General features: G+C 69.5%; 52 protein-coding genes (2 of these 52 cut by a window edge). 32 read left to right on the plus strand and 20 right to left on the minus strand.

The window, feature by feature from the left end; translation table 11 throughout:
• Nucleotides 1-345 carry the 3' portion of an IclR family transcriptional regulator gene (locus ACSMFO_RS13315; RefSeq protein WP_016330607.1) on the plus strand. Its footprint begins 297 nt before the window's first position, so the window shows 345 of its 642 coding nt (coding positions 298-642); the start codon falls outside the window, past its left edge; it ends in the stop codon at nt 343-345.
• A gap of 3 nt (nt 346-348) precedes the next feature.
• On the opposite strand, the gene ACSMFO_RS13320 is transcribed toward ACSMFO_RS13315, so the two are convergent.
• On the minus strand, nt 349-1,011 hold the full coding sequence (locus tag ACSMFO_RS13320) for a DUF998 domain-containing protein (protein ID WP_436458848.1): 663 nt from the start codon (nt 1,009-1,011) through the stop codon (nt 349-351).
• 88 nt (nt 1,012-1,099) lie between these two features.
• On the minus strand, nt 1,100-1,687 hold the full coding sequence (locus tag ACSMFO_RS13325; protein WP_038507345.1) for a TMEM165/GDT1 family protein: 588 nt from the start codon (nt 1,685-1,687) through the stop codon (nt 1,100-1,102).
• Nucleotides 1,688-1,875: 188 nt separating this feature from the next.
• Here ACSMFO_RS13325 and ACSMFO_RS13330 point away from each other — a divergent pair, with 188 nt between their 5' ends.
• The 10 genes from ACSMFO_RS13330 (at nt 1,876) to ACSMFO_RS13375 (ending at nt 15,750) form a co-directional block, all read left to right on the plus strand.
• On the plus strand, nt 1,876-2,829 hold the full coding sequence (locus ACSMFO_RS13330; protein WP_436458849.1) for a S41 family peptidase: 954 nt from the start codon (nt 1,876-1,878) through the stop codon (nt 2,827-2,829).
• Between the two features lie 81 nt (nt 2,830-2,910).
• Complete coding sequence (locus ACSMFO_RS13335) at nt 2,911-4,422, plus strand: cytochrome ubiquinol oxidase subunit I (RefSeq protein WP_038507351.1); 1,512 nt, start codon at nt 2,911-2,913, stop codon at nt 4,420-4,422.
• 366 nt (nt 4,423-4,788) lie between these two features.
• On the plus strand, nt 4,789-5,796 hold the full coding sequence (gene cydB / locus ACSMFO_RS13340) for a cytochrome d ubiquinol oxidase subunit II (protein WP_395862141.1): 1,008 nt from the start codon (nt 4,789-4,791) through the stop codon (nt 5,794-5,796).
• Entirely contained in the window at nt 5,793-9,044 is a 3,252-nt protein-coding gene (cydC, locus tag ACSMFO_RS13345; RefSeq protein ID WP_436458850.1) for a thiol reductant ABC exporter subunit CydC, read from the plus strand. Before cydB ends, cydC begins: the two co-directional genes overlap by 4 nt.
• A gap of 14 nt (nt 9,045-9,058) precedes the next feature.
• Nucleotides 9,059-10,204, plus strand: a complete 1,146-nt coding sequence (locus ACSMFO_RS13350) for a GAF domain-containing sensor histidine kinase (protein WP_038507361.1) — start codon at nt 9,059-9,061, stop codon at nt 10,202-10,204.
• A 107-nt stretch (nt 10,205-10,311) separates the two neighbouring features.
• Nucleotides 10,312-10,929, plus strand: coding sequence for an excalibur calcium-binding domain-containing protein (locus ACSMFO_RS13355; protein WP_436458851.1), 618 nt, complete (start codon nt 10,312-10,314; stop codon nt 10,927-10,929).
• On the plus strand, nt 10,926-11,567 hold the full coding sequence (locus ACSMFO_RS13360; protein WP_436458852.1) for a class F sortase: 642 nt from the start codon (nt 10,926-10,928) through the stop codon (nt 11,565-11,567). Before ACSMFO_RS13355 ends, ACSMFO_RS13360 begins: the two co-directional genes overlap by 4 nt.
• 9 nt (nt 11,568-11,576) lie before the next feature.
• Nucleotides 11,577-12,185, plus strand: a complete 609-nt coding sequence (locus ACSMFO_RS13365) for a histidine phosphatase family protein (RefSeq protein WP_436458853.1) — start codon at nt 11,577-11,579, stop codon at nt 12,183-12,185.
• A gap of 42 nt (nt 12,186-12,227) precedes the next feature.
• Nucleotides 12,228-13,478, plus strand: a complete 1,251-nt coding sequence (locus tag ACSMFO_RS13370; RefSeq protein ID WP_436458854.1) for a haloacid dehalogenase-like hydrolase — start codon at nt 12,228-12,230, stop codon at nt 13,476-13,478.
• 73 nt (nt 13,479-13,551) lie between these two features.
• Nucleotides 13,552-15,750, plus strand: a complete 2,199-nt coding sequence (locus tag ACSMFO_RS13375; protein ID WP_436458855.1) for a tetratricopeptide repeat protein — start codon at nt 13,552-13,554, stop codon at nt 15,748-15,750.
• On the opposite strand, the gene ACSMFO_RS13380 is transcribed toward ACSMFO_RS13375, so the two are convergent.
• The 5 genes from ACSMFO_RS13380 to ACSMFO_RS13400 form a co-directional block, all read right to left on the minus strand.
• Nucleotides 15,710-17,356, minus strand: coding sequence for a hypothetical protein (locus tag ACSMFO_RS13380; RefSeq protein WP_436458856.1), 1,647 nt, complete (start codon nt 17,354-17,356; stop codon nt 15,710-15,712). The genes ACSMFO_RS13375 and ACSMFO_RS13380 overlap by 41 nt on opposite strands.
• Complete coding sequence (locus tag ACSMFO_RS13385; RefSeq protein WP_016330621.1) at nt 17,356-17,982, minus strand: response regulator; 627 nt, start codon at nt 17,980-17,982, stop codon at nt 17,356-17,358. The genes ACSMFO_RS13380 and ACSMFO_RS13385 overlap by 1 nt, the downstream gene beginning before the upstream one ends.
• Nucleotides 17,983-17,991: 9 nt before the next feature.
• A complete protein-coding gene (locus ACSMFO_RS13390) occupies nt 17,992-19,134 on the minus strand; it encodes a hypothetical protein (protein WP_436458857.1) in 1,143 nt (380 codons plus the stop codon).
• Between the two features lie 9 nt (nt 19,135-19,143).
• Nucleotides 19,144-21,666, minus strand: a complete 2,523-nt coding sequence (locus tag ACSMFO_RS13395; protein WP_436458858.1) for a M14 family zinc carboxypeptidase — start codon at nt 21,664-21,666, stop codon at nt 19,144-19,146.
• An 87-nt stretch (nt 21,667-21,753) separates the two neighbouring features.
• Nucleotides 21,754-22,584 carry a thermonuclease family protein gene (locus ACSMFO_RS13400; RefSeq protein WP_436458859.1) on the minus strand — a complete coding sequence of 277 codons (831 nt, stop codon included), beginning with the start codon at nt 22,582-22,584 and terminating at the stop codon, nt 21,754-21,756.
• Nucleotides 22,585-22,898: 314 nt separating this feature from the next.
• On the opposite strand from ACSMFO_RS13400, the gene ACSMFO_RS13405 reads away from it, so the two are divergent.
• Nucleotides 22,899-24,329, plus strand: a complete 1,431-nt coding sequence (locus ACSMFO_RS13405) for a 3'-5' exonuclease (RefSeq protein ID WP_436458860.1) — start codon at nt 22,899-22,901, stop codon at nt 24,327-24,329.
• On the opposite strand, the gene ACSMFO_RS13410 is transcribed toward ACSMFO_RS13405, so the two are convergent.
• On the minus strand, nt 24,319-24,645 hold the full coding sequence (locus ACSMFO_RS13410; RefSeq protein WP_037333591.1) for a nucleotide pyrophosphohydrolase: 327 nt from the start codon (nt 24,643-24,645) through the stop codon (nt 24,319-24,321). The two genes, ACSMFO_RS13405 and ACSMFO_RS13410, sit on opposite strands and share 11 nt — an antisense overlap.
• A gap of 121 nt (nt 24,646-24,766) precedes the next feature.
• On the opposite strand from ACSMFO_RS13410, the gene ACSMFO_RS13415 reads away from it, so the two are divergent.
• The 3 genes from ACSMFO_RS13415 (at nt 24,767) to ACSMFO_RS13425 (ending at nt 28,731) form a co-directional block, all read left to right on the plus strand.
• Entirely contained in the window at nt 24,767-25,690 is a 924-nt protein-coding gene (locus ACSMFO_RS13415; RefSeq protein WP_436458861.1) for a nitrate- and nitrite sensing domain-containing protein, read from the plus strand.
• The gene (locus ACSMFO_RS13420; RefSeq protein ID WP_436458862.1) at nt 25,687-27,000 is read left to right on the plus strand and encodes a hypothetical protein; all 1,314 of its coding nucleotides are present in this window, start codon (nt 25,687-25,689) and stop codon (nt 26,998-27,000) included. The genes ACSMFO_RS13415 and ACSMFO_RS13420 overlap by 4 nt, the downstream gene beginning before the upstream one ends.
• A gap of 177 nt (nt 27,001-27,177) precedes the next feature.
• A complete protein-coding gene (locus ACSMFO_RS13425) occupies nt 27,178-28,731 on the plus strand; it encodes a DUF1841 family protein (protein WP_360123904.1) in 1,554 nt (517 codons plus the stop codon).
• A 13-nt stretch (nt 28,732-28,744) separates the two neighbouring features.
• Here ACSMFO_RS13425 and ACSMFO_RS13430 read toward each other — a convergent pair whose 3' ends face one another.
• The 3 genes from ACSMFO_RS13430 to ACSMFO_RS13440 all read right to left on the minus strand — a co-directional run bounded on the left by ACSMFO_RS13430 (nt 28,745) and on the right by ACSMFO_RS13440 (nt 30,912).
• Nucleotides 28,745-28,915 carry a hypothetical protein gene (locus ACSMFO_RS13430; RefSeq protein ID WP_240596227.1) on the minus strand — a complete coding sequence of 57 codons (171 nt, stop codon included), beginning with the start codon at nt 28,913-28,915 and terminating at the stop codon, nt 28,745-28,747.
• A gap of 265 nt (nt 28,916-29,180) precedes the next feature.
• Nucleotides 29,181-30,113, minus strand: a complete 933-nt coding sequence (gene coaA / locus ACSMFO_RS13435) for a type I pantothenate kinase (protein WP_038507400.1) — start codon at nt 30,111-30,113, stop codon at nt 29,181-29,183.
• 157 nt (nt 30,114-30,270) lie between these two features.
• Nucleotides 30,271-30,912, minus strand: a complete 642-nt coding sequence (locus tag ACSMFO_RS13440; RefSeq protein WP_038507403.1) for a macro domain-containing protein — start codon at nt 30,910-30,912, stop codon at nt 30,271-30,273.
• Nucleotides 30,913-31,009: 97 nt separating this feature from the next.
• On the opposite strand from ACSMFO_RS13440, the gene pheA reads away from it, so the two are divergent.
• The 3 genes from pheA to ACSMFO_RS13455 all read left to right on the plus strand — a co-directional run bounded on the left by pheA (nt 31,010) and on the right by ACSMFO_RS13455 (nt 33,409).
• Nucleotides 31,010-31,918 (plus strand): prephenate dehydratase, encoded by a 909-nt coding sequence (pheA, locus tag ACSMFO_RS13445; RefSeq protein ID WP_360123901.1) that lies wholly within the window; start codon nt 31,010-31,012, stop codon nt 31,916-31,918.
• Entirely contained in the window at nt 31,915-32,535 is a 621-nt protein-coding gene (locus ACSMFO_RS13450; RefSeq protein WP_436458863.1) for a histidine phosphatase family protein, read from the plus strand. Before pheA ends, ACSMFO_RS13450 begins: the two co-directional genes overlap by 4 nt.
• Before the next feature lie 223 nt (nt 32,536-32,758).
• Entirely contained in the window at nt 32,759-33,409 is a 651-nt protein-coding gene (locus ACSMFO_RS13455) for a DUF4232 domain-containing protein (protein WP_436458864.1), read from the plus strand.
• Between the two features lie 67 nt (nt 33,410-33,476).
• Here the strand turns inward: ACSMFO_RS13455 and ACSMFO_RS13460 are convergent, their stop codons facing one another.
• From ACSMFO_RS13460 to ACSMFO_RS13475, 4 genes are all read right to left on the minus strand, one after another.
• Nucleotides 33,477-33,914, minus strand: a complete 438-nt coding sequence (locus ACSMFO_RS13460; RefSeq protein WP_037333564.1) for a hypothetical protein — start codon at nt 33,912-33,914, stop codon at nt 33,477-33,479.
• A 61-nt stretch (nt 33,915-33,975) separates the two neighbouring features.
• Nucleotides 33,976-35,235: an MFS transporter gene (locus tag ACSMFO_RS13465; protein WP_436458865.1), complete on the minus strand. Its 1,260-nt coding sequence runs from the start codon at nt 35,233-35,235 to the stop codon at nt 33,976-33,978.
• Between the two features lie 215 nt (nt 35,236-35,450).
• Nucleotides 35,451-35,801, minus strand: coding sequence for a metallopeptidase family protein (locus ACSMFO_RS13470; RefSeq protein ID WP_037333558.1), 351 nt, complete (start codon nt 35,799-35,801; stop codon nt 35,451-35,453).
• A gap of 4 nt (nt 35,802-35,805) precedes the next feature.
• Nucleotides 35,806-36,786: a septum formation family protein gene (locus tag ACSMFO_RS13475; RefSeq protein ID WP_436458866.1), complete on the minus strand. Its 981-nt coding sequence runs from the start codon at nt 36,784-36,786 to the stop codon at nt 35,806-35,808.
• Between the two features lie 94 nt (nt 36,787-36,880).
• On the opposite strand from ACSMFO_RS13475, the gene ACSMFO_RS13480 reads away from it, so the two are divergent.
• From ACSMFO_RS13480 to ACSMFO_RS13495, 4 genes are read left to right on the plus strand one after another with little or no spacing between them, the layout of a single operon-like run.
• A complete protein-coding gene (locus tag ACSMFO_RS13480) occupies nt 36,881-37,489 on the plus strand; it encodes a hypothetical protein (RefSeq protein WP_436458867.1) in 609 nt (202 codons plus the stop codon).
• Entirely contained in the window at nt 37,490-38,656 is a 1,167-nt protein-coding gene (locus ACSMFO_RS13485) for a glutathionylspermidine synthase family protein (protein ID WP_436458868.1), read from the plus strand.
• Between the two features lie 49 nt (nt 38,657-38,705).
• On the plus strand, nt 38,706-39,158 hold the full coding sequence (locus tag ACSMFO_RS13490; RefSeq protein ID WP_016330638.1) for a DUF350 domain-containing protein: 453 nt from the start codon (nt 38,706-38,708) through the stop codon (nt 39,156-39,158).
• Between the two features lie 55 nt (nt 39,159-39,213).
• Nucleotides 39,214-40,119, plus strand: a complete 906-nt coding sequence (locus ACSMFO_RS13495) for a haloalkane dehalogenase (RefSeq protein WP_436458869.1) — start codon at nt 39,214-39,216, stop codon at nt 40,117-40,119.
• 52 nt (nt 40,120-40,171) lie between these two features.
• Here the strand turns inward: ACSMFO_RS13495 and ACSMFO_RS13500 are convergent, their stop codons facing one another.
• Nucleotides 40,172-41,455 (minus strand): aspartate aminotransferase family protein, encoded by a 1,284-nt coding sequence (locus tag ACSMFO_RS13500; RefSeq protein ID WP_350579859.1) that lies wholly within the window; start codon nt 41,453-41,455, stop codon nt 40,172-40,174.
• Nucleotides 41,456-41,588: 133 nt separating this feature from the next.
• On the opposite strand from ACSMFO_RS13500, the gene serS reads away from it, so the two are divergent.
• The 3 genes from serS to ACSMFO_RS13515 are packed head-to-tail and all read left to right on the plus strand — an operon-like array spanning nt 41,589 to nt 44,944.
• Entirely contained in the window at nt 41,589-42,857 is a 1,269-nt protein-coding gene (gene serS / locus ACSMFO_RS13505; protein ID WP_073846028.1) for a serine--tRNA ligase, read from the plus strand.
• A gap of 24 nt (nt 42,858-42,881) precedes the next feature.
• Nucleotides 42,882-43,892 (plus strand): DUF3558 family protein, encoded by a 1,011-nt coding sequence (locus ACSMFO_RS13510; RefSeq protein WP_436458870.1) that lies wholly within the window; start codon nt 42,882-42,884, stop codon nt 43,890-43,892.
• Nucleotides 43,893-43,939: 47 nt separating this feature from the next.
• Nucleotides 43,940-44,944: a DUF3558 family protein gene (locus ACSMFO_RS13515; protein WP_436458871.1), complete on the plus strand. Its 1,005-nt coding sequence runs from the start codon at nt 43,940-43,942 to the stop codon at nt 44,942-44,944.
• Here the strand turns inward: ACSMFO_RS13515 and lhgO are convergent.
• Nucleotides 44,941-46,137 carry an L-2-hydroxyglutarate oxidase gene (gene lhgO, locus ACSMFO_RS13520; protein ID WP_378422263.1) on the minus strand — a complete coding sequence of 399 codons (1,197 nt, stop codon included), beginning with the start codon at nt 46,135-46,137 and terminating at the stop codon, nt 44,941-44,943. The genes ACSMFO_RS13515 and lhgO overlap by 4 nt on opposite strands.
• A gap of 80 nt (nt 46,138-46,217) precedes the next feature.
• On the opposite strand from lhgO, the gene ACSMFO_RS13525 reads away from it, so the two are divergent.
• Together ACSMFO_RS13525 and ACSMFO_RS13530 are read left to right on the plus strand one after the other, a co-directional pair.
• Entirely contained in the window at nt 46,218-46,814 is a 597-nt protein-coding gene (locus ACSMFO_RS13525; protein ID WP_038507446.1) for a TetR/AcrR family transcriptional regulator, read from the plus strand.
• On the plus strand, nt 46,811-47,362 hold the full coding sequence (locus ACSMFO_RS13530) for a nuclear transport factor 2 family protein (RefSeq protein WP_436458872.1): 552 nt from the start codon (nt 46,811-46,813) through the stop codon (nt 47,360-47,362). Before ACSMFO_RS13525 ends, ACSMFO_RS13530 begins: the two co-directional genes overlap by 4 nt.
• Nucleotides 47,363-47,371: 9 nt before the next feature.
• Here the strand turns inward: ACSMFO_RS13530 and ACSMFO_RS13535 are convergent, their stop codons facing one another.
• Nucleotides 47,372-48,907: an MFS transporter gene (locus ACSMFO_RS13535; RefSeq protein ID WP_436458873.1), complete on the minus strand. Its 1,536-nt coding sequence runs from the start codon at nt 48,905-48,907 to the stop codon at nt 47,372-47,374.
• Nucleotides 48,904-50,001 carry a C45 family autoproteolytic acyltransferase/hydolase gene (locus tag ACSMFO_RS13540; protein ID WP_436458874.1) on the minus strand — a complete coding sequence of 366 codons (1,098 nt, stop codon included), beginning with the start codon at nt 49,999-50,001 and terminating at the stop codon, nt 48,904-48,906. The genes ACSMFO_RS13535 and ACSMFO_RS13540 overlap by 4 nt, the downstream gene beginning before the upstream one ends.
• A 143-nt stretch (nt 50,002-50,144) precedes the next feature.
• Between ACSMFO_RS13540 and ACSMFO_RS13545 the strand changes: the two genes are divergently transcribed.
• Complete coding sequence (locus tag ACSMFO_RS13545; protein WP_038507458.1) at nt 50,145-50,363, plus strand: hypothetical protein; 219 nt, start codon at nt 50,145-50,147, stop codon at nt 50,361-50,363.
• Nucleotides 50,360-51,046 carry a hypothetical protein gene (locus ACSMFO_RS13550; protein ID WP_436458875.1) on the plus strand — a complete coding sequence of 229 codons (687 nt, stop codon included), beginning with the start codon at nt 50,360-50,362 and terminating at the stop codon, nt 51,044-51,046. Before ACSMFO_RS13545 ends, ACSMFO_RS13550 begins: the two co-directional genes overlap by 4 nt.
• Here ACSMFO_RS13550 and ACSMFO_RS13555 read toward each other — a convergent pair.
• A complete protein-coding gene (locus tag ACSMFO_RS13555) occupies nt 51,025-54,147 on the minus strand; it encodes a BTAD domain-containing putative transcriptional regulator (protein ID WP_436458876.1) in 3,123 nt (1,040 codons plus the stop codon). The two genes, ACSMFO_RS13550 and ACSMFO_RS13555, sit on opposite strands and share 22 nt — an antisense overlap.
• Before the next feature lie 104 nt (nt 54,148-54,251).
• On the opposite strand from ACSMFO_RS13555, the gene ACSMFO_RS13560 reads away from it, so the two are divergent.
• The 3 genes in view from ACSMFO_RS13560 to ACSMFO_RS13570 are tightly spaced (at most 26 nt apart) and all read left to right on the plus strand, a layout consistent with a single transcriptional unit that may run on beyond the window.
• Complete coding sequence (locus ACSMFO_RS13560) at nt 54,252-55,382, plus strand: DegT/DnrJ/EryC1/StrS family aminotransferase (protein WP_016330652.1); 1,131 nt, start codon at nt 54,252-54,254, stop codon at nt 55,380-55,382.
• A gap of 7 nt (nt 55,383-55,389) precedes the next feature.
• A complete protein-coding gene (locus tag ACSMFO_RS13565; protein ID WP_038507469.1) occupies nt 55,390-56,319 on the plus strand; it encodes an NAD-dependent epimerase/dehydratase family protein in 930 nt (309 codons plus the stop codon).
• A gap of 26 nt (nt 56,320-56,345) precedes the next feature.
• Nucleotides 56,346-57,135, plus strand: partial view of a glycosyltransferase family 4 protein gene (locus ACSMFO_RS13570; RefSeq protein ID WP_436458877.1) — the 5' portion only. The gene runs 407 nt beyond the window's last position; the window shows 790 of its 1,197 coding nt (coding positions 1-790); the start codon lies at nt 56,346-56,348; the stop codon falls past the right edge of the window.

The raw sequence follows: 57,135 nt of genomic DNA on the forward strand, positions 1-57,135 counted from the left end.
CATCTGTCGGTCGCGCAGGGGGACCAGGCGCAGGCCGTCGCGGTCGTCGAACCGTCGTGGACGAGCTTCCACGTCGCCTACCGCGTCGGCACCCGGCATCCGCTGTCCGCCGGCGCGGCGGGCAAGGCGATGACGTTGCGTCCTGGCGGCGGCGAAGGCTGGGTCACCTCGTCGGGTGAGCTGGAGGCGGGCGCCTCCGGGGTCGCCGCACCCGTGCGCGGAGTGCCCGGATTGAAGGCCAGCGTCGGCGTCGTGTCCCTCGAGCCGCTCGATGCCTCCGTGGTGGGGCCCGCGGTCGTGGCGGCCGCCGTCCGGCTGGCCGAGGTGCTGAAGCAGCCCGAGTAGCGCTCAGCGGTGGCTGAGCAGCGGGCGGACCATCGTCGCCAGCAGCGTGAGGTCGACCGCGAACAGCAGCCGCTCGAACAGGCCGAGCGTGACCTCCTGGTGCGACGGGCCGGTGAGCATCGTCCAGACGAAGCCGCCGAGCACGATCACCACCGTGGCGAAGCTGGCCACCGAAAGCCGCCGGATCGTCGTGCGACGCGGCTCCCACGGGCAGCGCGCGCGGCCCGGGCGGGTCAGCACCCAGGCGGCGGCCGGCAGCGCGAGGAAGGCCGCCAGGGCGGCGTAGTTGTGGATCTGGCCCGCCAGCGACCGGGCTTGGCCCTCGGGGTCGACAGGCACGAGCGCGAGGACGAATAGCCCGGCGCACCAGACGCCGAGCAGGACGAGAACGGACTCGTAGCCCTTGCGGTGCGCCTTCGCGATCCCGCCGAGCAGGGCGAGCGAACCGAACCCCAGCGCCAGGCACATCGCGCCGAACAAGGGAGCCGCCGTCGAACCGGGCGAGAGGTAGCCGTAGACGTACTCCGACAGCGTCTGCCAGATCGGGCTGACCTGGCTGGAGAGCCTCAGGTGCAGGTCGATCGAGATGGCGACGGCGACGGCCATGCCGAAGACCGCGAGCCTGCCGTGCACAGGGGAGACGGCGAGTGTCTTCGGCGAGGTCACGACCGGTTTCTCCAGGCACGTCGGGGCGGGTGTTCACCTTTTCGTTCCCGAAAGGTTACCCGGCGAACCTGTGAAAATCCCGTGCGCCTCAGAAGGCGAGCTGGGCCAGCGCGAACAGCGAGAAACCGGCGAAGACGAAGCCCGCGACGCGCTGGATGAGCTTGGGGCGGATCCGGCTACGGACCTTCGCGCCGATGAAGACGGCCAGACCGGCGACGGCGACCAGCGCGCAGAAGGAGCCGAGGCCGACCGCGAACGGGTTGCCGAAGCGGGCCGTGAGGCTGGCCGTCGCGAGCTGGGACGCGTCGCCCCACTCGGCGGCGAAGAGCACGCCGAACGACGTCAGCGCGGAGCGGAGGAAGGTCGCGGGGCCGGGGCCGGAACGCGAGGCGTCCTCTCCGCCGTCCTTGGCGGGACTGAACCCTTCGCGAAGAAGCATGTACGCGCCGACACCGAACATCGCGGCGACGATCGTGGTCACCAGCGCCTCCGGCAGCAATGTGAGCACACTGCCGAACGTGGCCGCGATCGCGGATTGCACGGCGAATGCGGCGGTGACGCCGACGAATACCGGCCACGCGCGGAAACGAGTGGTGAGAACCAAAGTGGCGACGAGGGTCTTGTCCGGCAGCTCCACGGCCAGTACCAGGCCGAACGCGCTGATCAGCGCCAGCATCGAGCTAGACATGATGGTTCTTCACCCCTTTCACTGCAACGATAAAGGGGCGATTCAGAGAAAGGCAAGCTGATGGCTTTTCCGAATCGGTCGGCATGCGCGGGCGAATTGTATTCCTCGGTCGGGCGGAATTGAGTTTTCGGCAAACCGAATTCTTTTTTCAGGCTTCGCTGGTAGCGTCGCCGGGCATGGACGAGAGAGCGCGGATCGACGACGTGTGCAGGCGCCTGCAGGACCACTACGTGTTCCCCGACGTCGCCGAGAAGCTGACGGTGTTGCTACGGGCGAGGCTGAGTGACGGCGCGTACGCGGGGCTCGACGATCAGGCGTTCGCCGTCGCGGTCACCGGAGACCTGCAGTCGGTCAACGGGGACAAACATCTGCGGCTGCGGCACCACGTCGACCCGCTGCCCGAGGTGGAGGGGGAGTCGTACGATCCCGAGGAATTCCGCCGTGAGGCGGAGTTGAACTGCCACGGCATCGCGTCGGCGCGGCGGCTGGCCGGGAACGTCGGCTACCTGGAGACCAAGCTGTTCTACGAGCCGGATATCGCGGGTGAGGCCCTCGCCGCGGCGATGACGCTGCTCGCGACCACCGACGCGCTGCTCATCGACGTCCGGGAGAACCGGGGCGGCGACCCGTCTACGGTCGCGCTGCTGATCAGCTACCTGGTGGGCGAGCCCGTCCACTTCAACAGCATCTATCTGCGCGACGGCGACGTGACGAACCAGTTCTGGACGCAGCCGTACGTGCCGGGTCGGAAGTTCGGCCCGGACAAGCCGGTGTGGGTGCTGACCGGGCCGACGACGTTCTCCGGTGCCGAGGACCTGAGCTATTCGCTGCAGCAACTGGGGCGGGCGAAGACGGTGGGCGCGGTCACCGGCGGCGGGGCGAATCCGCGGAAGCAGTTCACAGTGGACACCCATCTGGATGTCACCGTCCCGGGTGGACGGGCCGTGAACCCGGTCACGGGGACCAACTGGGAAGGCGTCGGTGTCCAGCCCGACATCGCCGTCGATGTCGAGGCCGCTTTCGACACGGCGTACGCGTTGGCGCTGGCCCACGTGCTGACGCTGGGGGACACGGGCTTGCGGCGGCAGGTCGCCGACGAGGCGCGTCTCACGCTCGCGAGCCTCGGCTGACCAGGGCGCGGGACCTACGTCCCGGCGAGATCGGGACCACTTGAACTGGCGGGCTCATCGGGCGTTGAGCAGGCTTGAGGCGTGGAGGTTCTCGATCTCGCTCGGTGGCAGTTCGGCATAACCACCGTCTATCACTTCCTGATGGTCCCGCTGACCATCGGGCTTTCGGTCCTGGTCGCCGGGATGCAGACGGCGTGGGTCCGCACGGGTGACGTGCGCTATCTGAAGATGACCAAGTTCTGGGGGAAGCTCCTGCTGGTCAACTTCGCGATGGGCGTGGTCACCGGCATCGTGCAGGAGTTCCAGTTCGGGATGAACTGGAGCGCGTACTCGCGGTTCGTCGGCGACGTGTTCGGCGCGCCGCTGGCGATGGAAGGGCTCGTCGCGTTCTTCGTCGAGTCGACCTTCCTGGGGCTGTGGATCTTCGGCTGGGACAAACTGCCGAAGAAGGTCCACCTGGCGTGCGCGTGGGCGTATTCGCTGGCGACCGTGGCGTCCGCGTACTTCATCCTGGCGGCGAACTCGTGGATGCAGCATCCGGTCGGGGTCGAGTTCGTCGACGGGAAGCCGACGATGAACTCGATCTGGGCGGTGCTGACGAACAACACCGCGCTGGCCGCGATCCCGCACACTCTCGCCGGTGCCTTCTCGGTGGCGGCGGCGTTCCTGGTCGGTGTGGCCGGCTGGCAGCTGTGGCGCAAGCGTTCGGAGGACGACGAGCACCGCGCGGTGTGGCGTTCGTCGTTGCGTCTCGGCGGCTGGACCGGTGTGGTGGCGTTCGCGGTGCTGGCGATCACCGGCGACGTGCAGGGCAAGCTGATGTTCGAGCAGCAGCCGATGAAGATGGCCTCGGCGGAAGCGTTGTGCCATACGGAGAAACCGGCGAGCTTCTCGATCATCGCGATCGGCGACGTGCGGAACGCGAACTGCGAGGACGTCAAGACGTTCACCGTGCCCGCGCTGCTCTCGTTCCTGGCGCACAACGACTTCACGACCGAGGTCAAGGGCGTGGAGAACCTGATCACCGAGTATCAGGCGAAGTACGGCACGAACTACCCGGACGACCCGCAGCTCGGCTCGCTCGCGGGCAAGCCGATCGACTACGTGCCCAGCCTGCCGGTGACCTACTGGGGCTTCCGCGCGATGATCGGCTTCGGCGCGATCTCGGCCGGGATCGGGGTGCTCGCGCTGTGGCTGACCCGGCGCGGACGGATCCCCGGGCAACGCTGGTTCCCGTGGCTCGTGCTCGGCGGGATCGCGACGCCGTTCATCGGCAACAGCGCCGGCTGGATCTTCACCGAGATGGGCCGTCAGCCGTTCGTGGTGGTGCCGAACCCGACCGGTGTCGACGGGGTGTGGATGTTCACCGCGCAGGCGGTCTCGAAGTTGTCCACAGGCGAGGTGTGGACTTCGCTGATCGCTCTGACGACCGTCTACGCGGCGCTCGGCGTCGTCGAGGTCTACCTGATGCGCAAGTACGTCCGCGGCGGCGTCGACGCCGTCATGCCACCCAAGAAACCGACCTCGACCAGTAAGAACAGCGACTCGGAAGGCGGTGACGGCGATGACGACGCGCTGGCCTTCGCCTACTGATCGCCTCTTACCCTCACGTACCCAGCCCCCCGCCCTTCCCGGGGGACGGCCCCGCACCCAGCGTATCGGGGGTATCGCTCGGGCGGGTTACCCACAGCCGATCTGTGGACAACTTGCGCGGTTGTGGATAACTCAGGGCGACCGGGGGACGTTCAGGCGGCCTGGAGCGGTGGAGGCGGGTTGCGAAAGCCACTTTCGCAACGCTCAAGGTTGCGAAAGTGGCTTTCGCAACCCCTTGGGCCGGCCACGCGCCGGGGCAAGCGCAGAGCCGCGCGACCGGGCCGGGCGGGCTGAAAGCGTCCTTCACCGCGTCGCACGCGGGCAAAGCGTCCTTCAGCCCCCGGAAGCCAGGAAAGTGAGCACCCGATGACCCTCGAAACGATCTGGTTCTGCGTCATCGCCCTGTTCTGGCTCGGGTACCTCTTCCTCGAAGGTTTCGACTTCGGCGTCGGCATGCTCATGCCGGTCCTCGCGAAGGACAACACCGAGCGCCGCGTCATGGTCAACACGATCGGCCCCGTCTGGGACGGCAACGAGGTCTGGCTGATCGTCGCCGGCGGCGCGATGTTCGCCGCCTTCCCCGGCTGGTACGCGTCGCTGTTCTCGGCCGCGTACCTCCCGCTCCTGGTGGTCCTGCTCGCGCTCATCGGCCGCGGCGTCGCGTTCGAGTACCGCGGCAAGGTCGACTCCGACCGCTGGCGCCGCAACTGGGACCGCGTCATCGGCATCGGCTCGTGGATCCCGCCGTTCGGCGTCGGTCTGCTGCTCGCCACCACCGTCCTCGGTCTCCCGCTCGACGCCGACGGCAACCGGGTCGGCGGCCCGTTCGCCGCGCTCAGCCTCGAAACGCTGCTCGGCGCGATCGCGGTCGTCGGGTTCTCGCTGGTCCACGGCGCCGCGTTCCTCGCCCTCAAAACCGAAGGCGACCTCCGGCACCGCGCGCGGAACCTCGCCACCCGCCTGCTCCCGGTCGCCCTGCTGCCGTTGCTCGCGTTCCTCATCGTCGTGCAACTGCGCTCGGGCGACCTGTGGACACTGCTCCTCATCGGTCTCGCCGTCGTCGCGGCCGTCGTCGCGTGGTTCCGGATCCGCATGGGCCGCGAAGGCCAGGCGTTCGCCGCGCTCGGCGGAGTGATCGCGGCTTCCGCGGTCGCGATCTTCGTCGCGCTGTACCCGAACGTCCTGCCGTCCACTTTGGACGCCGCCAACACGTTGACGATCGCGGGCGAGGCATCGAGCCCGTACACCCTGACCGTGATGACCTGGGTCGCGCTGTTCGGCGCCCCGGCCGTCCTGATCTACCAGGGCTGGACGTACTGGGTGTTCCGCAAGCGCATCGGCACCCGGCACATCCCACCGGTGCACGCACCATGACCGAACTTCCCGGCCGCGACACCCTTTCCGCCACGGAGTCCACAATGGACCCAGCGCGACCGGGGAAGGGTCCGCTCGGCGCGCTGGCTCCACTTTCGAGTGCGGCGCGCCGGGCGTTGATCCTCAGTGGAATCCTCTCTTTCGTAAACGCGCTTTTGCTGGTGGGACAGGCGTTCCTGCTGGCCGACGTCCTCTCCGCGGTCGTCCGCGGAACACCGGGGGACCGCACCGCCCAGCTGGCCGTGCTGCTCGCGCTCGTCGCAGGGCGCGCGTCGACCGGCTGGGCGGTGCGGATCGTTTCCGTTCGCGCGGCCGCCCGCGCGAAGGAGGAGTTGCGCGCCAAAGCCCTCGACCACGCCTTGAAACTCGGCCCGGAATGGATCGCCCGCCGCGGCCACGGCGAGCTGACGTCGTTGACCACCAAGGGACTCGACGCGCTCGACGCCTACTTCACCCAATACCTCCCGGCCCTGGTGACCGCCGCGATCGTGCCGCTCGCCGCCGGTGTCGCGATCCTGTTCGCCGACTGGCCGTCGGCCCTGCTCGTCGTGATCACCGTGCCGCTGGTGCCGTTGTTCGCCATCCTGATCGGCAAGCACACCGCCGAACGGGTCGCCGAAGCCGCCGACGCCGAACAACGGTTGTCCGGGCATCTGCTGGAACTCGTTCGCGCGCTGCCGATCCTCAGCGCGTTCCGCCGCGCCGGGGCACAGGCCGAGACGGTCCGGAAGATCTCCGAACGTCATCGCCGGACCACGCTCAAGACGTTGAAGGTCGCGTTCGCGTCGGCTTTCGCGCTCGAACTGATCGCGACGCTCTCGGTCGCGCTGGTCGCGGTCGTCATCGGTGTCCGGCTCGTCTCCGGCGAACTGTCGCTGGCCATCGGGCTCGGCGTGCTGATCCTGGTGCCGGAGTGCTACCAGCCGCTGCGCGCGGTCGGCGCCGCCTTCCACGCCAGCGAGGACGGCGTCGAAGCCGTGCGCCGGGTCGCGGACGTTCTCGCGGAACCTTTGCCGCCTAACGGTTCCGAGACACCGGCCAAGGGTGAGGTTCACGTCGGCAGCCTGCGTGTCGCCAGGCGCGGCGGATTCGCCCCCGACGGCGAGACGTTCATCGCCCGGCCCGGCGAGATCACCTGGCTGCGCGCGCCCAGCGGCGGTGGCAAGTCGACGACGCTCGCCACGTTGCTCGGTTTCGTGCAGGCCCACGACGGGACGATCACCGTCGGCGGCACCGACCTCGCCGACGCCGACCTGACGAGCTGGCGTGAAAGCGTCGCCTGGGTGCCGCAGTCGCCGGTGTTCGGCGGAGGCACGGTCCTCGACGAGGTCGGGGCGGAGGACATCCTCGGCGAACTCGGGCTCACGGGGCTCGCCGACCGGCCGGTTTCGAAGCTGTCGCAGGGACAACGCCAGCGTGTCGCGGTGGCGCGGGCCCTGGTGCGGGTCCGGTCGGGCGCGTGGCTGCTGCTGCTCGACGAACCCACCGCGCACCTCGACGAGGTCAACGCGGCGCGTGTCACGGCCGCCGTCCGCAGGGCCGTCGACGGCGGTGCCGCCGCGATCATCGCCGCCCACGAACGCGGCTCCGGTATCGACGTGTCGACCATGGCAGGCGGCGAAATCGGAACCACCGAGGAAGCCCGGCAAATCCGGCCGCTGCCTTGGCGTGAACTGCTGCACCCCAGGTTCTTCGGTGGCGCGTTGCTCGGTGCCGCCGCACTGCTCGCCGGGGTCGCGCTGACCGCGCTTTCGGGCTGGTTGATCGCCAAGGCGTCGCAACAGCCGCCGATCCTGACTCTGACGGTGATGATCGTCGGCGTGCGAACGTTCGGCCTCGGCCGCGCGGGGCTGCGTTACCTCGAACGGCTGGTCACGCACGACGCCGCGTTCCGGATCGCCGGAAGCCTGCGCGTCCGGCTGTGGGAGTCGCTGGTGCGGCTCGGTCCGGCTCGGGCGCTTCGGGCGGGTGAAGAGCAGCGTCGGCTGGTCGGCGACACCGACACCGTGCGTGACCTGCTCCCGCGCGTGATCACTCCGCTGATCGTGGTCGCGTTGGTGGCCGTCGGCGCGGTCGCGGTCCAGGCCGCGGTGCTGCCCGAAGCCGGGCTCGCGTTGGCGGCGGCCGTGCTGGTGAGCGCGTTCGCGCCGCTGCTCGCGCTCCGGGCGGAACGCCGCGCGACCAGTGCGCTGGCCGCCGGACGGCGTTCGGTGTCGGCGCAGGTGCTGAGCCTGTTCGAGGCCGCCGCCGAACTGATCGCGTACGGGGCCGACAAAGAGCGTCGTCGACGGATCGCCACGACCGACGCCGCCCTGACCGCCGAAGCCCGACGGCAGGCCTTCGGCGGCGGCGCGGCCGATGCCCTGATCATCCTGGCGACAGGGGCCGCCACCGTCGTGAGCACCGGATTCGCCGTGAGCGCCGTCGCCGCCGGCGCGCTGAACCCGGTCCTCGCGCCGGTGGTCGCCCTGGTGCCGCTGGCACTGGCGGAGGTCTTCTCCCTTCTTCCGCCCGCCGCGCAGCACTGGGACACCCTGCGCCAGGCCCGTCTGCGCCTCGCCGCGTGCGATGAAGGACTCCTTCATCGCAAAATCTGCAATAAAGGAGTCCTTCATCGCGCCGGCGGGGTGCGGATCCGGAACGCCGACCTCGGCTGGCCCGGCACCGAGCACCCGGTCCTCACGGGTGTCGACCTCGACATCGCGCCCGGCACGCACGTCGCCGTCGTCGGCCCGAGCGGCGCCGGGAAGTCGACGCTCGTCGCTGCCTTGCTCGGTTTTCTCCAGCCGAGCAAGGGCGACGTCGCCGCGCCCGAGAACGTCGCCTGGGCGCCCCAGGAACCGATGCTCGTCTCGACCACGGTCGCCGAGAACCTGCGCCTCGCCAAACCGACGGCGTCCGAGGCCGACCTGCGGAAAGCGTTGTACGAAGCCGTTCTCGAAGACGTCGAGCTCACCACGATGCTCGACAGCGCCGGTGCCGGTCTCTCGGGCGGGCAGGCGCAGCGGGTCGCACTGGCGCGGGCCGTACTCGGCGCCGAGCAGGCCGATCTCGTCCTGCTCGACGAGCCCACCGCCCATCTCGACGAGCCGACCGCGCGCACCGTCCGCGAACGGCTCGGCGAGGCGCTCGCCGGGAAAACCGTCGTCCATGTCACGCATCACGCCGCCGAAGCCGAAGAAGCGGACGTGATCCTGGAGGTCCGAGAGGGCCGCGTCACAGCGCGCGCGTTGGCCGGAGCCGACTAATGTCGATAGCGCTCATGGATCCCACGCTTGCCGCGCGCGCACTGTCCGCCGCCACCGAGATCACAGGCACCGCCCTGTCCGGCGACGACCCGGGTGACGTGCTGGAGACCGTGGTCGCCCGCGCCGTCGAACTGGCCGAGGCCGACCTCGGTCTCGTCATGGTGCGCGCGGACGACGGCCAGGTGGTCGCGGAGGCCGCGCACGGGGCCACCACCCAGGGCCTGCGAGGGCTGGCCTTTTCCGCGGATTCCGCGGCGGGCCAGGTCGCGCGCGGCGGGGAGCCGGTGGTCAGCGAGGACTTCACCGTCGATCCCCGCACGGCGCCGTTCGTGCCGCCGGAACTCCAGGGCTTCGGGCCTTTCGCCGCTTCGGCGTTCGGCGCGGGCGGGCGCGTCCTCGGCGCGCTCACCGTGTACCGCCGCCACGGCGGGGAACCGTTCTCCGCCAGCACGGTCGAGGTGCTCACCGCGTTCGCCGCGCAGGCCGGCGTGGTGCTCGCGCTCGCGGAGGGCGCCAACGCCCGCCACCGCGTGACCCTCTACCAGGAGCGCGAACGTATCGCGCGCGAACTGCACGACGTCATCGTGCAGCGCCTTTACGGCGCCGGGATGCAGCTCGACCGCGTCCGCAAGAACATGCGGAAACGCTTCGCGCAGGCCGACGGCGCGCGGCTGTCCGAGGCGATCGACCAGCTCGACCAGACCATCGAAGAGATCCGCGGCACCGTGCGCGCCCTGCGCAGCCCGGAACCCGCGAACGAGACCGTCACCGCGACCGACCTCGCCGAGTCCGCGCGAGGCGAGGTGCGCATCGCGGGCGAGCTGCTCGGCTACCCGCCGACCCTCGAACTGTCGGGAGAGCTCGCCGACATCCCCGCCGAACAGGCGGACCACATCCGCGCCGCCCTGCGCGAGGCACTGTCCAATGTGGTCAGACACTCCGGGGCGAGCGAGACCCGCGTGACGCTCAGCCGCGACGCGGAAGGCGTCAAACTCCGCGTGCGGGACAACGGATCCGGCGTCCCGCAGGGGGTCGCCAAACGCGGTCTGCGTCATCTCGCCGAACGCGCGACGACGTCGGGCGGGCGCTTTTCGATCAATTCTTCCCCGAGTTTGGGGACTTTGGTCGCTTTCGACGTTCCGCTCGATCAAACCGTGTGAAATTAACGGCTGGCGTTTCCGATTAATCCGTAACAGCTGGGGTCCGCACGCGACTCTATGTGCATCGAACGCGCCCCGAGCGCGGATTCCCAGCGAAAGGACTCGTCATGTCCTCGGTTCGTCGCGCCCTCGGCACGGCCGCCATCCTTGCCGGATTCTCCTTGTTCGGCCCCGCTTCCGTCGCTTTCGCGCTCGCCGAAGCGCCCGCGATCGCCGATCTGGACTGCGGTGATTTCAAGTATCAAGAAGACGCGCAGGCCGTGCTCGACAAAGATCGCTCCGATCCGCATCGCCTGGACGAAGACGGCGACGGAATCGCTTGCGAAAGGCTTCCCAAACGGGGGACTCCGCCGATCGTGACGAGCACGCCGACCCTTCCGTCGATCACCACGGAAACGCGGGCGCCGCAGTTCAAGGACAAGGATTGCGCCGATTTCCCCTCGCAAGCCGCCGCGCAGGCCGAGCTCAAGAAGAACCCGCGAGACCCGCACAAGCTCGACGCCGATCACGACGGGTACGCCTGCGAATCCCGGTTCGGCGAACCCGCGAAATCCGGCCAGGTGAAGGTCAAACCCGTCGGTGGCGTCGCGACCGGTGGCGGGGAGGCCGTCGAAAGCAACGGTGGGTTCCTGGAGGTCGCCGCGGTCGCGCTGACCGGCACCGCCTTGCTGACCGTGTCGGTCGCGGGCGCGTCCCTGGTCCTTCGGCGGCGTGCGGAGCGATGATCCGGCCTTCCTGGCGCCGGTGGCCGGTTCCGCTGGTCGTCGGCACGCTCCTCGGGGTGGTGCTCGCGGCCGCGCTGACCGCGTGCGCCGTCCCTCCATCGGGCAAGGTTGCCTCGCCCGCGTCGCCGCCGACGATCTCCGCGGCGGCGCCTTCGACCACGGTGATCCCGCCGGTCTCGCCGCTCGCGCCCGCGAAACCGGCGAGGCTCGAGATCCCGGCGATCGGCGTCCGCACCGGCGAGATCGTCGACCTCGGCCTGGCCGGTGACGGCACCCTGCAGGTGCCGCACGACGCGATCACCACCGGCTGGTTCACCGGTGGCCCGGCGCCGGGCGAGGTCGGGCCCGCCGTCCTCGCCGGGCACGTCGACTACAAGAAGGTCCCCGGCGTTTTCGTCCGGCTCAAGGAACTGAAGGCCGGCGACGAGGCACTCGTGCATCGCGAGGACGGGATCACCGCGGTGTTCACCGTGTACGCGGTCGAGCGGCATCCGAAGGCGTCCTTCCCCACGGAGAAGGTCTACGGCGACACGACCGGGCCCGAACTGCGGCTGATCACCTGCGGCGGGGATTTCGACTCCTCGACCGGCAACTATCTCGACAACGTCGTCGCCTTCGCGAAATTGACGCGCGTTTAGATTCTCCGGATGCGCACCGTCTACGTCGTCACGCATCCGGAGGCCACGCACCACGTCGATCGCCTGGTGGGCGGGTGGTACGACTCCGAACTCACGCCCGAGGGCGAACGCGCGGCCGTCGCCGTCGCCGAGTCGCTGCGCGCGAAGGTGCCGGACGAGGTGGAGCTCTATGCCTCGGATCTGCGCCGCACCGCGCGCACCGCGGAACTGATCGGCGAACGGCTCGGCGTGACCCCCGTCCTGGACCGGCGGCTGCGCGAGAAGTCGTATGGGGAAGCCGGCGGCAAACCGCGGGCGTGGCTGGACAGCCGGTTCGTCCCGCCGCCCGCCGTCGGCGAGCGGCTGGGACACGACGAAGGAATCCCCGGCGCCGAAACGAAAGGCGCGATGGCGGCGAGGGTCTACGCGGCCATGGAGTCGATCCTGGAGAGCCCGTGTGGGCACCAGATCGTCGTCACGCACGGTGGCGCGCTCACCTTCGTGATCGCCGCGTGGATCCGGATGCCGCTCGAATCGGCCGGGTACGTCGACTTCCGCGGTTCACCCGGCAGCGTCACCGTGCTGCGTGAGGACGACTACTTCCACAACCGGCAGGTCGTCACCCTCGCCGGGAAATGACAGGATCTCCCCGGACAGTCGAAGACCATGTGGGGAGATGACATGCCGAGGTTCCTGCGAGCCGTGGCCCTTGCCGCCGCCGTGGCGGTCGTACCGGTGGCCGTGCCCGGCGCGGCGATCGCCTCGACCGCGTCACCTTGTCCGCAGCTGAGGTTGGCCGACCATTGGTACGGCGACAACGCGGCGAAGATCCAGCAGGTCATCTGCGGCAAGAAGCACGGCGAGCGTCCGGTCGCCGTGTTCGATTGGGACAACACGGTCATCAAGAACGACATCTCCGACCAGACCGTCTTCTGGATGATCCGGCACGACAAGGTCCTCCAGCCGCGCGACCAGGACTGGCGCACGACCAGCCGCTACATGACCGATGCCGGCGCGAAAGCGCTGAGCAAGGCGTGCGGTACCGCCACCCCGGCCGGGAAACCACTTCCCACCAGCAAGAACATCGCCTGCGCCGATGAGCTCCTGTCGGTGCGGAAGAGCGCGAAGACGACCACCGGCGAAGAGGTCTTCGCGGGCAACAACCGGCGGTACATGGAGGCGGCCTACGCCTGGGTCGCGCAGATCAACGCCGGATACCGCCCGGACGAGGTCCGCGCGATCGCCCGGCAGGCCAGGGCCGCGGCGCTGCTGGCGCCGATCGGGGCGACCCAGAAGGTCGGTTCGAGCACGCAGGTCGCGTGGATCCGGTACTACCCGGAGATCAAGGACCTGATCTCGACGCTCACCAAGGCGGGCTTCTCGACCTGGGTCGTTTCCGCCTCACCCAAGGAATTCGCGGACGTCTGGGGTTCCGCCGTCGGCATCCCGCCGAGCCGCACGCTGGGGATCTACTCGCAGACCACGAACGGCCGGATCAACGGACACCTCGAAGGCTGCGGCGGGCACGCCGACGGCGCCGACGAGATCATGACCTACATCGACGGCAAACGGTGCTACATCAACGAACGCATCCTCGGGATCCGCGGCGCGAAGGCAATGGAACCGGCCCCGGCGGACAAGCGGCAGGCGCTCGCCGGCGGCGACGCGACCACCGACGTCACCATGCTGCGCGACGCCACCGGAGTCCGCGTCACGCTCAACCGCAACAAGGACGAGCTGATGTGCCGCGCCTACGACAACGCGGACGGGAAATGGGCGGTGAACCCGATGTTCATCGAGCCCTTCCCGGCGCTGAGCCGCACCTATCCGTGCTCGACGACGGCGTACGAAAACGCCGACGGCACACACGGTCCGGTGCTGCGCGACGACGGCACGGTCATCCCGGATCAGCGGGACACCGTGCACCCCTGAGCGGGTTCACGATGCGTGACGCTCGGTCGCCCCGCTGCTACCGTGGCGTTCTTGGCTGAGTGAGGGGGAGGCCGTGGTTGACCTGTTGCAGGTCGTCGTGGACGAAGCCGCGAAGGCGGCCGCGACCTCGGCGGTGGGCGCCGTGTCCACGGCCGGGCGGAACGTGGTGTCCCTGCTCAAGGAACGGCTCGGGACCGGTGATTCCGGAAAGGACGCGCTGAGTTCCCGTGCCCTCGCCGCCGCCCGCGCGGACAAGGAATGGGCGGATCGCCTGATCGAAGCGGTGTCGGAACTCCATTCCGAAAACGCGTCGACGGCCACGGCCGGTATCGAGAACTTCCGCAACCACTTGGCCATCCTCGCCGACCCGCCGCGGACGGGGCTGAAACTGATCGTCGGCCCCGGCGGTTCGGGTAAGACCGAACTCGCCCGCCAGATCGCCGACCGGGTCCAAGCGGACTTCCCGTCGGGCCGGGTCGAAGTGTCGCTCGCCCGGTATCGCGACGGCGACGAATTCGACGCCGCGGCCGTGAAGCGGTACGTGCTCGAGGAATTCGGGATTCCCCGCGGCGAGATCCCGGTCGACGACGAACAACTGGACCGGCAGTTCCTGTCGGTGCTGGTCACCAGGTCGTTCGTGCTGATCCTGGACGACGTCGAGCTGGCGGCCGAACTGGCCTTGTTCACCCGCTTCCGCACCAGCCTCGTGCTGGCGACGGCTTCGCGGTACGGCCGCGAGCTGAAGGCGTGCGATCCCCATGCCATCGAGCTCCGGGGGCTCGACCAAGAGGGTGCGCGGCAGCTGCTCACCGACTTCTGCGGCAAGGTCCGGCCATCGGAGGAACCGGTCGAGAGCGATCTGCTGATCGGGCTCTGCGACCGGATGCCGCTCGCACTCCGCGAGGTCGGCGTCACCCTGGCCGGTCGCGCCGGGGAGACCAGGCCGGTCGCCGCGCTGCTCGACGAGTACCGCGCGACCGGCGTCGTCGACGCCGAAGGTGTCATCCAGGACTCCCTGCGGCGGACGTTCGCTCGGCTGTCGGACGCCGCCGTCGAGGCCTGCGCTCTGCTGGCAGAGCATCCCGGCGGGTTCTTCACCAGGGCCACCGCGGCGGCGATGACCGGCGACGCGAAGGTCCTCGACGAACTGATCGCCGCGCAGCTGACCCATCAGTTCGGTGATTGGTATTCGCTGACAATCCTGGTGGGGCAGTACGCGCGCGGGCTGACGGCGGATCGGAACGCGGGCTTCGACCGTCTGCTCGCCCATGTCCGGGACACCGCGGTCGCGGCGGATTTCCGCGAGAACCCCCAGCGACTGCGCACCTACGTCGTTCCCTCGAAGCGGACTTGGGACCTGCCGGTCGATCACATCGATTGGCTGGAGTGGCATCGCACGCTGATCGGCGAACTGGTGAAGCTCGCTTGGCTGCGCCATCGCCACAAGGAGGCCTTGCAGCTGGCCGGAGCCTTCGAAGCGCTCGTGAACAAACGGGGCTACTGGCGCGAATTCGTCGAGATCAGCGACTGGGCGGTGAAAGCCGTCGAAGCCGATAAGGACGCGAAGCCCGGTCAGCTGCCGCGGACACTGATGATGCGGGGCAAGGCCCGCTTCCTGGCTCGCTGGTTCCCCGCCGCGCGCGAGGATCTCGACAGGGCGGCCGAAATCCTCGCCGGTCCGGCGGTCGGCATCGCGGAACGCCGATGGCACACGCTGCGGGCGTCGCTGGCGGAGTTCCGGGGACGGTTCCACGAAGAGCACGCGGATCTGCTCGTCCATCGTCGGGCCGGGAAAGCGGAGATCGATCGGGAACTCGGGGAGGCCGCGCGGCAGCTCCGGCTCGCGTGCGCGATCAGCACCGAGCTCAAGGACGGTCCTGCGCTCGCCATCCATCCCAGAATGCTCGCCAACGTCCTGATCAAACTCGGCGAACCGAACGAGGCGATCGCCGTCCTCGGCACGATGAGCGCCGAAGGACGCAACCGGGCACGGGTGGAAATGGTCTATGCCAACGCTTATCTGGCGCTCGGCGAACTCTCCGAGGCGCGAGCGCGGTTCGCGTCCGCCTGGAATCAGCTGACGTCCCAGCGGGCCACGCAATACGCCTGGGAGCTCAGGGAACTGCAGGCGCGGCTGATGACCGCCGAGCGCGATCCCCGCGCGATCGACGTATGGGGGCGGCTCGCCTACGACGCCACCCAGATCGGTCACCCGCGAGCCGACCGGTACTTCACCGCACTCGAATCGTCACCGCCCGATCGCCGACGCTGAGCGGTTCGGCGGGCGGCAACCGGTCCAGATAAACCAGCGACGCGCCGATCAGCGGGTCGATCGTGCGGTCGGTCAAGGTCAGTTCCCGCCGGACACCGTCACGCGTGCGGACCAGGCACGTGCTCCGGCCGACGGTCGCCGCGGCCACGGCGGCGTCCGGCCACTGTCGGAGGATCTCCTCGGACCACCGGGGAAAGTGGTCGACGTCCTGATCGTCCAGCCTGCGGTAAACGATCCTCGCGGTGGACAGCTGCCGCAGCGTCGCCTGGGTTTCGTGCGCGACCAGGTGTTTGTTCGCGAGGTCGTGCCGACGGCCGGTGCTCGGGAACCGCATGATCTTCGTCGCCGCCCCGGCTTCCTCGGTGCCGACGACGAAGGTGGCGACTTCCCGCGGTTCGACGTCGGGCACGTCGTGGGGCGGGAAGGAGGCTTCGGTCGCGGGCTCGGAAAGCTTCATCAGCCGGTACAGCCGTGGCCGCAGCAGTTCGGCGGACAGGTCCGCGGCACCGACGGCCTGTTTCACCACGGCCGCGTGGTCACCGGGGCTGTGCCGCCGGATCGCGAGATCGATCTGAGGCCCCAGTGCCTCGTCCGGATCGAGCCGCGCGGTCCGTTCGGCGAGCGCCGCGATGGGGGAGCCGGGAACCACGGTCTCACCGCCGTCACCGATCAGGAGCAGGGGCCGGTCGACCGCGGCGGCGTACAGCGCCAGCGAACCGAAGTCCGAGATGACACACGAAGCGGCGGTGAGCGCGGCCTGCCAGCCGGCTTCGGGCGGAAGCACCTGGAGGCCCGCTTGGCGTGCCTCGGAGAGCCACGCGTCGACCTGCCAAGGGCTGTGGGCCGAGGTGATTCCCGGATGGAGCACGGCGCAGCAGCGATAGCCGTCGTACTCGAGCTCGGAGACCAGCCGCAGCGGGAGATCGGGCACCGTCCCCAGTAGTGAACCGGGACCCCAAGTGGAGGCGATGACCACCAGGGTGTGGCCGTGCGCCCCGAACGCGGCGCGGTACGCGGGGGCGCGATGGATGCCCGCGCGCAGGCGGTCATGGCACGGGTCGCCGACCATCACCGCGCGTGCCGCCGCTTCGGGACCGGCTTCCCGCAGGTGGGCGCGCTGCTCGGGATGGGAGAGCGCGACCATGGCGGGGACGACCCGGCCGTCGCGGACGAGCCGGTCCGGATTCATCCCGGCGACCGTCCGGCTCCGCGGGTAGTACTTCTGGTAGCCGATTCCATGGGGCACCAGGACGATCGGCGCGTCGAAGAGATGGAGATCGTCGTTCTCGCTCGCCGCGATCACCAGGTCGAAGCGGCTTTGGAGGGCCTGCCGCCACGGAACGACGGAGGCGCGGAGCGTGCCGAGGAATTCAGGAACGCCGGCGCCGAAGATCGCGGTGCTGTCCGCGTCGTAGGTGAAGACCAGCTGGAGCCGTCGATCGCTCTCGATCAGCGACAGGATGTCCAGCAACCTCGTCAGCGTCGTGACCGTGCGGACGACGACCAGGATCTTGCGTTCGACACCGATGGTGAGCCACTGGTCGAACTCGGGATCGACCGGGACCTTCGCCCAAAACGACGGGGGGGGGGTACCTTTTTCGCGCACTACCTGTCCCGGCGCGCGATCCATGCCGCGGCCTGCGTGCGGCGCTGCATGCCCAGCTTCGCGAGCACGGACGTCACGTAGTTCTTCACCGTCTTCTCGGCGAGGAACAGGCGCTCGGCGATCTCGCGGTTGGACATGCCCTGCCCGATCAGGTCCAGCACCTCGCGCTCGCGTTCGGTGAGGGAGCCGAGTTCGTCCTCGGGCGGATGCCGCAGCTTGTCGAGCACGCGCGCCGTCGACAGCGGGTCGAGCAACGACCGGCCCGCCGCGACCTCGCGGACCGCGTTGACGACGTCCTGGCCGCGGACCTGTTTCAGCAGGTACCCGGCCGCGCCCGCCATGATCGCGCCGACCATGGCCTCCTCGTCGTCGAACGCGGTCAGCATCAGGCACTGCGGCGGGTTCGGCTTCGAGCGCAGCTCGCGGCAGAGCGCGATGCCGTCGCCGTCGCCGAGCCGCACGTCGACCACGGCGACGTCCGGCTCGACGTGCATCGCCACGGCGAGGGCCTCGTCGACCCCGCTCGCTTCGGCGACGACCTCGATGTCGGGCTCGTCGGTGAGGAGGTCACGCAGACCGCGCCGCACCACCTCGTGGTCGTCGATGAGCAGCACCTGGATCGGCATACCCCCACGTTACTTCGTCGCCTTGGCGACCATCCCTTCCACCAGCGCCGACGGCAGCCCGGCCCGTTCGCCGAGCCAGCGCACCCACTTCGGCAGCAGCGCCTGCGCGGCACGGCGGACGGGGTCGTCCGCCCAGTCGCCGATCAGCGCGGTGACATGATCGAGCCGGTCCGGGGATACCGCGAACCAGGTGGCCGGGATGACGCCCTCCATCCACTCGGCGGCCAGCTCTTCGACCACCAGATCGTCGGGCTCGTTGCCGAAGGTCTCGAGGTGCCAGGCGTTGAAGGGGACGGTCATCACCGGCGGGTCGATGTCCGAGTAATAGGAGCGGATCGGCGGCAACCGCAGGCCGCGGTTCTTCAGCGCGGTATCGAGAGTCAGGTACCGCCGTTCGGCGCGGTACCAATTGTCCAGGATGGTGCGCGATTCGTCGCCGAGGATGTCCAGCGAGCGGTTGACGAGACCTTCCAGGCGTCCCGGGTCCGTGACCGGCTCGGGCTCCGCCGTCCCGCCGAAACGCTTCCGCCATGCTTCGGCCGCTTGATCGAGCGAGTCGTGGACGCCGCCGCCGACTAGGCGGGGAATCCACGACGTGTCGATTTCGAACTCGTACACCGTTGTGGCCGCGTCACTGGGGTAGGAGAACGTCGCGAACACGCCGAGGCGCGTTCCGTAGACATCCTGGAGTTCCCAGACGTCGCCGGTCGCCTTGATCTTCGCGGCCAGCCGGGGCCATTCGGGCAGGACTTCCGACCGTAATGCCTTCCGCAGCCTGCTCACGCTCGCGCGCACGAACGACTCGAAGCCCGGTGGGGAGATCGCGCTCATCCCCTGCAGCAGCAGCCAATGCTCCTGGCGAGGCTCCACGTTCGACACCGCGAGCACGACGGCTTCGAAGAACAGGTCGAAGTCGAGGCCGTTGTTCGCGCCCTGAATCGCCCGGTGCAGCTCGGCTCCGAGCAGCGAGGCAGTCGCCTCCTCGAGTTCGCGGGGGCCTTGCGCCTTCAGGAGAACGCCGGCCTCGGCGAGGACGATCTCGATCGCCCCCGGCATCCAATCCGGCAGGGCCGAAGGCTCCATGGCCTGCGCCTTCTGCGCCCCTACCGGCTTCTTGTTCTTCTTCGGCTTCCGGCCACGTGATACGGGCATACCCGCACGTTACTTCGGGGCCGCCCAGTAAATCGCCTTGGCCACCTGCGAGTACAAGCCCTTCGGGTGATCACGGAACAGCGGTTCGGTGCCGAACAGCACCGCCCGCCCGCCGAGCCCGGTGGTCCCGGACACGACGGCGGCCTGGCCCGCTGCCTGCAGCGGCCCGCCGGTACCGTCGTCCCGCGTCCGCCAATGCCCCGCGACCAGGGGGTTCCCGCTCGCGTAGCGCTGCTCGACACTCACCGAGGAGCCGAGATCAGTGAACCAGAACGGCCCGTAGACGAACGAGTCCGGCAGGGCGCCGGCACCCACCGGGCCGGTTCCGTTGACGACCGAGACGACGCCGTTCCCGTCCTCCCAGCCCGCCACCGGACGTGCTTCGAGAAGTCCCACGTCCGTGTTGAACCGCGCGCCAGTGGCACCGCGGGTGACCACACCGCCGCGGGCGAGGAAGGCACGCAAACCGTCCTTCGCCGCCGGAGTGAGGTCGGTGTACCGCAGTCCGGAAGAGACGAACAGCAGGTCCACCCGTGACCAGTCGAAGCCCGCGTTGAGCACCGCCGCCGACACCGGCCGCACGTCGAAGCCCATGTCCCGCAGTGCTTTCAGCTCGTCCGCCCCGACGGCGGCCGCGATCGTCTTGCGGCTCAACGGGGTCGCCGTCCCGCGTGCCTCGGTGAATCGGACGCCGTAGCGGTCCGCCACCTCCGCGGCGGCAGGGCGTGCCGACGCCGGAACGACGATCGTGCCGTCGTCCGTACGGCCGAGGGCGAGGCCTCGGTTCAGCAGGTCGTTGACCGCGCTGACGTCCTTGGCGTCGACCAGCTTCAGCGCGAGGTCCCGGCCGGGCGCGGCGTCGATGCCACCGGTCGGCGACGCCGCGACGACGTCGTGCGTACGGACGTCGAGCCTGCCCTGCTTCACGATGTCGACCGACGCGCCCCAGAGCAGGCGATGGCTCCAGCCGGAGATGTCGTACATGACCGGCACCTTCGCCGAGATGTCGCTGCCCTGCTCCAGCATCACGTTCGCCAGCCCGCGTTTCGGCTGGTGCATGTCGACCACGTACGAACCGGCCGGATAGCGGCGTCCCGCCAGCGAGAACGGGCGATCGGCCTGCCGCACCCGGACGTCGTTGGCCACCAGATGGTCGACCAGCCGGGAAGCGGCGACGGCCGACCGCTGGTCGGCGCCGGCGGGGATGACGTACGCGCGCGGGAACTCCGTGCGGTAGCGGTCTTCCGGCCCGAAGCCGGGCACGAAGCCGTCGGGGATCTCGCGCTGCGCTTCACCGGCCGTGCCGCGGCGGAACATCTCGATCTGGTTCGCGATGAGCTCGCCGCGGTTGCGGTCGACGTAGTTCAGCGTGCTGCCGATGGTGGCCTCGACGACCTCGGTGTTGATCACCGCGCGCCGCTGGAGCTCCGTCACCGGCTGCGTTTCGTAGTCCGCGTTGTTCACCCGCATCGGGATTTCGATCGTGAAGGACACCGCGCCGTGGTACATCGCGTACTGGGCGGTGTAGATCGGCGCCCAGCCGTCCCAGCTGCCGGGGTCGTAGTCGCGGAACGGGATCTCGGGCTTCGCCGTCTCAGGCCGTCCAAGGGCCTTGACCGCCTGCTCCATGCCGAGCCCGTTGGCGTAGCCGTGCTTGATGTAGAGGTCGAAGTCGTAGTTCTGGCCGTGCGGCGGCGTGGTGGGCTCGATGAGCGTGTTCGCGACGTAGCCGTGTTCGTCCAGCATCATCAGCGGCTGCTTGCCGATCGCGATCCCGCGCATGGCCCGCACTTCGGGCTGAGACGCGGTGACGAAGTCGCGGTTGGGGTCGAAGCCCTGCGACGTCTGCCGCGTGCCGGCGACGCGGCCGTCCGGATTGGCCGTGACGTTGAAGTAGAAGCGGTTCCGCTTCAGCAGTTCGACGGTTTTGGGATCGTTCGACGTCGCCAGCTTCTCGATGACGCGGAGCGCGCCGTCGGTGCCTTCCCATTCGTTGCCGTGGATGTTGTTGTTGATCCACACCGGCGCCTTGTAACCGTGGCGCAGGAACGGGTCGCGCGCGGCCCGCGCCGGGTCGTTCTCGATGAGCGACCGCCAAGCGTCCTGCCGTCGCGTCTCGGACCGGCTCTCCGGCGCGGTCAGCGTCACCAGGTAGAGGTCGCGGCCGAGCCCGGACTGCCCGGCGATCTCGACCGAGATCCGGTCACTGCGCGCCTGCAACGCGTTCAGCTTCGGCGCGATCGCGTGATACGGCGCGAGCCCGAGTTTGATCGACTTGTCGGCCGTGTTCTCCGGATACACGCGCAGCTTCGTCTTGCGCGGATACCCCGAATGGTCACCCGCGACGTTCTCGCCCGCCGCGGCTCGCGCGACGCTCATCGGCTGGTCGGTCGCGGCGACCTCGTTGCGCTCCGGTCCGTTGCCGGGATCGCGATGCGGCGACGTCGGCGGTGGCGCCGCGTACGCAGGCGCGGCGACCGCGCTCAGTGACAGCATCAGGGCCAGGAACACGGTGCGAGCCGAACGCGACAAGGGCCACCTCCAGGGACGTCGGCACAGTGTTTCCGGTCGGCCGAACGGCCCACAAGACCCGAAAGGCGGCTAATCGGGCGCCGGGAACTACTTCTTCGGCTCGCAGGCGACGCCGTCGCCGTCTCGGTCGAGTTTGCGGTTGTAGCCGGGCTGCCCCGCGTACAACGGCGCCGCTCCGGCCGCTCGCACGGCGTCGCAGTTCGCGTAGGACACCGCCTTGGGCGGATCCGGTTCGGCCGCCGCGGGCGGCGGGGTGGACTTCTTCGTGGTGGGCTCGGCCCGGGTGATCGGCGGGGCGGCCGGCTGCTGCGGTGGCGCGACGGAGGTCGGTGGTGTGTCGATCTTGCCGAAGCAGGGCGGCCCCCAGAGCCCGTTCCCCGCCGTTCGCGCGGCGTCTTCGGCGGCCTGCAGCGCGGTACCGATGGTCTTCTCGACCGCCCTGCTCGCGAATTTCGCGTATCCCGCTTTGAGCGCGGTGGTGGCGTAGTCACCGCCGTTCACCATGCTCACCGATGCCAGCGGGACACCGGCCTCATCGGATACCGATCGAATGAAGACCTCTTGGCCGGTCAGTGTGTTCTTTGCCCACGTGAGGGCTTCCTCGGCGAAGCATCCGTTCGTATTCGGAGGGGTCGTCAAACCGAGGATCCTGACGATTTTCTCACCGTTGGGACCGGTCACCTTGACCGTGCCGGCGTCCACGATTTCGGCGATCCGGTAGGTGCTCGGAGCGGTGGCCGAGGAGGTCGGCGAGGGCGACGTCGTCTGTTCGGCACTTTTGGCCGCGACCGGCTGCTCTTGTTGTGGCTGAGGGGTTTTCCCGAACACGGCGCCGAGAACGAAAAGTACCGAAAAGGCGGCGAGGACGATCATCATCCAGCGGGGCATCCGCTTGTCGCGGGAGGGACCGGTGTGCATGGGCGTCCTCGGGATTCTTGCTTCGGGTGAGCTTCGCCGGTTTTTGTCGTTCCCCCGGCGAATGGTGTTACATGCTCGGCATTTCTGTCACGAAGCGGCCACGAACGGGTCACCGTCGGCATTCGGGCGTTACGCGAACGGTGACGTCACGATCCACCGGTAGACGCTTCGAGAAAAGGAAACGAAATGGCGGAGACAGTCGAAAATCTCGCGTTGACTCCAGACGGCCGGTTCGCCGCGGGGACGACTGAATTCACCGCCATCGACTTCGAGACCACCGGCCTGCACCCGGACACGTGGTCGAGGTCGCGGCCGTGCGCGTCCGGGCGGACGGCACGGTCCTGCGTGAGTTTTCGACGCTGGTCAATCCGGGCCCTGGCGTGGATCCCGGCCCCGCCCACGTGCACCGGATCACCCGCCGCGAGCTCGACGGCGCTCCCTATCTCGGCGAGGTACTGGGCGACTTCCTCGATGTCTGTCAGGGCAGTGTCCTGGTCGGACACAACCTGCCCTTCGAGGCGCGCTTCCTCGACGGGGAGTCCGGCAGGTTGGGCGCGCGGATCCCGGCGATGCCGGGCGTGTGCACGCTGGCCGCGGCCCGGCGCGCGCTGCGGTTGCCGAACTATCGCCTGGCCACGGTGGCCGAGGCGGTCGGCGTCGGTGAGTTCGCGGCGCACACGGCGCTCGCCGACGCCTACGTATGCGCCCGGATCGTGACGACGCTGGTGAACACGCACGGCCTCAGGTTCACGGAACGGCCGGTGTTCCCGGAATTGCCGCGATTCGCGCCCGCCACGCGTCTGTCGCCTCGTCGTGTAGTGGTGCCGAGCGGTGGCACCTGGATGGCGGATTTCGTCGACCGGGTACCCGAGGCCGCGTTCGGAGCCACCGGCTCGCTGCACGACGCCTACGTCGAGCTGCTCGGCAACGCCTTGGCGGACCGTCATATTTCGGACGACGAGGCGAGGGCACTCGGTGCTGCGGCCTCGGCGGCGGGGATGTCGGACACCGATCTGCACCGCGTGCACACCGGGTTCGTCAAGGCCATGCGCGAGCTCGCCGAAAGCGACGGAGTCATCACCGCAGAGGAAGAACGGGATCTGCGCGCCGTCGCGGCGGCTTTGCGAGTGCCCGAAACGCTGCACGGGCTCCGGGTCACCGGGGCCGCGTCCGGTGTGCGCCGTCGCGTCCTCGTTCTCGGCGACGGGCTGGCGGAGGATGATCTGCGCGCCGCAGTGCTCGACGCGGGCCTTCAGCTCGCGAAGAAGCTCACCGCGTCGGTGACCCATCTAGTGGTGGGCTCCGGAGTGCCCCCTACCGAGCCACGGATCGCCAGGGCGGGTGAACTCGGCGCGAAGGTGCTCGGAGTCGCCGAGGCGCGTGAAGTGCTGGGTCTCGTTCCGCGGCCGGCGCCCGTGTCGGCCCCGATCCCCGTGCCGCCGCCCGCCCCGGTCCCGGCTCCCGTGGCGTCGGTGCACCGGCCGGTCTACACCGCTGAACAGCCGACGGCTGCTTTCGTTCCTTATCCGCAGCCACCTGTTCCGCACGGGTACATACCGCCAGCGCCGTCCCCACCGTCGGTGAAGCTGTGGGGCGGCCGGGCCCTCATGGGGTTCGGGATGCTGCTCATGTTCATCACGGTGCTCGCGTTGTTCGGCGGCGCGGGGCTCGCCGCAGGCCTTTTCGTGGGCGTGCTGGGTGTCGGGGGCCTGCTCGGCGGCTGGCAGATCGCCGTCAGGGCTTGACGTCGGGCGCCGGGAACCGGTGCTCGTTCCGATCGATCTTGGCGTTGGCCGCCTCGATCAGGTCCACCCCGAGGCTGTTCGCCAGCTGGAGGAGGTACAGCGTGACGTCGGCGATCTCGTCGACGACGTTGTGCGCCAGCTCGGGGTCGGAGCGCCACTTCGCCGACTCCTCCGGGGTGAGCCATTGGAACAGCGAAGTCAGCTCGCCGACTTCGCCGGACAGCGCCATGACCAGGTTCTTCGGGGTGTGGAACGGTTCCCAGGCCCGTGCCGCGGCGAAGTCGCGGAGGCGCTGGTTGAGGTCGTCGAGAGTCACGTGCCGTGCCTACCAGATCGTCACGGTGCGCTAACGGCCGTATGGCGGACGAGCGTTGACGTGCAATTTGCACCTTGCCTAGCGTCGCTGGGCGTCGGGGAACGGATCCGGAAGGAAAGTCTTGACGTACCAGCGAAGCCTTCGCGCTCGCATGCTCTCCATCGCGTTCGTGCCGAGCGCGGCCTTGGTGCTCGTCGCGTTGTTCATCGGCGGATTCCTCGTCCAGCAGGCCATCCAGGACCGTGACGACGCCGAGGGCGGGGCGGTCATCATGGCCGAGGCGAGCCGGGGGATCGCGTCGCTGCAGCGCGAGCGGGCCGTCGCGCTGCGGGCGCCGGGCAGTCGTTCCGCCACCTACACCGCTTACGCCGATCGCATCGACACTTCGCTTTCCTCGTTGCGCGAGATCGCGCGGGCCGCCCCGGACGCCGAAGTCGGCTATCAGCAGACGATCGCCGTCGAGCTGCTCACCGCCGTCGAAGGCATGGACCGCAGCGATTCCCTCGCGGTCGCCGGGATCGACGACGAGGGGCGGCGCGACTACGCCGCGGCTGTGGGCGCCTACCGGTCCAGGCTCGACGCCGTCGCCGGAAAGCTGACGGAAAGTAGCCGTCGGACCTACCGTGATCTCGTCGGGAGTGTGGATTGGAGCCGGTTCGGCGCGGTCGAAACCGCGTTGAGCGCGGCCACGCCGCCGCCCGTCGGCCAAGATGCCTGGCGCGTGGCGGCCGGCGTCGTCGGCCGGACCCTCGGCGATCTCGCCGCACGCCAGATCGAGTACTCGGCGCAGCTCGCGATCGACGGCGGACGCCGGGTGCTGAGCGGCGCCCTCGCCGCCGCCGCCGCGATTTCGCTGCTCGCGGTGGTGGTGATGGCGATCGTCATGCAGCTCGTCAGCAGGCTCCCGATCCCGATCATCCGCTGCCCTTCGCGGCTCGACGCGGCCCCGCTGACCTGGTCACACCTGGTGAGCGATTACGCCGAAAAGAGCACGCTGTTGGCCCACACGAGTCGGCGAAGCGGTCGGGCAGACTTGTCCGGGTGAGTTCCCCGACGGATCTGCGCCCCTACCTGCGTACTTTGGACGCGGAAACGCTGGCGGACCTGCTGCACGCCCAGGCTGAGCGTGACCCTGAGTTACGGCAGGCTCTGGAGAACCGTTTCGCCACCCAGGGGAGTGACGTCGCCGAGGCGCACCGCCTCCTCGACACCGCCGTGCTGGCGAACAACGTCGAGTACGCCGCGAAGGTCGGCTCCGTCCTCGACACGCTTCAGCGGCTTCTCGACGCCGGCAGCCGGGCCGATCTCGCACCGCTCGCCCGCCGGACCGTGGACGACATCAGCGAGATGCTGGAGCAGATCGACGACACCTCGGGTGAGGTCGCGGACCGGTTGGACCGGGCCGTCGAGCTGTACGCGCGGGCCTGCGCGGCCCGCCCGCCGGACCCCGAGACTCTGGCCGCCTGGATTCTCGAAGTCGAGTTCGACGGCCCCGGCTGGCCCGCCATCGAGCTGGCTGACTTCGCCTCCGCCTTGGGAGAAAAGGGAATCGCGCGAATCCAGTCCACTGTGGACAAAGTGCTGGCGGAGCAGCCGTCCGGCGCGAAACGCGAGACGGCCGAGCGGTTGCGCGAGGAGCTGGCGGAGGTGTCCGGCGACGTCGACGCGCTCGTCGCGATCCTCGCCGCCAAACCGCCGCGGGTGGACGTCAGCCTCAAGATCGTGCGCGTCCTGCGCGCGGCGGGGCGGCACAGCGAGGCCATCGCGCACGCGGCACGGGCGCTCACGCACGACAAGAAGGAAGAGCCGCCACCGCCGGAAGCGGAGCTGGTTCCCTTGTCGCGCAAGGAGTTCGACGAGAATCCCACAGCCGCGACCTACCTCGCTCTGCGCGAGGAGTCGCAGGAAGCTGGGCGCTGGGTCGCGCAGCGGAAGACCGCACTGGCCCGTCTACGCGAACTCGCCGCCGGGAGCACCCAGGCCGCCGACGAACTCGTCCGCGCGTTGCTCGGCGAGGATCGCGCCGACGAGGCTTGGCGGGCGGCGGTGCGGTTCGAGGCCTCTTTGCCGGTGCGCGTCGAACTCGCGGACGTCCGTTCCGTCGCCCATCCGGCCGAAACCATTCCCGTGTATCGGGACCATGTCGAAGAATTGATCACGCGGAAGGATCCGAACTCCTACCGCGAGGCCGCCCGGCAACTGCGCAAACTGCGCACGGTGCACAAAAAGGCCGGTATGACTGAAGAATTCAGCTCGTACCTCGGCACATTGGTGGAAATACACAAACGCAAGACCCGGCTGATCGCCGAGGTCAAGGCGGCGAGAATCGCGATTCCCAAACCGGTCGGCGCGTAACCGCGCCCGGCGGCCGTCGTTATTCGAAGTGAACCGAGGAAACCCGGCGAAGAAGGTCGAAGTCGCGGTGGTCCTGTAACCGGTTTCCACCCGCGTCCTCCCCGCGGACGGGACCCGTGTTCCGCGCCCGGGACCACCGCGACGAGCCCGATCGGGTCCGCGTGCAAACATGTCGCCATGAGTCCGGTGAGCCGTGCCCGCAAGAAGGCAGCCCAGCCCTCCACCCCGAGTGTGACGGGCCTCTTCAAGGACGTCCTCCGGGACTTCTCGACCCTTGGCGCCGAACCCGAGGTGCTCGACGTCGAGCTGCTGACCTCCGAGGTGCTCGGCCAGTGGTGGGAGATCGAGGTCGAGGAGGACGAGACGCCGCTGGGCCTGGAGCTCATCGCGTTCGCCGAGCGGAAGATCACCCCCGCCGCGGCCGCGCTGCTCGCCGGGTTGCGGGTCTTCGCCGAGACCGAGGAAGAGCGTGAGGCGGCCGCAGCGGCGCTGAACACCGTGCTGGGCCGCGGGATCCCGGAACCGGAGTGGGTGGGAGACCTCGCCGCGGTGACCGTGGGGGACTGCTGGCGGACCGGCGACGTCTTCGGTGACGAGTCCTCCCTGCTCTGCGTCTTCACCCGCGGCGGTGTCGAGCACGGCCTGCTCGCTCTGGTCGACTTCACCGAGGGCGGCCGGATCCGCGACGTCGTCGTGGTCGACAAGCCGCAGGACGTGCTGGCCGAGATGCGCCAGCAGGCCGCCGACGACCCGGAGCTGGTGACGCTGGAGCGGGTCCTGCCCGAGCGCGCCCACCAGCTGCTGGCGGACGGGCTCGCCGCGACGGACGTCGTCGAAGAACCCGACGTCAGCGAGGACTACGCGCGGTTCCACGCGCTCGCGCTGGCCTGGATCCGGGCGATGCCCGCGCCGGAACCGTCGCCCGAGATCTCCGAATGGCCGGAGCAGGTCCGCGAAGAGGTCGTCGCCGACTTCATCGGCTCCGGGCTCGTGGAGGACACGGACGCGACGCGGTTCTACGCGCGCCTGCTGGTCGACTACGGCTGCGAGACCGAGCCGGGCAGCCCGCTGCGGGTCGGCCCCGAGAAGCTCGCCCGGTTCCTCGAGTCGCTGCTGGACGGCGAGTTCGAGATCGACGAGGCCTACGAAGACGCGCTGGAGCCCGCCCTGCTCGGCTGGGTCACCTGGGCCGCCGACCGCGCCGGGCTCCCCGAGGCCGCGCGGGTGGCCCTGCTGGAGAGCGCGACCGAGTTCCTGGAGGAGTTCGCGCAGGACGAGGACTCGGCGCTGGACGTCTACTTCGACGGCTCGGAAGGGATCGAGGACCCGGCGGAACTCGCGGACGCCCTGGCGCGCCGCATGTTCGCCGTCCCGACGGTCTACGCCGAGATCGGCGACGAGGAGCTGGAACTCGAGCCTGCCGACCCCGAGCAGCGCCGTCTGCTGGTGATCGGCGAGCACCCCGAGTATCACGAGGCGCTGGCCGAGGAGACCTTCGACGGCGAGCCGAGGATGCGGCTCGCGCTCAAGACCACGATCGTCGACCAGCTCTGGGACGACGAGCCCGCCGAGGTCTGGCAGGCCGTGCTGCGGCTGAGCGAGACCGGGCAGGAACGTGAGGAGATCTTCGATCGCCTCATCGACGCGCTGTCCGCCCAGCTCGCCGAAGCGGGCGAACACGAGATGGACTACGACGTCGACGACTATCGGAAGGCGCTCGGCGAGCTCTGAGCGCGCGGGAGGCTCAGCCGAGCGGAGCCGCGGGGGTGCCCTTGGTCTCGGTGACTTGCGGCTTCTTCCGGCGCCGGTCCCCGCGGGCGTCGTCGAAGTCGACGACGAAGGCGCCGGCGGCCATGGCCACCAGGAGTGCGAGTCCGAGAATCGAGCCGACCCAGGTCAGGATGATCGAGAACATCGTGAGCCTCCTCCCTGCTCAAGGTCTGTTCGAGACCTCTTGTTCCCCTGACACAAGGGTCGCTGTGGGGGGCTGTAGCCGGTATCGGCCAACCGGTTACACGTACTGAGCGTGGATCGGCCGATCGGCCGAGGAAAGCCGCCCGGCGACAGCGGTGTGCGACCGGCGGGCCTCTGCGGCTCGCAGGTGGTGCGAAGGCTCCTGCTTGTGAGGGAACGGCGGGGAGTCGGAAACCCGCGATCGTCCGGTTACGCGGTGTGCTCGCTCAGAGCTTGCGCAGCCGGACCCGGTTGATCGTGTGGTCGGCGTCCTTGCGGAGCACGAGGGTCGCCCGCGGCCGGGTCGGCTTGATGTTCTCCATCAGGTTCGGCTCGTTGATCGTGTGCCACAGATGGCGCGCCTCGGCACGGGCCTCGTCGTCCGGGAGGCCGGCGAAGTGGTGGAAGTGCGACGCGGGATCCGCGAAGGCGGTGTGCCGCAGCTTGAGGAAGCGCTCGATGTACCAGCGTTCGATGTCGCTCGTCGGCGCGTCCACGTAGATCGAGAAGTCGAACAGATCGGACACGGTCAGCCGGGGGCCGGGCTGGAGGACGTTCAGCCCTTCGAGGATCAGGATGTCGGGCTGCTGAACGACCTGTTCCTCGTCGGGAAGGATGTCGTAGGCGAGGTGCGAGTACACCGGCGCGCTGACTCGCTCGGCCCCGGACTTCACCTCGGTGACGAACCGCAGCAGCGCCCGCCGGTCGTAGCTTTCCGGGAAACCCTTGCGGTGCATGATCCCGCGCCGGACGAGTTCCGCACGCGGGTAGAGGAACCCGTCGGTGGTGACCAGGTCGACCCGGGGGTGATCCGGCCAGCGGGCGAGCAGCGTGCGCAGGATGCGCGCGGTGGTCGACTTGCCGACGGCGACGCTCCCGGCGATGCCGATGATGTACGGCACCTTGGTGCCCCGGCTGTCTTCACCGAGGAAGGTGGTGGTGGCTTCGTACAACCGCTGCCGGGCGGCGACCTGGAGATTGATCAGCCGGGAGAGCGGGAGGTAGACCTCGGCGACCTCGGCCAGGTCGACCTGTTCACCGAGACCGCGCAGCCGCAGCAGTTCCGCGGCGGTCAGCGGCAGGGGAGTCGACCTGCGCAACTCTCGCCACTGCTCACGGTGCAGCTCGACGTAGGGACTGAGCTCACGGACCCGCGGCATCGCACACTCCTCGCCCGTCGCCTGCGCTGGCGCCGTACAAAACCGTGTTGACGAGTTCTCGGCGGGTGAACGTGCCTCGAACCGGATGAAGCCGCTTTAACGGTAGGGCTTACGGCTCGTGAACGCGCTGCGATGTGATGTAGCCCGCTTCGGGGCGTTACCGTCCGTTACGGGAACGGCCGGGCGTGAAGACCTCGTCCCAGGCCGCGGCGACCTGCCGGGCGCAGGACGCGGGGGCGACCCCGCCGACGCCGGTACCGAGGCCCGGCATCGCGATCGTGTGCACGAGATCACGGACGCGGCCCTGGTCGAGACTGGCGTCGCGCCACTGCTGGAACACCGCGCGGGCGGCGAGGTACGGGTGCACGGTGTCGCGCGGGAGGCGTTCGCCGGGTTCCCGCATGGTCGGCGCGCTGATCAGCCAGGCGGGCTCCGCCTCGCCGGTCGGCACGATCACCGCTTCGCCGATCGGCAGCTCGCCGCCGTGGTAGGCGAGGACGGCGCTGCGGACGTTCTGCTCGACGCCGGGATACGCGCGGGCGTAGACGGCGTCGATGCCGCCACGCATCCAGCCATAGGAGTTCGCGGGGCTGACGACGGCCTGCGCGACGACGTCGAGCACGGATCCGCGGTGCACGAAGACGCGGCCGTCCACGGTGTCCGCGACGGTCGTCCAGGCTTGGGCGAGCAGGTCATCGACGGCGCACAGCACCAGCTCCGGAGTGGGATGGTCCGGCACGGGAGCGAAAGAGGAGCCGACATCCTCGTGGCCGGTGTGCGTGCCCGGTTCGGCGGTCACGCCCTAAGCATGGCAAAAAAAGCCACCTGGCGTAACCGGCGCGCGTACCGGCTGTCCGAGTGAAAGTCGCCACCCGCGCCGTGCGTAATCTGGCGGGGTGTCACGGATCGCCTATTTCGGCCCCCAGGGAACCTTCACCGAACAGGCCGCGCGCCGGCTCACCTCCGGTGAGGAGCTGATCCCCGCCGAGACCATCCCGGCGGCACTGGCCGCCGTGCGCTCGGGCGCGGCCGACGCCGCCTGTGTCCCGATCGAGAACTCGGTGGAGGGCGCGGTCACCGCCACCCTCGACAGCCTGAGCGAGGCCGAGCCGCTGGTCGCGGTGGCGGAGGTGCTGCTGCCCGTCCACTTCAGCGTGCTGACCAGGCCGGGTACGACCGAGATCCGCACCGTGGCGAGCCACCCGCACGCGCTCGCGCAGGTCCGGCACTGGGTCGAGGCGAACCTGCCCGGCGCGCATCCGGTCGCGACGTCGTCCACGGCGGCGGCCGCGGTCGCGGTGGCCGAGGGCGAGTTCGACGCGGCCGTCACCGCGCCGGTCGCGATCGAGCACTATCCGCTGGAGGTGCGGGCCACCGAGGTCGCCGACGTCCGCGACGCCAAGACCCGGTTCCTGCTGGTCCGTGCCCCCGGTGAACTGCCGGAGCCGACCGGGGCCGACCGCACGTCGATCGTCGCCGCCGCCACGAACCGGACCGGTGCCCTGGCGGAGCTGCTCACCGAGCTGGCGGTTCGCGGGATCAACCTGACCAAACTGGACGCCCGTCCGACCAGGAACAACTTCGGCGAGTACCGCTTCTTCATCGACTTCGAGGGGCACGTGGCCGAGCCCCGGATCGGGGACGCGCTGGCCGCGTTGCGCCGCCGGTGCCGCAACCTCCGGTTCCTCGGCTCCCACCCGCGCGCGGACGACGGCAAGACCGAGATCGAACTGGACGCCGCCAACGAGGACTTCACCGACGCGATCGACTGGGTCGCCTCGGTACGGAAGGGAGCACAGGCGTGAAACTTCTCCTCGTCCGCCACGGCCAGACCGAGGGCAACGTGCGCGGCGCGCTCGACACCGCGCTGCCGGGGCCGCCGCTCACCGAGCTGGGCCGCGAGCAGGCACAGGACCTCACGACGCGGCTGGACGGCGAGCCGATCGTCGCGGTCTACGCCTCGCAGGCGGTCCGCGCCCAGCAGACCGCCGCGCCGCTGGCCGCCGAACTCGGCCTCGACGTCCAGGTCCTCGACGGCGTGCACGAGGTCGCCGCGGGCGACCTCGAAGGCAAGACGGACAAGGACTCGATCACCACCTACATGAGCGTCGTGCGCCGGTGGACGCTCGGCGAACTCGACCCGCCGATCCCCGGCGGTGAGACCGGCGCGCAGGTCCGCGCCCGGCTGCTCGACGCGGTCGCCCGGCTGCGCGCCAAGCACGAGCAGGCCGACCCCGACGGCACGGTGGTGCTCGTGAGCCACGGTGGCGCGATCCGGCTGGGCGGCGAATGGCTCGCCGGGAACGTGACCGCCGAGATCGCCAACCAGGGCCTCATCCCGAACACCGGCGTCGTCGAGCTCGTCGGGACCGCCGACGGCTGGACGTGCCTCACCTGGGCGGAAACCCCTGTCGAACCCTGAGCGGGGGACGCTTGCCTCACGACCGCCGGTCGCGTGGGGATGGCGTCCTTCACCGCGTCTCATGTGGGTATGGCTCCTTTCAGCCCGTTTGCCTCCGCTCCCGCCGGGGAACACAGCACACAAGATCGATTAACACCTTGTGGGGAATTAACCGGTGGGGCGCAACCTCGTCGGCGGACGACACGTCTACTGGACGGTGGGTCACCCGGATACAGGGAGGCGAATGACCATGGTTCGTTCGAAGTTGATCTCCATCGGCGGTCTCGTCGCGGGTACCGCCGGGCTGTTGCTGTTCAGTGCGTGCGGTTCGGGGACCGCGCCCGTCGCGCAGAACACGTCCGCGTCACCGTCGAGCTCGGCGCCGGAAACCTCGGCGGCGCCCAGCGCGACTTCTTCGGCTTCGGCGCCTGCTCCGCAACCCGCCCAGCCGCCCGCCCAGGCGTCGAAGAACGACGGGCTGTGCAAGGCGGGTGACGTCAAACTGTCCATCAAGGACAGCGACGCCGCCGCGGGCACGGTGTACCGGAAGCTCGTCATCACCAACGCGAGCGGGCACTCGTGCACGATCCAGGGCTTCCCCGGCATCTCCTACGTGACGGGCGCCGATGGTCACCAGGTCGGTGAAGCCGCGTACCGCGACGGCGCCAAGGGCGAACCGGTCCAGCTGGCCAACGGCGAGAGCGCGATCGCCGACGTCGGCTTCGCGAACGTCCGCAACTACCCCGAGGAAGTCTGCAAGCCGGTCGAGACCAGGGGCCTGCGGGTGTACCTGCCGCAGGAGACGGCGTCGAACTTCCTGGCGGTGCAGGGACTCGGCTGCACCGGCAAGATCTCGGGCAACCAGCTGACGGTGAAGACCGTCCACAAGGGCTAGATCCCCCGGCCTCGTGAGTGGCAAGGACGGTTCTAACCGTCCTTGCCACTCACGAGACGTTTCGTGGCTAGAGCTGGGTGCAGAGCTGTTCGGCCTGCACGAGGTGCCGCTGCCCCGAGATCTGGTTGAAGTGCAGGCTGAACACCATCCTGCTGACGCCGTCGATGTGCTCGGCCAGCGGCCGGTAGGTGTCGTTGGCGGCGGCCGCCGCGGCGGAGAGCTCGCGCGCGGCCGTCATCCGGTGCAGGACCTCGGGCGCCAGGACCGCCACGGTCTGGTCGCCGGGCGCGGAGTCGGTGGTGTCGGGGATGGTGCCGACCCTGGCCAGCGCCGAGCATGCCGCCTGCGCGTCTTCGAGTGCCCCCGCGTTGACGCCCGAGAGCGCCCAGAGCATGCCGATCACGCCGCCACCGATCACGAAACCGGCGACCGCGGTGAGCACCTGCGGGCGTCTGGAAGGTTCTGTCGTCCCCACGCCGGCCTCCGGCACCAGTGTCTGCTGCATCGCGGACCTCCCCGTCACCCGTGGCGGTGATGGGCTATTTCAGCACCAAAGACCTTGGTTTTCACCGGTCTTGGTGGAGAACCCGGTCCTCCGTGGCCGATTCGTCATCGAAGGCGCCGGGCCGTAACGAGACGAACGCGAAACCGGCTACGCCGAACAGCAGAAGCCCGGACGTGAGGAACGTCCGGGCCGCGGAACCGAGGGCGTGGGTGAGGACGCCGCCGAGGAGGGCGCCGATCGGGATCGCTCCCCAGACGACGGTGCGCCACACGCCCAGCACCCGGCCGAGCAGGTCGCCGGGGACGAGGGTGTGCCGTGCCGTGCCGAGCACGATGTTCACCGCGACGACGGCCGCCGCGAACAGGCTGAACAGTGCTGCCCCTGCCACCGGCGAACTCGTCAGGCCCATGCCGGTGAACGCCGCGCCGCAGCAGGCCGTGCCCCCGAGGAGCACCGCGCGACGGCTGGACACCTTCACCAGCCGCGGGGCGACGGCCGCGCCGAGGAGGCCGCCGATGCCGCCGACGAACGCGAAGAGCCCGAAGGCCGCTTCGCTGAGATGCAGGTACTCGATCGCGTACAGCACCAGCTGTGCCTGTGCGAGTTCGCTGACCAGGCTGATCGCCCCGGCGAGGACGACCAGGCGCAGCACCAGCCTGCTCCGCTTCAGCCAGCGGAAACCCTCCGCCAGTTCGGTGCGGAGGTCGGTGGTGGCGCGCTCGGCGGAGCGCGGCCGGTAGCTCCCGGCGAGGCCGATCAACACGACCGCCGCGATCGCGAAGCCCACCGAGTTGAGCAGGAACGGGAAGGTCGCGAAGAGCGCGAAGGTGGCGCTGCCGACCGGGCCACCGAGGAAGGTCTGGCCGACGATCTCGCAGGCCTGGAGCTTGCTGTTCGCGCCGTCGAGCGAACCCTCGCCGACGACCGCCGGGATGAGCACGTTCGCGGCGCTGTCGGCGACCACCTCCGCGAAGCCGATGAGCAGGGCGGCGGCGTAGACCATCCAGATCGTCACCCCGCCCGCGGCGACCAGCGCGGCCGTCCCGCCGACGACCACCGCGCGGGCGCTGTTCGCGAGGATCATCGCCCGCCGCCGGTCGACGCGGTCCAGCAGCGCGCCCGCCGGGAGCGCGAACAGCAGCCACGGCAGGAACTGGGTCGCCGAAAGCCCGGCGATGAGCAGCGGATCCCGGGTCAGAGTGACCGCGAGCAGCGGGAACGCGACCTTGCCGATACCGTCGCCGAGGTTCGACGCCGCGCTGGACGCGAGCAGCCAGCGCAACCGCCGGTCGCTCCTCCTCCGCACCGTCGACTCGGCCATGCACCGCCTCCCCAGGCATTCGCCGGCGAAGGCCGGCGACAACGTGTCGAAAAGTTTAGCGGGGCTGTCGCCCAAAGTGGCGGGGTTGTTACACGCAGTTAAGAATCCGGAGAACCCTTGGTGCTCCACGCACAAAAATCACCGACCATGCGGCCGGCGGCGCGGAATCCGTCGCGAGGAGAGCAAGGGACCTTTGCTATCACCCGCGCGGCGGCTCAGCCCCAGCCGAGTTCGTGCAACCGCTCGTCGTCGATGCCGAAATGGTGCCCGACCTCGTGCACCACCGTGATCAGCACCTCCTCGACGACGTCCTCCTCGGTGTCGCACATCTGCAACAGCGGACGCCGGTAGATCGAGATCCGGTCGGGCAGCACCCCTCCGTACTCGTGGGTCCGCTCGGTCAGCGCGACCCCGTGATAGAGCCCGAGGATCGTGGGCGACTCCTCGTTGAACTCCTCCACGAGCACCACGACGTTGTCCATGGCGTCCGCGAATTCGGGCGGGAGCTCGTCCAGCGCCTCCGAGACCAGTTCCTCGAAACGCTGCTGGGTCATCTCGACGGGCACGCGATCACCCTCCGGTCTTCGGGGGCGAGGAGGACGACGGCGGCGGGGCCTCGCCGTTGCCGACCTTGACGCTCCCGGTGACCGGCGCCAGCCCCTTGTTGTCCGGCAGGACCGCGGCGACCTTGCAGTTCACCAGTGTGGACCCGGCGTCCCAGCTCTCCTGCTCACGGACGTCCCAGCTGAGGATGAGCTTCTTCGCCGCCAGATCGGCGTTGCCGGTGTACTCCTGCGAGGCCGTCGAGCATTCGGTGTCGAGCCAGGTGTTCTGCTGCTCCTGCGAGGGGTAGCCGTCCTTGAACTTCGTCTTGAGGTCGAGCGTCGCGATGATCTCGTACGAATGCGCCTGCGCGCAGTCGATCGGGTCGCCGAAGCTGTTGTTGAGCAGCGCGAGGCAGGTGCCCGGCTCCCACACCGCGGACTGGTCCTGCTCCTTGGCCGGTCCCTTGGTCGGCTGCAGCTTGCCGCCCTGGCCCGCCCATTGCAGGCCGCACCGCAGCTGCCGGTCACCGTCGGCCCACTGCGCGGGCGTCGGCCGGAGCAGGTTCATGCTCAGCTTGCCGTAGGGATCGAGGTTGCGGCCGAGGTACGGCTTGACGTCGATCGTGCAACGCGAGCGGGAGATCTCCTGCCACTGCTCCAGGTTCGGGCTCGGCACCCCCGGCGGGTACTGCGCGCCGATGTCGACGATGCTGGTGACCTCGAACAGATGGGACTCCGCGCACGACACGCGCCGCGCGTCGGTGGCGTCCGGATTGTTCCAGGTCAGACAGGTGCCAGGGGGAGACTGGAACGCCTCGGCCGCGGCGGGCGACAGTTTGGGGGCGCCGCCGCCCGCACCGCCCTCCGGGCCCACGTTCCACGAAAACGCCACACTCAGCGAAAGCGCGATGATCGCGCCCACGAACACGCCGGCCATGAGAAGCCGGGTGCGCAGGGTGCTCAGCGCGTTTCGCGGATCACGGAACCGCTCGGCCTGTTGAGACATCCACTCCATGATGCCCGCGCCGCACGTAAGGTGCGCGTACCGGGTGGTTAGTGTTGGACACGAGTTCGGGCCGGCGGGCGATTACGGAGCTTCGATGACGCAGGATGACAACCAGGGGGCACAAGCGCCTCAGGAGCCGCCGAAGCGCGGCACCATGCGCTTTCAGGACAGCAGCACGCAGGCGCGGCAGCCGTCGCTCGCCGAGCAGCGGGCACGCCAGCAGGCGCTGGCGGAGCAACAGCGCCAGGAGGCGATGGCGGCCGAGGCCGCTCGCGTCGCCGAGAAGAAGTCTTCGACCAAGAAGAAGGTCCTGATCGGCACGGGCGTGACCGTCGGCCTGGTCGGGCTGGTCGCGACGTTCTACACGGTCGCGAAGCCGGAGAATGTCACGGCCGTCTGCGCGGCCAAGGACACCGAGATCATCAGCGACGACAACAACTGCGACGAGCGGTACGTGACGTCGCACGGCGGCTACCACTCCGGTGGCTTCTTCTTCATCCCGATCGGCGGCGGGCGGTACGACAGCTACCGCTACAACTACGGCGGTACCGGGACCATCGGGCAGCGCGTGTCCGGCGGTTCGTACACCGCGCCGTCGAACGCGAACGTCAGCACGAAGTCGGGCAAGTCCGTCCAGCGCGGCGGGTTCGGCATCAGCGGCAAGAGCGGCTCCGGCGGCAGCGGCAAGAGCGGGGGCTCGTAGGTGTACCGGGATTCCAAGCCGCCCCGGCGGGATTGGCAGAACATCGTCGAAGAGCAGGGGCTGGTCTTCGGCACGCCCGCGCGCGACGGCTCCGGCAAGTCCCGGCCGTACTGGGACGAGTCGGTCCACTACGTCTTCGACATGGACGAGATCCTGTCGGTCGAGGCGGACGTCGAACTGCTGCACTCGATGTGCCTCGAAGCGGTCGACAACGTGATCACCACCGAGCAGTACCACCGCTTCGGCATCCCGGAGTGGGTCTGGCCGCATATCGCGGAGTCGTGGAAGCGGCAGGATCCGCACGTCTACGGCCGGTTCGACCTGCGCTACGACGGCAAGAGCCCGGCGAAGCTGCTCGAATACAACGCCGACACCCCGACCTCGCTGCTCGAGGCCGCGGTCCTGCAGTGGCACTGGAAGACCGCGGTCTTCCCCGAGAACGACCAGTGGAACTCGATCCACGAGAAGCTCGTCGAGCGCTGGGGCGAACTCGCCGACAAGCTGCCTTCGAACGAACTGCACTTCACCTGGTCTTCGGCCGATCCGTCCGGTGAGGACCACGTCACGACGGCGTACCTGCAGGAGACCGCGGCCGAGGCCGGGCTCGACACCGTCGGCCTGTCGATCGAGGAGATCGGCTGGGACCCGGTGCTCAAACGGTTCGTCGACCTCGAAGAGGCGCAGATGGCGACCGTGGTGAAGCTCTACCCGTGGGAATGGGTGGTCGACGAGGAGTTCGGCCGCTTCGCCGTGGAGACCATGCCGCGCACGCTGTGGGTCGAGCCGCTGTGGAAGATGATCCTCTCCAACAAGACGCTGCTCGCGATCCTGTGGGAGAACTATCCGGGGCACCCGAACCTGCTGCCCGCCTTCGCCGACGACCCCGGCCTGCTGACCGAGTACGTCCGCAAGCCGAAACTCGGCCGCGAGGGCGCGAACGTGCAGATCGTCGCCACCGGGTACGAGACGCAGACCGACGGGGTCTACGGCGCGGAAGGGTACGTCTACCAGGCGTTCGACCCGCTCCCGGAGTTCCAGGGTTACCGGCCCGCGCTCGGCGCGTGGATCGTCGGGGACCACGCCGCCGGCCTCGGTATCCGCGAGACCGCGGGACTCGTCACGGACGACGGTGCGGCATTCGTCCCGCACATCATCGTCGAGTCGTGATAGAAGCAACCGCACAAACCTGACATTTCCTGACTTCTGGAGAACCCCTGTGACCACCACCCTTGCGCTGTCCGACACGTTCGGCTCCGACCTCGTGCGAGGGATCGGCGCGATCCTGCTGTACGGCGTCGTCGGCCTGCTGATGATGTTCGCCGGGTTCTGGGCGATCGACTGGACCACGCCCGGCAAGCTGTCCCAGCTGGTCACCCGCGGCCTGCCGAACGCGGTCATCGTCACCGCGTCGGGCCTGCTGTCGATGGCGTTCATCATCGTCGTGGCGATCGCGAACTCCGCCAGCGACCTGACCGAGGGCCTCATCACCTCGCTGGTCTACGGCCTGCTCGGCATCATCGTGCAGGTGGCCGCCGTCCGGCTGCTGGAGTGGGCGACCCGGATCGACATCCGCTCGACCATCGAAAGCGAGAAGTTCGCCCCGGCCAGCGTCGTCGTGGCCTCCGCGCACCTGGCCCTCGGCCTGATCGTGGCCGTTGCCATTTCGTGATTTCCTGACGTACTGAGAACGGCATAGGCGCACGATTCCCACTAACGTGGGGGTCGTGCGCCTTTTAAGGACACCGGACGACCGGTTCTCGGACCTGCCCGATTTCGACTTCGAACCGCGCTACGCGGAGCTCGTCGACCTTCACGGTGGCGTGATCAGAGTGGGATACGTGGAGGCCGGACCCGAGGACGGACCGCCCGTTCTCCTGCTCCACGGCGAGCCGACCTGGTCCTATCTCTATCGCAAGGTCATCCCGGTGCTCGCCGACGCCGGGCTGCGCGCCATCGCGCCCGACCTGGTCGGCTTCGGCCGCTCCGACAAACCCGGCGACATGGTCGACCACACCTACCAGCGGCACGTCGAGTGGATGCGCGCGTTCGCCTTCGACGTCCTCGACCTGACCGACGTCACCCTGGTCGGCCAGGACTGGGGCGGCCTGATCGGCCTGCGGCTGGTCGCCGAGAATCCCGACCGCTTCGCCCGGGTCGTCGCGGCGAACACCGGCCTCCCCACCGGCGACACCGACATGCCCGAGCTCTGGCACAAGTTCCGCGACGCCATGGAGAACGCCCAGGTCATCGACGTCGGGCGGTTCGTCCAGTCGGGTTGCCAGACCAAGCTGTCCGAGGAGGTCCGCGCCGCCTACGACGCGCCCTTCCCGAACGAGATGTACAAGGCCGCGCCGCGCGCGATGCCGTCCCTGGTGCCGATCACCCCGGACGATCCGGCGTCGGCCGCCAACCGGGCCGCGCTGAAGGTGCTGTCCGAACTGGACAAGCCGTTCCTGGTCTCGTTCTCCGACGGGGACCCGATCACCGCGCCGTGGGGTCTCGAACTGCGGGGCTCGATGCGCGGCGCCCGCGAACTGGAGCATCCGACGATCACCGGCGCCGGGCACTTCCTGCAGGAGGACGCCGGCGGGCGACTGGGCGAGGTCATCGCCCGTTTCGCCCGCTCCTGAACCTCGTGAGTGGCGAGGACGGTTCTAACCGTCCTCGCCACTCACGAGGGCTTCAGGAAATGGCGGCCAGCGCGTCCACGATGATCCCGAGGCCCTCCGCGGCCTCTTCGGCGGTCAGCGTCATCGGCGGCGCGATCCGCAGCACGTTGCCGTGCAGCCCGCCCTTGCCGATCAACAGCCCGCGCGCCTTGGTCTCCTCCATCATCCGCGCCGCGGCGCCCGGGTTCGGGGTCATGCCGCCCGGCTCGACCAGCTCGACACCGATCATCAGGCCCTTGCCGCGCACGTCGCCGATCAGCGGGTTACCGGCCGCGCGCAGGCCGTCGAGCAGTTCGTTGCCGCGGGCGAGCGCGTTGGCCTGCAGATCGCCCTCGGCGATGTGGTCGAGCACCGCGGCCGCTCCCGCCATCGCGACCGGGTTGCCGCCGAAGGTCGAGATCGAGTTCGCGGTCAGGCAGTCGACGAGGTCGCCACGCGCCACGAGACCGCCGATGGCGAGTCCGTTGCCGAGCCCCTTCGCGAAGGTCATCGCGTCCGGGACGACGTCGTGCGCCTGGATCCCCCAGTAGTGTTCCCCGGTCCGTCCCCAGCCGGTCTGGACCTCGTCGGAGATGAACAGGATCCCGTACTGGTCGAGGACCTCCTTCATCGCCTTGAACAGGCCGTCCGGCGGTGAGCTGAAGCCGCCGACGCCTTGGATCGGCTCGGCGATCATGCAGGCGACGTCGCCCGAAGTGCCCGTCTCCAGGACGTCCACGAGGTCCGCGACGCACGCGTCGATGTACTCGGTGTCCGAAAGCTCGCGGAACGGGCTGCGGTACCGGTAGCCGCCGTGCACGTAGCTCACCTTCACCGGGCTGAGCGACGACGCCGACCAGCCGCGGTTGCCCGTGATGCCGACCGTCGCGAACGACCGGCCGTGGTACGAGTTCCGCATCGCCAGCACCTGGTTGCTGCGCCGGTACTGGGTGGCGAGCATGAGCGCGGTGTCGTTGGCCTCGGTCCCGGAGTTGGTGAAGAACACCTTCGCGTCGGGGATGCCGGAGAGTTTCGCGATGCGCTCGGCCAGCTCGACCTGCGAGCGGATCAGGTACAGCGTCGACGTGTGCAGGATGCCGGTGTCGAGCTGCTTGCGCACGGCGTCGCTGATCGCCGAGACGTCGTAGCCCATCGAGTTCGTCAGGATGCCCGCGAAGAAGTCCAGGTAGGTGCGCCCGGTCGAGTCGACGACCCGGCGGTCCTGCGCGTGCACGATCTCGATCGGCTCGTCGTAGTAGAGCGCCAGCCACGACGGCAGTACCGCCTTGTGCCGCGCCAGCAGGTCCGCATCGGTCATCGGGTTTCTCCGTCCGCAGCAGGGAGATCCCAGTATGGGGAGCGGCCGAAACGGGCGGCAACGATCAGACTGTCGGGTCATCCCCGCGGACCCGCACATTTTGTGCGGCCGCCACGGACTACCCTCTGCATTCGTGATTGACCCCAGGACTCTGCGCGATGAACCGGACGTCGTGCGCGCTTCGCAGCGCGCCCGTGGCGAGGACGAAGGAGTGGTCGACAAGCTGCTCTCCCTCGACTCCCGCCGCCGGTCGTCCATCGCCGCCGCCGACAAGCTGCGCGCCGAGCAGAAGTCGCTGGGCAAGCTCATCCCGAAGGCGCAGGGCGACGAGCGGGCCGAGCTCCTCGCCAAGGCGAAGGAGCTCGCCGCCCAGGTCAAGACGGCCGAGGTCGAGCAGACCGAGGCGTCGGAGGAGTTCGAGCAGCTGCACCGCCTGGTGCCGAACCTCGTCCACCCCGACGCGCCCGAAGGCGGCGAGGACGACTACGTCGTGCTCAAGCACGTCGGCGAGCCGAAGAAGTTCGACTTCGAGCCGAAGGACCACCTCGAACTCTGCGAGGGCCTCGGCGCGCTCGACATGGAGCGCGGCGCGAAGGTTTCGGGCTCGCGGTTCTACTTCCTCACCGGCGTCGGTGCCCAGCTCCAGCTCGGCCTGCTGAACATGGCGATCGCGCAGGCGACCGCGAACGGCTTCACCCCGATGATCACGCCGACCCTCGTACGGCCGGAGATCATGGCGGGCACCGGGTTCCTCGGCGCGCACTCGTCGGAGGTCTACCGGCTGCGCGACGACGACCTGTACCTCGTCGGCACCTCCGAGGTCCCGCTCGCCGGCTACCACGCCGACGAGATCCTCGACCTCGGCAAGGGCGCGAAGCGGTACGCGGGCTGGTCTTCCTGCTACCGCCGCGAGGCCGGTTCGTACGGCAAGGACACCCGCGGCATCATCCGCGTGCACCAGTTCGACAAGGTCGAGATGTTCGTCTACACGCGTCCCGAGGACGCCGAGGCCGAGCACGCGCGCCTGCTGGACTGGGAAGAGCAGATGCTCGCCAAGATCGAGGTCCCGTACCGGGTGATCGACACCGCCACCGGCGACCTCGGCACGTCGGCGTACCGGAAGTTCGACTGCGAGGCGTGGGTGCCGTCGCAGGAGACCTACCGCGAGCTGACCTCGACGTCGAACTGCACGACGTTCCAGGCCCGCCGCCTCGGCATCCGCTACCGCGACGACGACGGCCGCCCGCAGACCGTCGCCACGCTGAACGGCACGCTCGCCACCACCAGGTGGATCGTCGCGATCCTGGAGAATCACCAGCTCGAAGACGGTTCGGTCCGGGTGCCGGAGGCGCTTCGTCCCTTCCTCGGCGGAACCGAGGTGCTCACGCCGACATCGAAGTAGGGTCCGCACCGAGGAGGGACCCGAATGAACCGCCGTCGCACGCCGATCACCGCGCTCTTCGCGGTGGTCCTCCTGCTCGGCGGATGTTCCGAGACGATCTCGGGTACGGCGTCGCCGGTGCCCGGCCAGGGGCCGGTGCTCACCAAGGCGGCGCCGTGCTCGTTGCTCACCCCCGAACACGCCGACGCGCTGGCGCTCAAGCTGCCGGGTGTGGAGACCAAGGGCAACAAGGCCCAGCTGGTCCCGCCGATGTGCCTGCTGTCCGAACGCGACGATTCGCCGCGCGGGGTGTCCCTTTCGATCACGCAGAGCGTCGACATCCCGCTGAACGACTTCTACGCCGGTGCCCAGCCGGGTGAGAAGTTCGGCATCGGCGGCTTCACCTGGACGCGCTACGCGTCGCCGCTCGGCCCGACGGCCTGCTCGCTGAGCACCGAACTCGGGCCGTCCTCGTTCGTCGAACTCGGCAGCGAGACCCAGACGGGCGCGCCCGAGGCGACGGCCTGCGATCTCGCGCTCGCCGCGGCCCCCGCGGTCGCGTCGAGACTGCCCGGCGGGGAGCCGAACCCGAAGATCGTCGCGCCGCCGGGGCAGAAGAAACCCGAGCCTTCCGGGCCGTTGCTGCAGGTCGATCCGTGCACGCTGCTGAAGCCCGACGAAGCCGCGAAGCTGGCCATCGCCCCGGGCACCCCGGTCGATCCGGCCAACCTGGCCAATCCCGAGGACAAGGGCTGCGAGTGGAAGGACTCCGACGGCGACAAGGGGCAGCGTCCGCTGGACGTGACGTTCTTCCCGTCAACGGCCGTCGCCGACGTCGCCGGGCTCCAGGGCACACCCGAGGAGACCGACCTCGCCGGTCGCAAGTGGACGGTCCGCTCCGACGCCGCCACGAAGTACTGCACGGCCGCGCTGCCGATCACCGCGACGTCCACCGTGAAGGTGTCCAGCGGCCACTGGGACGACGAGACGAAAGCCTGTGACCTGCTGCGGGCCGCGCTGCCGACGGTGAGCGCCGCGCTGCCCGCCGGTTCGTGAACGGCGGCCGCGCACAAGTAGTGTGCGAGCCGATGAGGAGGGGACGCATGCGGTTTCGGAACTCGCTCGCGATCGGGCTGGCGGTGCTGACGCTCGGCGGCTGCACGTCGACGATCGCCGGTACGGCTGCGCCGGTGCCCGGACAGGGACCGGTGATCACGAAGGCCGAGCCGTGCACACTGCTCTCGGAGGAACACGCGAACGCGCTGGGAGTCACCTATCCCGGAGCGGAGCGCCCCGCCAAACCCGAACAGAAGGTGCCCGCGGTCTGCCGGTTCCGCGAGCTGGAGGGCGTGCGCAAGGCGTCGAGCCTCGAGGTCGCGTTGAGCAAGGACCTGTCCGTGAACGAGTACATGAACGGCGCCCAGTCCGGCGAGAAGTTCGGCATCGGCGGCTTCACCTGGACGCGGTACGCCACCATCCTCGGGCCGACCTACTGCTCGCTGAGCACGGAGCTCACGCCGGACTCGTTCGTGGAGATCTCCAGCGAGAGCCCCGACCACACCGAGGGCAACGCGTGCGACCTCGCCAAGGCGGCGGCCCCGGCCGTGGCGTCGAAGCTGCCGGGCGGGGAGCAGAACCCGCAGATCACCGCCCCGCCGGGGCAGAAGCCCGCCGAGCCGGGCGGTCCGCTCGTGAGCACCGATCCGTGCACCATGCTCAAGCCCGAGCAGACCGCCCAGCTGCGGCTCGCCCCCACCGGCGAACCGATGAAGTCCACCTCGGATCCGAACCAGGTCGGCTGTGAATGGGCCGATACCGACGGAGAAAAGGGCGAAAAGGCGCTCGACCTCTGGTTCTACCCGGCGACGGCGATGGACGAGACTCCGACGCTGATCTCGCAGGGCGAACCGCAGGACTTCGAGTCGGGCGGGCGCAAGTGGAAGATCTACACCGAGTCGGGCAGCAAACTGTGCGCGGCGGGTATCGCGATCACCGCGACGTCGACGGTGGCGATCATCGCGGGCAACCTCGACGACCCCGCGAAGGCGTGCGAAGTGATCAAGGCCGCGGTTCCGCTGCTGAACACGAACCTGCCGCCGTCCTCCTAGGACACGGCCTGGCCGGTCACCTCGTCGGCGATGTGCTTCGCGATCTCCAGCGCGCTGGTCGCCGCCGGTGAGGGCGCGTTGAGGACGTGCACCTGGTTCCGCGCGGTCTCGATCAGGAAGTCGTCGACGAGGGCGCCGTCCGGGCGCAGCGCCTGTGCCCGGACCCCGGAGCCGTGCCGCACGATGTCGTCCTCGGTGACGGCGGGCACGAGCCGCGCGAGGCTTTCGGCGAAGCGGCGGCGGGAGAACGACCGGCGGACCTCGTCGAGCCCGGTCGGGTACGCGTACTTGCGCGCGAGCCGCCAGACACCGGGGAAACGGGCGACCTCGGCGAGGTCTTTCGCCGACACGTCGCGCCAGGTGTAGCCCTCACGCCGCAGCGCGAGCACGGCGTTGGGGCCGGCGTGCACGCTGCCGTCGAGCATGCGGGTCAGGTGCACGCCGAGGAACGGCAGCGACGCGTCGGGGACCGGGTAGATCAGGCCTCGCACCAGATGGCGGCGTTCGGGCTTCAGTTCGTAGTACTCGCCGCGGAACGGCACGATCCGCGCGCTCGGGGTGAGCCCGGCGAGCCGGGCGACCCGGTCCGCGTGCAGGCCCGCGCAGTTGACGAGGGCGTCCGCGTGGATCACGTCGTCGCCGGTCGCCACCTCGACGCCGCCGGTGCGGCCGGGCCGGATCCCCAGCGCGGGCGTGCCGAGCCGCAGGTCGGCGTCGGACTCGTCGAGCAGCCGCACCAGTGCGGCGCAGACGGCGGGGAAGTCGATGATGCCGGTGGACTCCACGCGCAACGCGGCGACGCACGAGACCTCGGGCTCGTACTCGCGGGCCTCGCTCGGGGTGATCAGCTTGGCCGGGACCCCGTTGGCCTCCGCGCGTTCGGCGAGCACCTTGAGCGCCGGAAGCTCGGCTTCGGACGTGGCGACGACGAGTTTGCCGCACACCTCGACCGGCACCCCGTATTGCCGGGCGAAGTCCACAATGGACCGATTGCCCGCGGTGGACATCCTGGCCTTGAAGGAACCCGGCTTGTAGTAGAGCCCGGCGTGCACGACGTTGGAGTTGTGCCCGGTCTGGTGGGCCGCCCAGTGCTCCTCCTTCTCGAGCACCGTGACGTCCAGACCCCGTTTGGTCAGTTCCCAGGCTGTGGCGAGACCGACGATCCCGCCCCCGATGACTACGACTGTGCGCACGATCGACCAGGTTACCCGGAGCGCTACCTGACAGCTGTCAGGTTAGGTGGTAGCGTACCTGACCGATGTCAGGTAAGCGGTTGAGCAGGGAAGAACGCCGGGAGCGCATCCTGGCCGCGGCGGCGCGGGTGTTCGCCGCGTCCGGGTACGACGCGGCGGGGATGCGCGAGGTCGCGACGGCCGCGGGGATCAGCACGCCCGTGCTCTACGACCATTTCCCTTCCAAGGCGGCGCTGTACGCCGGCCTGCTGGAGTCCGAAGTGGACAGTCTGCTGGCCGGATGGGCCGACCTGCCGCCGTCGGACACCGCCGAGGGGCTGCTGCGCGCCAGGGTGGCGGCGATCTTCGCCTGGATGGAGACGAACGAACGCGGCTGGCGGATGATCTTCGCCGAGACGCCGTCCGACGAGGGTGTCGCCGAGGTGCACCGGCGCGGCCAGGCCAGGTCGACCGCGCGACTGACCGAGGTGTTCGGCCAGGTCCCCGGCCTGGCGCTGACCGCGGACCTGCCGCGCGACCGCGCGAACGAAGCGCTCGCCGAAGCGGCGAAGAGCGCGCTGAACGCCATCGCCACCTGGTGGTGGGACAACCGCGACATCCCGCGGGAGCAAGTCGTCGCGCTCACGACGGATCTGTTGTGGCGCGGACTGGGGAATCTGATCCAGGAGGACCGATGAGCATCGAAACCACCGAGCGGTATCGCCGCGCCCTCGAGACCCGGGACGTGGACCTGGCGCTGAGCGCCTTCGCGCCGGACGTCGTGGTGCACTCACCGCTGACGAGCCGGGTCCGGTTCACCGGGCACGCGGAACTCGGGCCGCTGCTGGAAGTCGCGTACACGCATCTGCGCGATGTCCGGTTCCACACCGACACCGGGGACGGCGAGACGCGCGTCGTCGTCTACACCGCGCGCATCGGCGACGAGGAGATCGAAGAGGCGGCGGTGCTGAAGATCGGCGAAGACGGGCTGATCACCGAAGTGACGCTGTTCGTGCGGCCGTTGCCCGGGCTCGTCGCGCTGATGGACGCCTTCGGCCCGGACATCGCGCGCCGCAACGGCCGCACCTTCGCGGCCCGGCTGCTCGCGGTGGCCGCGAAACCCCTGCTGGCCATGGTGCGGTCGGGCGACCGGCGCGCCGTCCCGCTCGCCGGCCCGAGGGGCTGGAGGGAGCTTTCCCCGCATCTCATGCGAGGAAAGCGCCCTTCACCGCGTCTTATTCGGTGAAGGGCCCCTTCAGCCCACCGGGGCAGCGACCGGAGCAGGCTCCTCTTCGGGGTCTTCGAGGACCTTCGGCACCCCGCGCAACGTGAACAGGACACTCACCGCCAGCACCGCCATCAACCCCGCCGAGCACAGCATCGTCACCTGCAACCCGTCGACGAACGCCAGTTTCGCGTTGGCCAGGACCAAAGCCCCCTGTTCCGGCGGCAACTGAGCCGCGATCTGGACGGCCCCGCCGAGGGTGTCCGAGATCGCCTCCGGCGGCACGCCCGGCGGGATGACGAGTTCGCTCCGGTACAGCGCGCCGAGCGCACTGCCGAGGACGGCGATCCCCAGCGCCCCACCGAGTTCGGTCGCCGTTTCGGAGATCGCCGACGCCGCGCCCGCCCTGGCCTTCGGCACGACGCCGAGCACCGTGTCCGTCGCGACGGTGAGGATCAGCGCCAGTCCCACGCCGAAGACGATCATCGCCGCCAGCAGATCCGGGTAGACGATCGTCACGCCGATCCCCGAGTACAGCGCGAACCCGACCGCCGACAGCGCGCAGCCCAGCCCGATGGTGATCGCGCGACCGAAGAGCTTGATCCCCATGGGCGCGAGCACCCCGCCGACGATCGCGCCGCCCATCCCGGGCAGCCCGGCGAGCCCGGACTTCAACGGAGACCAGCCCGCCACCAGCTGCAGGTACTGCGCGAACATCAGCGAGACCGCGAGCTGCGCGAACATCGCCAGGATCGTGGTGCCGACGGTCGCCGAGAACGCCCGCCGCGCGAACAGCTTCAGATCCATCAGCGGTTCGGCCAGCCGCGGCTGCCGCAGGACGAACGCCAGCAGGCAGCCGAGTCCGAGCACCGCGGCGACCGCGACGTCCCAGTGCCCCCAGCCCTTGTACGCGACTTCCTTGATCGTGTAGACGATCCCGACCATGCCGGCGATCGACAGCAGCACGCTGACGACGTCGATCCGGCCAGGGGCGGGGTTCTTCGATTCGGGCAGGATCAACGCGCCCGCGATCACCATGACCACCACCACGGGCACGTTGACCAGGAACACCGAACCCCACCAGAAATGGTCGAGCAGGAACCCGCCGACGAGCGGCCCCATCCCGAACCCGAGGATCGTCAGCCCGCTCGAAACCCCGATCACGGCCGCGCGTTCCTTGCCGGTGAACACGTTCCGCACGATCGACAGGGTCGACGGCATCAGCGTCGCGGCGGCGACCCCGAGCAGCGCGCGGGCGGCGATCAGGAGTTCCGCCGTCGGCGCGTACGCCGTGATCACCGAAGCGACCCCGAACAGCGACGCCCCGATCAGCAGCAGCTTCTTCCGGCCGACGCGGTCGCCGATGTTCCCCATCGTGATCAGCAGCCCGGCGAGCGCGAAGCCGTACGCGTCGGCGATCCACAGCAGCTCCGTCGTCGACGGGTGCATCTGCTCCGAAAGCGACGGCAGCACCAGATGCAGCACGGTCAGGTCGATCGCGATCAGCAGCTGCGCCAGCACGCAGACCGCGACGGTGCCGATCTTGCGGCCCTTGCCGATGGTCACCGCGACACCCCGAAGGTGAGTTCCGGCGAGTGCCGCGCGGTGCCGTTCTCGCCGTCACCCAGGTAGAACCGGGTGCTGAGGGTGCGGGCCGCCGGGTCGAGGACGCTGCGCCACAACGTCCGCCACGGTGCGCCGGGCTCGACCGCGAACGACACCGTGTCGAGCGCGGCGCGCGGCCCGGAGCCGGCTTCCTTGGTGACGGTGCGCAGCCGCTCGTAGGTGCGCATGGTCTCCGGCGTGTCCTCCGGCAGCGAGTCGACGTCCGGGTGCAGGTGCAGCAGGTGGTTCGTGACGCACAGCGGCCCGTCGGCGACCTCGACGAAGTACTCGATGTCGTTCGCCCCGCGCTCGTAGACGAAACCGCGGCCCGAGGCGTCGGCGACGATGTAGTGACAGGGCGCGCCGTGCGCGTACTGCTTGGCGAGCATCAGCGCTTCTTTGGCCTGGTCGAGGTTTTCGGCGGTGTCCAGCAGATACCGGCACACCTGCATGACCGAGAGACCCGCCTGCGGGCCGGGATCGTGCTCCAGCGGCGCGGCCGTTTCGACGTCGGCCATCAGCAACGCGACGACCAGCCCGGCCTCGTTGACCCCCTCGGTCGCACCGTCCATTGTGGACATGGTGAGCACGGTCGAGGCGATGCCGTCGTCGGGGATCGTCGTCAGGACATAGGGGCGTGACGCCATCGGCACGGTCCCGTCGTCCACGGGTTCCTCCCCGGCCAGCACCGCACCCAGCTGGGTCCAGCTCATGGTGAAGAAGTCGTAGTTCCGGCCGAGCGCGCTCCCCGTCCACAGCGCCGAGCACCCCGACCCGGCGGGCAGCGCGCTCGCGTCGTCGAAGGAAACCGCCGCGTCGGCCGGGAGCCCGTAGGCCTCGGCGAACCCGGCCAGGCGTCCGGCGTACTCGGGCCAGTTCCGCGCGAACCAGGTGCGCCGCGCCCTGGCCGCGAGCGGGTCGATCGACGATGGCGACCAGTCCGAGCGCGCCTTCACCTCGGCACCGAGCGCCCGGCCGATCTCGGCCTGGGAGCCGCGCAACGTCAGGTGTCGCACGGCGAGGAAGTCTTCGGGAGATCCAGCTGCGTAAGTCATGTCCGGAGGGTCTCCGCGACCGCTGACCGTCCGCGCACCGATGGCTGTCAGCGCTTGTCAGTGCTTGACAGTGTTTGTCATCGGAATGTCATGTGCCCCGCGCGAAAGTGACCTCACCAAGGCAACGACAAGCGAGGGAAACCATGCTCAGCAACAAGGTGTACATCATCGGCGGGGCCGTCATCAGCGTCCTCTTCGTCGCGCTCGCGATGGTCGAGTTCTCCACCGGCTACCCGGAGGACGGCCTGCAGGACCTGCTCTACGCCGTCGTGAGCGCCGGTGCCGGCGCCCTGCTGTACGTCCTCGACCGCCGCCAGCGTGAGCGTCGCGCGGCTGCCGAAGCTCAGCGTGATGCCCGATGAGGAACATCGACGGCGGCTTCCTCGCCGCACCGGACCAGGCCTCGCTCCAACGCCGCGAACAGGACGTGCGCAAGGGAAAGCTCGCGCTGATGCTGGCCGTCGTGGGCGGCTTCGTCGCACTGGTCGCCGGGTACAACGTCTTCGCGGACTTCTCGCCGGTTTCGCTGGTGGTGACGATGTTCGGCCTGGCCGCCGCGGTCGGTGGCGGGGTGCTCACCAAGCACCTGATGCGCGCCGTGCGGTTCCGGGTGCACAAGCCGAACGCGGGCCTGGTCGGCGCCGCGAAGCTGACCGGAATGGTCGTGGTCGTCCTCGGCTTCATCGCCCTGGTCGGCGCGATCGAAGGGCCTGGAGCGCTGCGGATCGTCGCGATCGCCGTCGGCTGCGCGGCCATCGCCTACGTGAAGTCGCTGCACGACCAGCAGTGGGTGCTCTTCGAACTGGACGCGGTGGGGGTCCGGATCGAGCGGACCGTCGTGCCATGGCGTGACGTCACCCGGCTCACCATCGACCCGGTCGGTCCCGGGATGACCCGGCTCGGCGCCGTCCCGGTCAACGCGGCACCGCTGTACGTCGCGGTCCAGGACAGCGAACTCGACCAACGTCACTTCGCCGATGCCATCGGCCGCTTCGCGCCACAGGGGATCCAGCCGGTGGGCGGTCAGAGTTTCCCGGTCAATTGAGCGGCGCCGCGCACACCGAGCCCCCGGCGATAGGCCCGGTCGAAGTCGTCGCCGAGCCGCTCCCTCACGGTCGTCCTGAGCAGGGCGGCGTCCAGATCGACGGCGAACGAGGTGCCCCGGATGGTCACCGCCGCCCCGATCAGGACCGCCGCCCGCTCGGCGTCGCCGCGCAGTAGCGCGACCCCGGCGAGGCCTTCGACGGCGAGGGCCACGGTGGTGTTGTCGTGCCAGCCGTCCGCCGACACCAGCGCCAGCCGGTGCAGCTCCTCGGCCCCGTCGACGTCGCCCTCGGCGGCCAGCACCCAGCCGAGGGAGATCTTCGCGCCGGCACGCACCCCTTCGGCCGCGAACGAACCACCGGAACACTCCGCGAGCGCGCGTTCGCTCAACGCGCGGGCCGCCGCCAGATCGCCCTCGTGCCGGGCGAGGAACGACAGCCCGACATATCCGGCCGCCCGGCTTTCGGGCATCCCGGCCCGGCGCGCGATCTCGATGGCGAGTTCGAAATCCGCCCGCGCGCCCGCCGCGTCACCGTGAAGCAGTTTGCTGCCGCCGCGACGGCACAGCAGGTCCGCGTTGTCGTCGGAGGCGCCGAGCTCCCGCATCAGCCGCAGGGCCTCGTTCATCGTTTCGAGGGCTTCGGTCTGCCGGTTCGTCCAGATCAGGACCTGTGACAGGTGATCGAGGGCCATGGAAAGGCCCCAGCGTTCCCCGATCGAGCGGAACGCCTTTGCCCCCTCGCGCAGGAATTCCTCCGCCGTTTCGAGATCGCCCTGCATCAGCGCGCGGAGGCCGTAGCCGGTCGGCGAGAGGGCGAGACTCCAGTCGTCGCTGTTCGCCAGCAGCACCCGGCTGCGTTCGAGCAGCGCGTCGTCGTCACCGGGCGGGCCGGTCACGACACCCATCAACAGCAGCAGCGCCGGGTTCCGGGGTGCCTTGACGAGGCTCGACATGAGGCCTTCCACCAGCGGCAGGTGCCGGTCGAGCGCCTCATGGCCCCGCAATCCCGCGGCGGCGGTGAGCACGCAGAGCTGGTGCTCCTCTTCGAGACCGTCCGGCGCCCGTTCGCCGAGGCGTTTGACCACTTCCAAGCAGAGCGTCGAGCCCTCGAACCGGCGACCGCGCATCCACCAGTACGTCACCATCGAAGCCGAAAGCCGGAGCGCGACGCGCACGTCGGATTCCGCGCCCCAGCGCAACGCGGCCAGGAGGTCGTCGTAGGCGGCGTCGAGCCGGTCGAGCCAGACGAGCTGGTCGCCGGTGCGCAGGCGCGGGTCCGCCTCCTGAGCGAGGGCGAGGAAATGCTCGGCGTGCGCGCGCCGCATCCGGTCGGCTTCGCCCGCTTCGGTGAGCTTCCCGGCGAAGAAGGCCCGGATCGTTTCGAGCATCCGGTACCGGTCGCCGCCGCGTTCGACGAGTGATCTGTCCACAAGGGACGGAAGCAGTTCCGCGGTGTCCGGCACGCCGCAGACCGCCTCGGCGTCGGCCAGCGTCGTCCCGCCCGCGAAGACGGTCAGCCGCCTGCCCAGCAGACGCTCGTCCTCGTCGAGCAGATCCCAGCTCCACTCGACGACGCCGCGCAGGGTGCGATGCCTGGTCTCGGCGGTCCGGCTGCCTCGCGACAGTAAGCCGAACCGGTCGTCCAGCCGGGCCGCGATCTCGCCGATCGGCAGCGCCCGCACGCGTGCGGCGGCGAGCTCGATGGCCAGCGGCAACCCGTCGAGCGCGGCACAGACCCGCTGGACGTCGCCCGCGGTGGTGTCGTCGACGGCGAATCCCGGATCACCCGCCTGCGCGCGATCGGCGAACAGCCGGACGGCGGCGAACTCCAGCGACCGGGCGGGCGGCGTGCCCGGCGGCGGCACGGCGAGCCGCGGCACGGGGGAGACGATCTCGCCGGTGATGCCCAGCGGTTCGCGGCTGGTGGCGAGCACCCGCAGCGCCGCGGCGGCGCCGAGCAGCCGGGCGACCAGTTTCGCGGCGGCCTCGACCAGATGCTCGCAGTTGTCGAGCACCAGCAGTACCGCCCGATCGGCCAGCGCGTCGATCAGGCGCTCCAGCGGCGCGTTCTCCACCGGCGCGGTGACCGCCCCGAGCGCGACCGTCCGCAGGCCGAGGGCGGTCAGCACGGCGTGCGCGACGTCGGCGTCCTCGGTGTACGGCGCGAGTTCGACGAAGACCGCCGGAAGGTCCATCGCGGCCGCGGTCTCGATGGCCAGCCGGGTCTTGCCCGTCCCGCCGGGGCCGGTCAGCGTCACCAGGCGCGAACGGTCCAGCTGGTCGAGCACGTGCCGAAGGTCGCCTTCGCGGCCGATGAAGCTGGTGAACTGCGCGGGAAGCGGCGCGGTTGTGGTCTTGACGGGCGGCGTCTCACCCCGCAGCACGGCCAGATGCGCGGCGGCGAGGTCGGGGCCGGGGTCCGCGCCGAGTTCCTCGGCCAGGACCCGGCGGGCGTCCTCGAACGCGGTGAGCGCGTCGGCGTGACGGCCCGCGGCGTGCAGGGCGCGGATCAGCAGCGCGCGCGGCCGTTCCCGCAGTGGCTGCTCGTCGATGACCTCGCGAAGCTCCGCGAGGACGTCTTCGTGTCTCCCGAGCTTGAGTTCGGCCTCGACGCGGTCTTCGATCGCCGACGTCTTCAGCTCGTTCAGCCTCGTGACCTGCGGGTCGCGGAACGGCGCGTCGGTGATGTCCGCGAACGCCGGACCGCGCCAGAGACCGAGAGCGTCACGAAGCAGCTCGGCCGCCTTCGCGGCGTCTCCCGCCGCGAGAGCGCGCCGTCCTTCGGCGGCGAGCCGCTCGAACCGGTGGACGTCGACGTCGTCGCGGTCCACGACGAGGCGGTAACCCGACGGGCTGAACTCGACGGGCGCGAGCTCCTTCAGCGCGCCACGCAGCCGCGAGACCTGCGATTGCAGCGCGTTCGCCACCCCATCGGGTGGCTGCTCGCCATAGAGGCCGTCGATGAGCCGCTCCGCGGGGACGACGCGGCCCGCCTCCAGCGCGAGCAACGCGAACAGCGTCCGGACCCTCGGGCCGCCGACCGGGACGGTGGTGCCGTCCTCGCGGCGCACCTCCGTCGCCCCCAGAACGCCGAATCGCATGAGTCAAAGAGTAGGACGTCGTTTACCTGGGCGGATCCAGCCCGCCCGAGATCCGCCGAATGGCGTCTATACACTTCGCCGGGTCCCCACGCAATGGGAGAGGTATGTCTGAGCACGAACCCGTGGTCCTCGGTCAGCCGACCGTCGGCGACGAAGAGCTCGCCGCGGTGGCGGAGGTGTTCCGGTCCGGCTGGCTGGCCGGTGCCGGTCCCGCCTGCCGCCGTTTCGAGGAACGCTTCGCGAAGACCGTCGGCACCGCGCACGCCCTGACCACCAGCAACTGTGGCTCGGCACTCTTCCTCGGGCTGCGTGTGCTCGGCGTGAAGCCGGGCGACGAGGTCATCGTCGGCGACTACACGTTCCCCGCCACCGGCCACGCCGTGCTCCAGGCGGGCGCGACCCCGGTTTTCGCGGACATCCGCCCGGACGTGTGGAGCGCCGACCCGGCGTCGATCGAAGCGCTGATCACCCCGCGCACGGTCGGCATCCTCGCCGTCGACGTGGCCGGGCAGCCCGGTGACTTCGACGAGTACCGCGCCATCGCCGACAAGCACGGCCTGTGGCTCTTCGAGGACGCCGCCTGCGCCGCGGGCGCGACGTACAAGACCCGCCCGGCCGGCAGCCTCGCCGACCTCGCCGCGTTCTCCTTCCACGGCCGCAAGGGCATCACCGCGGGCGAAGGCGGCGCGCTGGTCTCGGACCGCGAAGACCTCATCGCGCACGCGCGCAAGCTGCACACCTACGGCATCGAGCCCGCCATCACCCGCGAGGGTTCCGGCGCGCTGCCGATCCCGGAGTTCCACGAGCTGGGTTACAACTTCCGGCTCTCGGACGTGCAGGCCGCGATCATGAACGTCCAGCTCGACCGCCTCCCGGACCTGCTCTCGGCCCGCCGTTCGGTGGCCAAGCGCTACCACGAGGCGTTCGAGAACCTGCCCGGTATCGACGTCCCGGTGGAACTGCCGGACCGCGAACACCCGTGGCAGGCCTACATCCTGACCGTGGCCCCGGAGATCGACCGCGACGCGCTCGCGCTGCGGATCCGCGAGCAGGGCGTGCAGTGCAACTTCGGCACCTACGCCTCGCACCTCCAGCCCATCTACGGCAAGAAGCAGACCTTGCCGGTATCGGCGGACCTCTTCGCCCGTCATCTCGCCATCCCGATGCACGCCAACCTCACCGATGCCCAGGTCGACCGGGTCATCGGGACCGTCAGCGCCGCACTGCCGAGCTAGGAGAGAAATGCCCGACAAGAAGGTCCTCTTCACCGGGGGCGGCGGTTTCATCGCCGCGCACGTCATCCCGATGCTGATCGAAGGCGGCTACACCGTCCGCGTCTTCGACAACATGACGCGCGGCGACCGCGCCAGGATCAACGAGTTCGTCGCCACCGGCAAGGTCGAACTGGTCGAGAAGGACGTGCGCTACGGCGGCGCCGTGCGTGAGGCCATGCGCGGCTGCACGCACGTCATCCACTTCGCCACCGTGTCGATCAACAAGTCGGTCGCCGACCCGCACGAGTCCATCGACATCAACATGGTCGGCAACCACAACGTCTTCGCCGCCGCGGCGGACGAGGGTGTCGAGCGGGTCGTGTTCGCCTCGACCGCGTCCGTCTACGGCGACCCGAAGCGGCTGCCGATGCACGAGGACGACGAGCTCAAGCCCCTCACGCCGTACTGCATCTCGAAGCGCGCGGGCGAGGACATGCTCGGCTTCTACGAGCGCACCAAGGGCCTGTCCTGGAACGCGCTGCGGTTCTTCAACGTGTACGGCCCCGGCCAGAAGATCGAGGCCTACTACACGTCGGTGATCAACCACTTCATCCAGCGCCTGCGCGCGGGCCAGCCGCCGATCATCGACGGCCGCGGCGACCAGTCGATGGACTTCGTGCACGTCACCGACCTGGCCCGTGCCGTCGTCGCCGCGCTCGAATCGGAGAAGGCGAACGTGCCGATCAACATCGGCACCGGTATCGACACCTCCATCGCGACGCTCGCGAAGATCCTCATCGACGCCGTCGGCGTGAACGTCGAGCCGCTGTTCAACGAGCGCGACGTGCTGGTCTCGCGGCGTGCCGCCGACATCACCCGTGCCCGCGAGATCCTCGGCTGGGAGCCGAAGATCTCGGTGGAAGAAGGCATGTACGAACTGGTGAAGGCCTCCGAGTGACCGCCGGGCCAGGGGAGAGCCGCCCCATGCGTATCGCCGTGGTGAACAACTTCTTCCCGCCGAGGGTGGGCGGAAGCGCGCACATGGCGGCTTCCCTGGCCGAGCAGTACGCGGCGCGCGGGCACGAGGTGCTCGCGATCACCGCCGCGTACGCCGACGCCCCGGCCGACGAGACGAAGGACGGCTACCGCGTCGTCCGCCTGCCCGCGGTGAAGATGCCGCAGCTGGGCCTGTCGATCGACTTCGACATGAGCTTCGCCTCGCTGCGGCCGGGGAACTGGCGACGGCTGCGGAAGCTGCTGGACGAGTTCAAGCCGGACGCGATCCACCTGCACGGGCAGTTCTTCGACCTGTCGTGGCTGGCCGGGCGGTACGCGCGGCGGCACAAGCTGCCGATGCTGCTGACCATCCACACGCTGCTGATCAGCGACAACAAGCTGTACGGCGGCGTCTTCCGGTTCCTGGACACCGTGCTGGTGAACCCGATCCTGCGCTATCTCAAGCCGCGGTACGTCATCCTCGACAAGCTCGGCGTCGACTACTGCGTCGAGCGCTACGGCACGAGCGACGCGAACTCGGACTACTTCCCGATCGCCGTCGACACCGGGAACTTCGAGAAGCCGCTTACGAAGGATGTGCGGGCCGAGCACGGGCTGGGCGACGGTCCGGTGATCGTCTCGCTCGGGCACGTGATCCCGCTGCGCAACCGGCTCCCGCTGGTCGAAGCACTTCCGTCCATTTTGGACAAACACCCCGGCGTGAAGGTGGTCGTCGTCGGCCGCGTGTATCACGACGTCTTCCTCAAGCGAGCGGAAG

The organism is Amycolatopsis sp. w19 (assembly GCF_051373225.1).
GTDB lineage: Bacteria > Actinomycetota > Actinomycetes > Mycobacteriales > Pseudonocardiaceae > Amycolatopsis > Amycolatopsis japonica.

Excerpts from the sequence above, each read along its gene's own strand:
- ACSMFO_RS13325 (WP_038507345.1), bottom strand. The coding sequence starts at position 1,687 with ATGCTGGCGCTGATCAGCGCGTTCGGCCTGGTACTGGCCGTGGAGCTG.
- ACSMFO_RS13330 (WP_436458849.1), top strand. The coding sequence starts at position 1,876 with ATGGACGAGAGAGCGCGGATCGACGACGTGTGCAGGCGCCTGCAGGAC.
- cydB (WP_395862141.1), top strand. The coding sequence starts at position 4,789 with ATGACCCTCGAAACGATCTGGTTCTGCGTCATCGCCCTGTTCTGGCTC.
- cydC (WP_436458850.1), top strand. The coding sequence starts at position 5,793 with ATGACCGAACTTCCCGGCCGCGACACCCTTTCCGCCACGGAGTCCACA.
- ACSMFO_RS13350 (WP_038507361.1), top strand. The coding sequence starts at position 9,059 with ATGGATCCCACGCTTGCCGCGCGCGCACTGTCCGCCGCCACCGAGATC.
- ACSMFO_RS13355 (WP_436458851.1), top strand. The coding sequence starts at position 10,312 with ATGTCCTCGGTTCGTCGCGCCCTCGGCACGGCCGCCATCCTTGCCGGA.
- ACSMFO_RS13360 (WP_436458852.1), top strand. The coding sequence starts at position 10,926 with ATGATCCGGCCTTCCTGGCGCCGGTGGCCGGTTCCGCTGGTCGTCGGC.
- ACSMFO_RS13365 (WP_436458853.1), top strand. The coding sequence starts at position 11,577 with ATGCGCACCGTCTACGTCGTCACGCATCCGGAGGCCACGCACCACGTC.
- ACSMFO_RS13370 (WP_436458854.1), top strand. The coding sequence starts at position 12,228 with ATGCCGAGGTTCCTGCGAGCCGTGGCCCTTGCCGCCGCCGTGGCGGTC.
- ACSMFO_RS13385 (WP_016330621.1), bottom strand. The coding sequence starts at position 17,982 with ATGCCGATCCAGGTGCTGCTCATCGACGACCACGAGGTGGTGCGGCGC.
- ACSMFO_RS13390 (WP_436458857.1), bottom strand. The coding sequence starts at position 19,134 with ATGCCCGTATCACGTGGCCGGAAGCCGAAGAAGAACAAGAAGCCGGTA.
- ACSMFO_RS13400 (WP_436458859.1), bottom strand. The coding sequence starts at position 22,584 with ATGCACACCGGTCCCTCCCGCGACAAGCGGATGCCCCGCTGGATGATG.
- ACSMFO_RS13425 (WP_360123904.1), top strand. The coding sequence starts at position 27,178 with ATGAGTCCGGTGAGCCGTGCCCGCAAGAAGGCAGCCCAGCCCTCCACC.
- ACSMFO_RS13430 (WP_240596227.1), bottom strand. The coding sequence starts at position 28,915 with ATGTTCTCGATCATCCTGACCTGGGTCGGCTCGATTCTCGGACTCGCA.
- coaA (WP_038507400.1), bottom strand. The coding sequence starts at position 30,113 with ATGCCGCGGGTCCGTGAGCTCAGTCCCTACGTCGAGCTGCACCGTGAG.
- ACSMFO_RS13455 (WP_436458864.1), top strand. The coding sequence starts at position 32,759 with ATGACCATGGTTCGTTCGAAGTTGATCTCCATCGGCGGTCTCGTCGCG.
- ACSMFO_RS13460 (WP_037333564.1), bottom strand. The coding sequence starts at position 33,914 with ATGCAGCAGACACTGGTGCCGGAGGCCGGCGTGGGGACGACAGAACCT.
- ACSMFO_RS13465 (WP_436458865.1), bottom strand. The coding sequence starts at position 35,235 with ATGGCCGAGTCGACGGTGCGGAGGAGGAGCGACCGGCGGTTGCGCTGG.
- ACSMFO_RS13475 (WP_436458866.1), bottom strand. The coding sequence starts at position 36,786 with ATGTCTCAACAGGCCGAGCGGTTCCGTGATCCGCGAAACGCGCTGAGC.
- ACSMFO_RS13480 (WP_436458867.1), top strand. The coding sequence starts at position 36,881 with ATGACGCAGGATGACAACCAGGGGGCACAAGCGCCTCAGGAGCCGCCG.
- ACSMFO_RS13500 (WP_350579859.1), bottom strand. The coding sequence starts at position 41,455 with ATGACCGATGCGGACCTGCTGGCGCGGCACAAGGCGGTACTGCCGTCG.
- ACSMFO_RS13510 (WP_436458870.1), top strand. The coding sequence starts at position 42,882 with ATGAACCGCCGTCGCACGCCGATCACCGCGCTCTTCGCGGTGGTCCTC.
- ACSMFO_RS13515 (WP_436458871.1), top strand. The coding sequence starts at position 43,940 with ATGCGGTTTCGGAACTCGCTCGCGATCGGGCTGGCGGTGCTGACGCTC.
- ACSMFO_RS13530 (WP_436458872.1), top strand. The coding sequence starts at position 46,811 with ATGAGCATCGAAACCACCGAGCGGTATCGCCGCGCCCTCGAGACCCGG.
- ACSMFO_RS13540 (WP_436458874.1), bottom strand. The coding sequence starts at position 50,001 with ATGACTTACGCAGCTGGATCTCCCGAAGACTTCCTCGCCGTGCGACAC.
- ACSMFO_RS13545 (WP_038507458.1), top strand. The coding sequence starts at position 50,145 with ATGCTCAGCAACAAGGTGTACATCATCGGCGGGGCCGTCATCAGCGTC.
- ACSMFO_RS13550 (WP_436458875.1), top strand. The coding sequence starts at position 50,360 with ATGAGGAACATCGACGGCGGCTTCCTCGCCGCACCGGACCAGGCCTCG.
- ACSMFO_RS13555 (WP_436458876.1), bottom strand. The coding sequence starts at position 54,147 with ATGCGATTCGGCGTTCTGGGGGCGACGGAGGTGCGCCGCGAGGACGGC.
- ACSMFO_RS13560 (WP_016330652.1), top strand. The coding sequence starts at position 54,252 with ATGTCTGAGCACGAACCCGTGGTCCTCGGTCAGCCGACCGTCGGCGAC.
- ACSMFO_RS13565 (WP_038507469.1), top strand. The coding sequence starts at position 55,390 with ATGCCCGACAAGAAGGTCCTCTTCACCGGGGGCGGCGGTTTCATCGCC.